Raw genomic sequence first — 56,426 nt, 5'->3', positions numbered from 1 at the left:
TGTCGTTCCCGGTGCCAGGTACCTTGATGGTCGAACCCACCGAAAGTGAATCGAAGGCAGAACTGGACCGCTTTATCGGAGCAATGCTGAGCATTCGCGCGGAAATTACCGAGGTGCAGAACGGCAACTGGCCGGCCGAGGACAACCCGTTGAAACGTGCGCCGCATACCCTGGCCGACATCACCGGTGTCTGGGAGCGGCCTTACAGCATCGAACAGGCGGTTACACCGGACGCCCACACCAAGGCCCACAAGTATTGGCCGGTGGTAAACCGGGTGGACAATGTCTACGGCGACCGAAACCTGTTTTGTGCCTGTGTGCCGCTGGATGAGTACCGTTGAAATACCGGTCACTCCTGACCCTTCAGGGGTTTGCAATGAACATAAAAAATGCCGCTCCATTTGAGCGGCATTTTTGTTCGACCTGAGGGCTTATTCCGAAGCCACGGCATTCTTCGCCAGGATCGCATTCGCCAGTTCCATGTCCGTCGCCTGCAGGCCAGGGTTGTCGGCGCGGACTTTCTGCATGGCGGCTTCCAGGTACGGGCCGCGGATGCCGCCGTCGCTGGCGACGAAGCTGCCGGCATCGTCCTGGGCGGCGACGATCAGTTTGTGATCCTTGAACGTCAGGTAAGTCGAACCGGTGGTGGCACCGGAGGAAAGGACATTACGCCAAAAGCTATCGGCCATCGCCGAACCGACAGGCAGGGACAACAGGGCAATGGTAGCGACAGCAAGTTTGAGACGCATAAAAGTGACTCCACAGGGTTAACTCCGGTGTTTGATAGCGATTCCCCCAATCGAGTTCCATAGCGGCCAATCTACTTTTGCTCACTCTGCGGCGTCACTCGCAGCACCTCCTCAATCGTCGTCAAACCGGCCGCCACTTTCTGTGCGCCGGACAAACGCAGACTGCGCATGCCTTCCTTGAAGGCCTGACGTCGCACGGCGAGCAAGTCAGTGTCGGGGTTGATCAGCGCCTTGAGAGCATCGCTCAGTTGCATGATTTCGTAGACCCCGGCGCGGCCGTGATAGCCGGTGTCGCGGCATTCCAGGCAGCCGATGGCGCGTTGGGCATGGGTGGGGAGCGGCGCTTGCCAGGGTCGGGTCAGGGTCTGCCAGTCCTCTTCGCCCAAGGTTTGCGCAGCCTTGCAGTGCGGGCACAAGGTGCGCACCAGTCGTTGGGCCATGACGCCCAGCAGCGTGGCCTTGATCAAGTAATGCGGTACGCCGAGTTCCAGCAGGCGACTGATGGCGCCGGGCGCGTCGTTGGTGTGCAGGGTCGACAGCACCAGGTGCCCGGTGAGCGCCGCCTGAATGGCCATTTCTGCGGTTTCGAGGTCGCGGATCTCGCCGATCATGATGATGTCCGGGTCTTGCCGCATCAGTGCGCGCACGCCGGCGGCGAAGGTCAGGTCGATATTGTGCTGGACCTGCATCTGGTTGAACGCCGGTTCGACCATTTCGATCGGATCTTCGATGGTGCAGAGGTTGACCTGCGGCGTCGCCAGCTTTTTCAGCGTGGTGTAGAGCGTGGTGGTCTTGCCGGACCCGGTCGGCCCGGTCACCAGAATGATGCCGTTGGGCTGGCGAGTCATGTCCTGCCAGCGCCGCAGATCGTCGGCTGAAAAACCGAGCTGATCGAAGTCCTTGAGCAGCACCTCGGGGTCGAAGATCCGCATGACCATTTTTTCGCCGAAGGCGGTCGGCAGTGTCGACAGCCGCAACTCGACTTCGCCGCCTTCCGGGGTCTTGGTCTTCACCCGCCCGTCCTGGGGTTTGCGTTTCTCCGCGACATTCATTCGCCCCAGGCTTTTCAGGCGGCTGACGATGGCCATGGTGACCTGTGGCGGGAATTGGTAGACGTTGTGCAGCACGCCGTCGATGCGAAAGCGCACGGTGCCCTGTTCGCGCCGGGGTTCGATGTGGATATCGCTGGCGCGTTGCTGGAACGCGTACTGGAACAGCCAGTCGACAATGTTAACGATGTGCGCATCGTTGGCGTCCGGCTCCTGATCGCTGGCGCCGAGGTTGAGCAACTGTTCGAAGTTGCCCAGGGTGTTCACTTGCTGATCTGTGTTGTTTGCGCCGGTGACCGATTTGGCTAGGCGAAAGAACTCCACGCTGAAGCGCTGAATGTCCACCGGATTGGCCACCACCCGCTTGATGGGCAGCTTCAGCACATGGGTCAGGTCGGCCTCCCAGCCGGTGACGTAGGGTTGGGCGCTGGCCACGGTCACCGCATCGCGATCGATGGATACCGCGAGAATCTTGTGACGCTGGGCGAAGGCGTAGGACATCAGTGGCGTGACGGCCGCGACGTTGATTTTCAGCGGGTCGATACGCAGGTAAGGCTGGCCGGCCTGTTGGGACAGCCACAATGTGAGGCTTTCGAGGTCGAGGTGCTTGCCGGGCCGACTGAGGTCTTCCAGCTGTTGGCTGGCGATGAACTCCAGTGGGTGCATCTGGCCATTGGCGACGTGGCGGCGGCGGGCATTGAGCGCGTGTTCGGCCGAATCCTGGCTGATAAAGCCTTGGGCGACCAGTTCACGCAGCAAATCATTGAGATCCAGCCAGCGGTCCTGAAGGGCGAGTTGAACGGACATGCGGGCTCCTTGTGAACAACCGTTCGCAAAGGATAGTCGTGACCCCGCCGACCGTTGGGCCACTACCCGACGAAGCCGTATCGACTTTTTTCAGCCAGCCGCCTGAGCCGTATCGCCCCAGGCAGCATCCGCCGATTGCAGCTCGACCGAGCAAACGCTGACCAGATTACGCAGTTTTTCCGCAATCACTTGGGCACGGTGCCAGCTCAATCCGTCGATGACGACATCGATGTCCAGCAGCTCTTCCTGGCGCTGCACGTTGACCTGTTCCGGCGTCAGAAACTGCAGGGCGAACAGATTCAGTGCGCGGCAAAGCAGGTCGGGCTCGGCTTCGGCCAGCAACTGATAGCGAACGCGGCAATGGGTGTTACTGATGTTCCAGACATCGGCGCGGGTGGGCGGGGTGTTCACGGCTTCGAGGTGTGGCATGGTCGATCTCCAAATCACTGGAGAAATTTTTACATTCGTGGCCGGGTATTTCTTATCTATGATGGGGCGTATTACGGTTATATCGAATCGTTTAATTCAGAGTATCGGTAATCAAGGGTTTTTTTATGCACAGCGAGCTGGATGGCTACGACCGCAAGATTCTCGCGCTGCTGCAAGAGGACGCTTCGCTCTCCAGCGCGCAGATCGCGGAGCAGGTGGGACTGTCGCAGTCGCCGTGTTGGCGGCGAATTCAGCGGATGAAGGAGGAGGGGATCATTCGTGGCCAGGTGACGCTGCTCGACCGCAAGAAAATCGGCCTCAACACGCAGATATTCGCGCAGGTCAAACTCAACGCCCACGGACGTTCGAATTTCACCGAATTCACCGAGGCCATTCGCGGCTTTCCCGAAGTGCTGGAGTGTTATGTGCTGATGGGCGCGGTGGATTTCATGCTGCGGATCGTCGCAGCGGACATCGAGGCGTATGAGCGGTTCTTCTTCGAGAAGCTGTCGCTGGTGCCGGGGATTCAGGAGGTCAACTCGGTGGTGGCGTTGTCGGAGATCAAGTCGACGACCAGTTTGCCGGTCTGAAAGTCTGCGGTAATAACGCGGGGTTCATCGCCAGCAGGCTGGCTCCCACAGGGGCTTTGTGGCGTACACAAAACCAAGGTGGGAGCCAGCCAGCCTGCTGGCGATGGCGGTATTACAGACGCAGAAGCATTTTCCACGCACGATTCTGATAAACCGCAATCGCCTGCTGCTTGCGCGCATCCAGGGTTTCGTCGGTGATCGGCTCGTTGGCCAGTTGCGCCAGCTTGTTCAGCTCGCCATACAGGCGATCCATTTCCGGGATGTCCAGCACATGGCGCGCGTGGTGCAGCCAGGCCTGGATACGCTCGATGCGCGGCAGTTGTTCCGCGAGGTCTTCCGGTTGCTGCTGGTAACGCTGCAATTGCAGTGAGTTGGCTTCTTCGCCCAACAGGCGCGGCAACCAGCTGCCCAGTTGCGCGGCGCCCTGGCGATTGCCACGGGTGTTGCGGTCGGCGGTCCAGGTGCGAGCGAGCAACCAGCGCGAGGTGTTCAGGGAGAACAGGCCCCAGCGCGGGTCTTCGAGTTCTTCGAGGAACTGCTCCGGCGCGGCTTTGCGTACGTCCTCGTCATCCAGACCAGCCTGGACCAGCGGACGCCAGTCTTCGAGCAGGGCATCGAGTGCGACGCGCAGGTCGTGGGTCGATTGCCGCGGCGCGGCCTGGCCGAGGCTGCTGACCAGCGCGCGCAATTCGGCGAGGTTTTCCACCCAGTCCTGCAGCAGGCGCCAGTGGCCATTGAAACGATATTGCTCGGCCAGACGCTGGCTGCTGCCCAACAAGTGCCAGCTCAAAGCGGCGAAGGCGTCGTCCAGCGGCGTTTCGGCGCTGATCTGCGGTGCCGGCAGGTTCAGCGAATAGCTGTTGGCGTCGTACAGGCGATAGCCGCGTTCAGCCTTGCTGATGTCACAAGGCATCAGGGCCAGGGTCGCGGCCAGCTCGGCGGCCAGTTCCAGCAACGCGGCCGGTTCGCCTTCGCGCAGTTCCAGTTCCAGCTCGCAGATTTCTTCTTTCTGTTTGCCGACCACCACGTGGCCGAGGTCCAGCGCGGCTTCGATGACCACTTTGGTCTTGCCGCGGCCCCAGGCGATTTCGGCGCGTTCGCGGACAAAATCGGTGGTGAAGATCGGTTTCAGGGTTTTCTTGTCCAGTTCGGCCAGTGCTTCGGGCCAGCATTCGCCGTCGAGTTTCTTCACGTCGAGCTTGGCCTTGGGCAGGTGCCAGTCGTACTCGTTACGCTCGGACAGGCCGGCGACGCTCTGGCCGCGGGTCTTGAGTGTTTGAATGACTTCTTCGCCATCCTTGCGCAGGCGCAGGGCCACCTTGGCGCGGGCCAGGTCGCGCTCAGGCGTGTCGAAGTACTGGTTCATCAACTCACGGCGTTCCCAGCCACTTTTGTTGCGTTTTTTCAGTAGCGGGTGCTCGCGCAGGGCAGCGAGGGTTTCGCGGCTGACGCGGAGTTTGATTTCGGTTTCTTTCTGCATGGCCGGAAAATCCAGGATCGGGAGCGCAGCCGGGGGGAATGTGTGGCTGCCAAGGTCATGCAGTGTACAGGACTCGTCCTTGCTCCGCCCTGCGACGGTTTATTCCTGTCGCCGGATGGTTCTATGATGGACTTCAATTCGCGAGTTGGAGCCAGCGATGCCTTTGCCATCCATGAAAGATCAATTCGCTGCATTGATCGCTGCACCGTCGGTCAGTTGCACCCAAGCGAGCCTCGATCAATCCAATCGCCCGGTGATCGACCTGCTGGCCGCCTGGCTCGGCGATCTGGGTTTTGCCTGCGATATCCAGCAGGTCAGTCCCGGCAAATTCAACCTGTTGGCCAGTTTCGGCTCCGGCCCCGGCGGCCTGGTGCTGGCCGGCCACAGTGATACCGTGCCGTTCGATGGCGCGCTGTGGCAAACCGATCCGCTGAAGCTGACCGAAGTCGACGGCCGCTGGGTCGGCCTGGGCAGTTGCGACATGAAGGGCTTTTTCGCCCTGGCCATCGAGGCGGTCAAGCCGCTGCTCGATCAGCCGTTCAAGCAACCGCTGCTGATCCTGGCCACCTGCGATGAAGAGAGTTCGATGTCTGGCGCTCGCGCCCTCGCGCAAGCCGGACGGCCGTTGGGGCGAGCAGCTGTCATCGGCGAGCCGACCGGGCTCAAGCCGATCCGCATGCACAAAGGCGTCATGATGGAGCGCATCGACATCCTCGGGCAGAGCGGTCACTCCTCGGACCCGCGCCTGGGTCACAGCGCTCTGGAGGCCATGCACGATGCCATTGGCGAATTGCGTGGACTGCGCCTGTTGTGGCAGCGTGAGTTCCGTAATCCGCAGTTCAGCGTGCCGCAGCCGACGATGAATTTCGGCTGCATCCATGGCGGCGATAACCCCAACCGGATTTGCGGACAGTGTTCGCTGGAATTCGACCTGCGGCCATTGCCGGGCATGGACCCCAAAGCGTTGCGCGCGGCGATTTTGCAGAAGCTCAACCCGATTGCCGAACGGCATCAGGTCAAGATCGATTACGCGCCGCTGTTCCCCGCAGTGCCGCCGTTCGAGCAGGCCGAAGACGCGGAACTGGTACGGATCGCTGAAAAGCTCACCGGCCATGCTGCCGAAGCAGTGGCGTTCGGCACTGAAGCGCCTTATCTTCAGCAACTTGGCTGCGAAACACTGGTGCTCGGCCCTGGCGATATCGCCTGCGCCCACCAACCGGGGGAATACCTCGAAATGTCACGTTTGCAGCCTACGGTGCATCTATTACGTCAGTTGATTGAACATTACTGCCTGACACCGGCAAACAACCCCCTGTAGGCGCGAGCCTGCTCGCTCCTACAGGTGTTTGCGGTTAAATTGCCGGTACCCAAACCCGTATTCATGAGGAGAGTTCGCGTGTCGCCAAGCCTGTTCCGACGATAACCATCAGCCCGCTGTGCGTTTTCTGTTTCGCCCTTTCTTCGGCTGCTATTTATTACAGGCCCAGGTTCATGCCCGAATACGTCAATTGGCTTCGTCACGCTTCGCCTTACATCAACGCCCACCGCGATTGCACCTTTGTCGTCATGCTGCCCGGCGACGGCGTTGAACACCCCAACTTCGGCAATATCGTCCACGACCTGGTGCTGTTGCACAGCCTGGGCGTGCGGCTGGTGCTGGTTCACGGTTCGCGTCCGCAAATCGAAGCGCGCCTCGCTGCCCGTGGCCTGACCCCGCATTACCACCACGGCATGCGCATCACCGATGCCGCGACGCTTGAGTGCGTGATCGATGCCGTCGGCCAATTGCGCATCGCCATCGAAGCGCGGCTGTCGATGGACATGGCCTCGTCGCCCATGCAGGGCTCGCGCTTGCGCGTGGCCAGCGGCAACCTCGTGACAGCCCGGCCGATCGGCGTGCTCGAAGGCGTCGACTATCACCACACCGGCGAAGTCCGCCGGGTCGACCGCAAGGGTATCAATCGCCTGCTGGACGAGCGCTCCATCGTGCTGTTGTCACCATTGGGTTACTCGCCGACCGGTGAGATTTTCAATCTCGCCTGCGAAGACGTCGCCACCCGTGCAGCCATTGATCTGGGCGCGGACAAACTGCTGTTGTTTGGCGCCGAGCTTGGCTTGATCGATGAACACGGCCGTCTGGTTCGTGAATTGCGTCCGCAACAGGTGCCCGCGCACTTGCAGCGTCTGGGCAGCAATTATCAGGCGGAACTGCTGGATGCCGCCGCTGAAGCCTGCCGTGGCGGCGTAGCGCGCAGTCATATCGTCAGCTATGCCGAAAACGGCGCTCTGCTGACCGAGCTGTTCACCCGCGACGGTGGCGGCACGCTGGTCGCCCAGGAACAATTCGAAGTGGTGCGCGAAGCGGCCATCGAAGACGTTGGTGGTTTACTGGATTTGATCAGCCCGCTGGAAGAGCAGGGGATTCTGGTGCGGCGTTCCCGCGAGGTGCTGGAGCGTGAGATCGAGCAGTTCAGTGTGGTCGAGCGCGAAGGCATGATCATCGCCTGTGCGGCGCTGTATCAGATTGCCGATTCCGATGCCGGTGAGCTGGCCTGCCTGGCGGTGAACCCGGAATACCGTCATGGCGGTCGCGGGGATGAGCTGCTGGAGCGCATTGAAACCCGCGCCCGGGCGCAAGGGCTCAAGACGCTGTTCGTACTGACGACCCGCACTGCGCACTGGTTCCGCGAGCGTGGCTTCGAGCCGAGCAGCGTCGAACGCCTGCCGTCGGCGCGGGCGTCGTTGTACAACTATCAGCGTAATTCGAAGATCTTCGAAAAGACCCTTTGACCGTGATGGTCCTATCGCGAGCAAGCTCGCTCCCACAGGTTCTGCGGACAACAGAGAACCCTGTGGGAGCGAGCTTGCTCGCGATGGGCTGAACAGCCCTGTTCAGCAATTACTCGGTGACAAACTTCGCGCTCACATACGGCGAATAATCCGGCAGTACCGTTTCGACTTTCCCTTGCTCCTTCAAGAACTTCGCCGTTTCGCCAATCGCCTTGGCCGTGCCACCGTCCAGCAACGCGTTGGACTGTTGCGCCTTGGCATCCGGAAACGCGGACCCGGCCAGTAGCTCCGGTACATCAGCGGCGTTGGCACCCGTCAATTTGGCGATTTTCTGCACCGGTAACGAGTGCTCGGTCCAGCTGTCCTTATGCGCTGCATAGTCGGCAAACGAGTCCAGAGTGACCTTGGCGAATTTGGCCACGACCTCCGGGTGTTTCTCGGCGTAATCCTTGCGCGCCACCCAGACTTCAAACGTCGGCGCACCCCATTGGCCGACTTGGGCGGCATCGGTCAAGGTCTTGCCCGTCTTGCGAATTTCACCCAGGGCCGGCGACCAGACGAACGCGCCGTCGATGTCCCCACGTTTCCACGCGGCGGCGATCTCCGCCGGTTGCAGGTTCACCACTTTGACTTTTGAAGCGTCCAGGCCCCAATGTTTCAGGGCGCCCAACAGACTGTAGTGAGACGTCGATACGAACGGCGTGGCGATGGTTTTTCCGATCAGATCTTGCGGTTTATCGATGCCGCTGCCATTGCGCACCACCAAGGCTTCGGCGGCATTGATTTGCGCGGACACAATGAACGCGACAATCGGCAGATTGCGCGAGGCGGCCGCAGCCAGAGGACTGGAGCCGAGATTGCCGATCTGCACGTCGCCGGACGCGATTGCGGTGACCACTTCCGGGCCGCTATTGAAGCGACGCCAGTCGATTTTTTCGCCGATGGTTTTTTCGTAAACGCCGTCCGCCTGGGGGACTTTGCTGGGGTCGATACCGGTCTGGTAGCCGACCGTGAGGTTCGTCGCATGGGCGGAAAAAGAAAGGACGAGCGATACACAAACTGTAACAATTGGTCTGGATAGTGCGCGTTTGATCATCATGGCGTTGTTCCTTTCGACAGGTTTTGTTTCAGAATTGCTTCTAAACCTAATCGATCTAAAAAACGCAAAATAAATAACATTTATGAATTAGCTTATGAGCAAGCCGCTCTATTCTGAGGGGATGCGCGAAGGCGGGCTTAATTCCTAAATGGAATGAGAAAGGAATCCATTCATTCTTTTCAGGTTTGTGACACGTTCATGACCCTGAGTAAGCCAAAAAAGTGGGATTAGACCATGGTCGTAGACACACAATGTTACGATTGACTTGTGAGTCACGCTGCGGCGCTAATCGCGCATCTTAGGATTCCGGGCATTCGATTCGGGACCAGGACTACAAGAATTAGAAACGAGAGGAGCTAAACAATGAACAAGTCCACCTTGGCCCTGGCCGTGGCCGTAGGGGTTTTGGCGCAGCAGGCAGGCGCCGCCGGTTTTATCGAAGACAGCAAGGCATCCGTTAGTTCCCGCACCATGTATTACGACGCCGATGTCCGTGAAGGCGCCAAGACGGCCGCAAACCGTCAGCGAGAAACCGCTGAAGGCCTCAAGTTCGATTACCTGTCCGGTTTCACTCAAGGCACTGTTGGTTTCGGTATCGACGCTCAGGCACTGGTCGGCATTCATTTGGATGGCGGCAGAGGGCATCACCCGCTGGGTAACAGCAACTCCTTCTTCCCGAGCGACGGCGACCGGTCCGCCGACGAGTGGAGTCGTCTGGATGCCAACGTCAAGGCGCGTTTCTCCAAGACAGAGGCCCACTTGGGTGGCGGTCTGGCACCTAGCCTGCCGATCCTGATCGCGAACGACAGCCGTCTGCTGCCGCAGACCTTTGAAGGTGGCACCATCACCTCGAAGGAAATCGACAACGTGACCTTCAACCTGGGTCAACTGGAGCACGCTTCGGGTCGCGCCTCCTCCAACGACACTGGCATGGCAGTGGCTGGCGGTGCTCAGGACAGCAACAAGTTCCGTTACGCCGGTGCTGACTGGAAGGTCACCAAAGACCTCTTGCTGCAGTACTACTACGCGAACCTGGAAGACTACTACAAGCAGAACTTCCTCGGCCTGGTGCACGTCTACCCGATCGCCCCGAACCAGTCGTTCAAGACCGATCTTCGTTATTTCGACAGCAGCTCCGACGGCAAGAACGGCGATGTGGGCTACCGCTTCAACAACAACAACGGCTACGCCAAGAATCCAGGCGAGGTCGATAACAAGACCTGGAGTGCGACGTTCACCTACACCTTGGGTGGCAGTGCGTTCCTGCTTGGCCATCAGCGTGTCAGCGATGACGGCGGCTTTGTTTTCTTGAACCAAGGCAGCCTTGTTAATGACAACGGTAATGCTGAGGGTGCCGGCGGCGCCAGCTTCTACTCCTTCACCGACGCCACCGTGGGCAGCTTTATCCGTGCCGGTGAAAACACCACGTATGGTCAGTACTCCTACGACTTCGCCTCACTGGGCGTGCCAGGTTTGAAAGCTTCGATTGCTTACCTGGATGGCCGCGACATCAAGGCTACCAGCGGCGTGGGTAAAGATCTGAATGAGCACGAGACCGACGCGCGTGTGGACTACGTGATTCAAACCGGCCCACTCAAAGGGTTTGGTACGACCCTGCGTCACGGTACTTACGGCGGTAACACCAGCACCGCTAACCAGGACCAGACCCGTCTGATCTTCAACTACACCTACAGCTTCCTGTAAGCAGTAGATCTGTATGAGCGAGCTGGCTCGCGATGGACTCGAGAACGACGCGTTTACCCGATAAAAACGCGTCATCGTTAACGACCATCGCGAGCCCGCTCGCTTCTTCATATGCCTTCCGTTTCTATATTTCTAAAAGATTGCTTCTAATCGTTTTTTATTCTTTTTAGATTTTTCCGCAAGCGCCTACAGTTGGCTCCACCTGACCTACAGGCCCCCTCGCTTTACGCTCAGCCCGTTCAACTTCCGATAACCACGACCACAGGAATCGGTTTCAACACCGATATCTCGTTTCCGTGGCGTGTACACATCGATATTCCATTTAGATATCAAAAAACACTAAGTGATTCTTTTCGGATTTATGAAAAGGTATGCTGCGCCGCCCAAATGACGGGGGGGGAGATCTTCAGTGCGAGGGTCTCTATGGCAAAAGCCAGGCGAATCAAGGATTCAGGGCACTCGACCCGGAACCAAAAGAATTAGAAACGATAGGAGCGAAACAATGAACAAGTCCACCTTGGCCCTGGCCATCGCTGCAGGGGTTTTGGCGCAGCAGGCGAGTGCTGCCGGTTTTGTCGAAGACAGCAAGGCGACCTTGGGCCTGCGCAACTTCTACATCAACACCGATTACCGTGACGGTACTGGTCCGAACAAAAACGAAGAATGGGGCCAAGGCTTCGATCTGCGTTTCATCTCCGGTTACACCCAGGGCACCGTCGGTTTCGGTGTCGATGCGATCGGCTTGTTGGGTGTAAAGCTGGATTCGGGCGGCGGCACCAACGGCGCAGCTAACAGTGCGGCTTATGGCGGCACTGTTTTCCCAAGCAAATCCAATGGTGAAGCGGTTGATGACTTCTCCAGCCTGGGTCTGACCGCCAAGGCCAAGGTTTCCCAGACTGAGCTGAAGCTCGGTACTCTGCAGCCAAAACTGCCGGTCATCGTGACTAACGACGGTCGCCTGCTACCGCAAACCTGGGAAGGTGGTCAGCTCACCTCCGGTGACATCAAGGACCTGACGCTGGTCGGCGGCCAGATCGAGCACGTTAAAGGCCGTAACTCCAGCAACAATGAACAGTTGGCTATCAACGGCGCTTCCCCACGCACCATCAATAGCAACAAGTTCATCTACGCTGGCGGTGACTACAAAATCACCAAAGACCTGACGGCCCAGTACTACTACGGCAACCTGGAAGACTTCTACAAGCAACATTTCCTGGGTCTGGTTCACAACTGGGCAATCGGTCCGGGCGTGTTGAAGTCTGACTTCCGTTATTTCAACAGCTCCGACGACGGTGCCAACGGCAGCAATCCGCTTTACTACAGCACCGGCAACTACAGCGGCGTGGCTAACGGTAAAGGCAAGGTCGACAACAACCTCTACAGCGGCCTGTTCCTGTACAGCGTTGCCGGTCACACCTTTGGTGGCGGTTACCAGGTCAGCAACGGCAGCAGCGACTTCCCGTGGCTGAACCAGGGCGACGGTTCGTCGAACTACACCATCACCGACTCGCAAATCCAGAAGTTCGCCCGTGCCGGCGAGCGTACCTGGCAAGCGCGTTACTCGTTTGACTTCGCCAAAGTCGGTGTACCTGGCCTGACGGCGGGTGTGGTTTATCTGCATGGCGATAACATCGACACCGTGAACGCGCGTGGTGCCCAAGCGGCGAACGGCGCTTCCGAGTGGGAACGCGACTTGAACGTCGGTTACGTGGTCCAGTCTGGCGCACTGAAAAACCTGGGCCTGGCGTGGAAAAACGCCAGCTGGCGTACCGACCTGCCGAACACTCGTTCGCAGGACGAAAACCGTCTGATCGTCAGCTACTCGATCCCGCTGTTGTAATAGCGCGTGGGAGCGAGCCTGCTCGCGAAGGCGTCATCCCAGCCACGAACGTGCTGAATGACACACGCCTTCGGGAGTAAGCCGCGATGAACCAAAAAAAAGCCCCGCCCGGCATCTCGCCGGACGGGGCTTTTGCGTTTTCAAGGCGGGCTCACCCCCGTAAACCCGCCTTGAAACTCCCCTTTTTGCAGCAACTCAAGGCCTTCTCGAACCTCGTTGACGATGGTCGGCGGGATGCGCAGGCGCGTCCAGTGAACAGATCTTTAATATTCCTTCCAGGTCTAAATAAATCGATATTTATTCTTTTTAATAGATAAAAAACACAGGCACAGTTGAGCTCATCAAGCACTCACAAGGAGCAGCACCATGAGCCTCAGACTCGGCGATATCGCCCCCGACTTCGAACAGGATTCCAGCGCCGGCACCATCCGGTTCCATCAATGGCTGGGCGACAGCTGGGGCGTGCTGTTTTCCCATCCGGCGGACTTCACGCCGGTGTGCACCACCGAACTGGGCTTCACGGCCAAGCTCAAAGATGAATTCGACAAGCGTGGGGTCAAGGCCATTGCGCTGTCCGTCGACCCGGTGGATTCGCATCACAGATGGATCGAAGACATCAACGAAACCCAGAACACCGTTGTCACCTTTCCGATCCTCGACGATGCCGACCGCAAGGTTTCGGACCTGTACGACCTGATCCACCCCAACGCCAACGACACCCTCACGGTGCGCTCACTGTTTGTGATCGATCCGAACAAAAAGGTCCGGCTGACCATCACCTACCCGGCGAGCACCGGCCGCAACTTCCATGAAATCCTGCGGGTCATCGACTCGCTGCAACTCACCGATAACTACAAGGTGGCCACCCCAGCCAACTGGCAGGACGGTGATGAGGTGGTGATCGTGCCTTCGCTCAAGGATGAAGATGAAATCAAACAACGCTTTCCCAAGGGCTACCGTGCGGTGAAGCCATACCTGCGCCTGACGCCGCAGCCCAATCGCTAATCGCTTTTGTAGGAGCCGGCTTGCTCGCGATTGAAGCGACGCGGTCTGTCAGTCAAACCGCCATCGCTGGCAAGCCAGCTCCCACAGGGGTTTGTGCAGATCCACAAAGCAGGGGATTTCAGGCCGTTTCGACGGCCTTTTTTTTCGCCTGGAAGAAGTGGATTTTCATATCTCCAAATCGCATAACCAAATGAATAAATATGATTTATGGATATATGAATCAACTGTTAAGGTCTCTCCATCGAAGCGAGATCGCAAACCGCGAATCGCCCCCACTCAGGAATTGACTGAATGCTGGTCGTCTCACTCGGTGGCAGTCCCAGCCAACGCTCCCGTTCCGGGGTACTGCTGGACCGCTCCCAGCGTTGGTTACAAGAGCAAGGCGTGGAAGTGGTGAGTTACCAGGTACGGGACTTCCCGGCCGAAGACTTGCTGCATGCGCGCTTCGACAGTCCCAAGGTGATCGACCTGCTGCAACAGATTGAAAACGCCGACGGCCTGCTGATTGCCACACCGGTGTACAAGGCGTCGTTCTCTGGCGCGTTGAAAACGGTACTGGATCTGCTGCCCGAGCGCGCGCTGAGCCACAAGGTGGTTCTGCCAATGGCAACCGGTGGCAGCATCGCTCACATGCTGGCGGTGGATTACGCACTCAAACCGGTGTTGTCGGCACTCAAGGCCCAGGAAATGCTCCACGGCATTTTTGCGGTGGACAGCCAGATCGCCTACGGCGAAGGCAGCGCTCAGGCGCAGTTGGCGCCGGAGCTGGAGCAACGACTGAATGAATCGCTGGAGCTGTTTTTCAGCGCCATGGCCCGACGGCCCAAGCCGCTCGATCCGAACCTGTTGAATGAACGTTTGTTGAGTGCTCGCTGGAGCATTTAAGCCCTAGCCCAAATTGATGTACTGGCCTTACTCGCCCGCTAACGGGCAAGCAGGTGCAGCCAAAACCCAACTGCAAAAAGGAGAGCGCCATGCGCCCTGTTATTTTGCGTCGCGGTCTGGTCGCTCTGTTTGCAGCGGCTGTAGCCTTCGGCGCCATTACTCAAGCCCAAGCTGAAACGTTACGCATCGGCTATCAGAAATACGGCACCCTGGTGCTGCTCAAAGCCAAAGGCACTCTGGAAAAACGCCTCGCCGCCCAAGGCGTGGACGTGCAATGGACTGAATTCCCCGGTGGCCCGCAACTGCTCGAAGGCCTGAACGTCGGTTCCATCGACTTCGGCGTCACCGGCGAAACCCCGCCCGTGTTCGCTCAAGCGGCGGGCGCTGATTTGCTTTACGTCGCCTACGAACCCCCAGCCCCTCACAGTGAAGCGATCCTGGTGCCGAAGGACTCGGCGATCAAATCGGTGGCGGATCTCAAGGGCAAGAAAGTCGTCCTGAACAAAGGCTCCAACGTGCACTACCTGCTGGTTCGCGCACTGGAAGACGCCGGCCTCAAGTACACCGATATCCAGACCGTGTTCCTGCCGCCGGCCGATGCCCGCGCCGCGTTCGAACGTGGCAGCGTCGATGCCTGGGTGATCTGGGACCCGTACCAGGCAGCCGCCGAACAGCAACTGCAGGCGCGCACCCTGCGCGATGGCCAAGGCATCGTCGACAACCATCAGTTCTACCTGGCGACCAAGCCTTACGCACAGAAAAACCCTGAGGTGATCAAGACCCTGGTGGAAGAAGTGCGTGCCGTCGGTGAGTGGTCCAAGGCCAATCCACAAGAGGTGACGCAACAAGTGTCGCCACTGCTCGGCCTGCCGGCGGACATCACCCTGACCTCGGTGAAACGCCAGGGCTACGGCGCCTTGTTCCTGACCCCGGACGTGGTCGCTGCGCAACAGAAAATCGCCGACAGCTTCTACCAGCTCAAGTTGATTCCGAAACCGTTGAGCATCAAAGACGTGATCTGGACGCCACCGGCAGCCGTTGCCAAAGCACAGTAATTCAATTCCCCAAGGAGACCACTCCATGAGCCTCAATATCTTCTGGTTCCTGCCTACCCACGGCGACGGCCATTACCTTGGCACCGCCGAAGGCGCTCGCGCCGTTGACCACGGTTACTTGCAACAAGTCGCGCAAGCGGCGGATCGTCTGGGCTTCGGCGGGGTGCTGATCCCCACCGGTCGCTCCTGCGAAGACTCGTGGCTGGTGGCGGCGTCGCTGATCCCGGTCACCCAGCGTTTGAAATTCCTTGTCGCCCTGCGCCCCGGGATCATTTCCCCGACGGTGGCCGCGCGTCAGGCTGCGACTCTGGATCGCCTGTCCGGCGGTCGTGCGCTGTTCAACCTGGTGACGGGTGGTGATCCGGAAGAGTTGGCCGGCGATGGTCTGTTCCTCAGCCATGACGAGCGCTACCAGGCTTCGGTGGAGTTCACCCGTATTTGGCGCCGCGTGCTGGAAGGCGAAACCGTTGATTACGACGGTCAGCACATCAGCGTGAAGGGTGCCAAATTGCTGTATCCGCCGATTCAGCAACCGCGTCCGCCGTTGTATTTCGGTGGCTCCTCGGAAGCGGCGCAGGACCTGGCGGCAGAGCAGGTTGAAATGGTTCTGACCTGGGGCGAACCACCCGCCGCCGTTGCCGAAAAGATTGAACAAGTCCGCGCCAAGGCCGCGAAGCTCGGTCGAACCGTACGTTTTGGCATTCGTCTGCATGTGATCGTGCGTGAAACCAACGCCGAGGCCTGGCAAGCGGCGGACCGCCTGATTTCGCACCTGGACGAAGACACCATCGCTCGCGCCCAGGCTTCCCTGGCGCGCTTCGATTCGGTGGGCCAGCAACGCATGGCTGCGCTGCACGGCGGCAGTCGCGACAACCTGGAAGTCAGCCCCAACTTGTGGGCCGGTGTTGGCCTGGTGCGCGGCGGTGCCGGTACGGCGCTGGTGGGCGATGGTCCGACCGTGGCCGCTCGCGTGAAAGAGTACGCGGACCTGGGCATCGACACCTTTATCTTCTCCGGTTATCCACACCTGGAAGAGTCGTATCGCGTTGCCGAGTTGCTGTTCCCGCACCTCGATATCGAACGTCCCGAACTGCCGAAAAGCGCCGGTTACGTCAGCCCGTTCGGTGAGATGGTGGCCAACGACATTCTTCCCAAAGCCGCGTCCCAGAGCTGAGGCGCGCCATGAAGAAAATCATCCACAGCCTCGCGCCCTGGGCGTTGCCGGTGTTGTTGTTGGCGGTGTGGCAGTTGTCGGTGTCGGCGGGCTGGTTGTCGACACGGATTCTGCCGGCACCGATCGCCGTGATCGAAGCCGGTGTGAGCCTGGTGCGCAGCGGCGAGATCTGGACGCATCTGGCGATCAGCGGTTGGCGTGCTGCCCTGGGTTTCACCATCGGTGGCAGCATCGGCCTGACTTTGGGCTTCATCACCGGCCTGTCGAAATGGGGTGAGCGCCTGCTCGACAGCTCGGTGCAGATGATCCGCAACGTGCCGCACCTGGCGCTCATTCCGCTGGTGATCCTGTGGTTCGGTATCGACGAGTCGGCGAAGATTTTCCTGGTGGCGCTGGGCACCTTGTTTCCGATCTACCTCAACACCTACCACGGTATCCGCAACGTCGATCCGGCGTTGGTGGAGATGTCGCGCAGTTATGGTTTGTCCGGTTTCAGCCTGTTCCGTCAGGTGATCCTGCCGGGGGCGCTGCCTTCGATCCTGGTCGGCGTGCGCTTCGCACTGGGCTTCATGTGGTTGACGCTGATCGTCGCCGAGACCATTTCCGCCAGTTCCGGCATTGGTTACCTGGCGATGAACGCCCGGGAGTTTCTGCAGACCGACGTGGTGGTGCTGGCGATTCTGCTGTACGCGGTGCTCGGCAAGCTGGCCGACCTCGCCGCCCGTGGGCTCGAACGTGTGTGGCTGCGCTGGCATCCGGCCTATCAAGTCGCCAAGGGAGGTGCTGCATGACGGCTCAACAACCTCCACGCCTGCTGCGCGGGATTCCGCTGGTGGTGCGCAATCTGCAAAAAACCTTCGGTTCGCGGCAAGTGTTGCGCGAGATCGACCTGCACATTCCGGCAGGCCAGTTTGTCGCGGTGGTCGGTCGTAGCGGCTGCGGCAAGAGCACCTTGCTGCGCTTGCTCGCGGGCCTTGATCAACCCACCGCAGGTGAGCTGCTGGCCGGCGCCGCGCCGCTCAGTGAGGCGCGGGAAGACACCCGCTTGATGTTCCAGGAAGCGCGTCTGCTGCCATGGAAAAAGATCATCGATAACGTCGGCCTGGGGCTCAAGGGCAACTGGCGGCCGCAAGCGCTGGAAGCGCTGGAAGCGGTCGGTCTGGCGGATCGCGCCAATGAGTGGCCGGCGGCGTTGTCTGGAGGGCAGAAGCAACGTGTGGCCCTTGCTCGCGCGCTGATTCATCAACCGCGTCTGCTCTTGCTCGACGAACCATTGGGCGCGCTGGATGCGCTGACCCGAATCGAAATGCAGCAACTGATCGAACGGCTCTGGCAACAGCACGGTTTCACTGTGTTGCTGGTGACCCACGACGTCAGTGAAGCGGTGGCGATTGCCGATCGGGTGATCCTGATCGAAGACGGCGAAGTCGGCCTCGACCTGCATGTGGAGTTACCGCGCCCTCGGGTCCGCGGTTCCCATCGACTGGCGGCGCTGGAAACCGAAGTCCTCAACCGTGTGCTGTCACTGCCCGGCCAACCGCCGGAGCCGGAACCTGTTTCACCCTTGCCTACGCAGTTGCGTTGGGCTCAGTAAGGCAGCTGCGAGCTTTGAGCTTCAAGCTGCGAGAAGAGGCACAGCGCTTTTACTTGCAGCTTGTGGCTTGCCGCTTACAGCTCATTTCGACCTCAGGAGAAATCAATATGACCATCAAAGCCATCAACGTTCGCAACCAGTTCAAAGGCTCCATCAAGGAAATCGTGCTCGGCGACGTGCTGTCGGAAATCGACGTGCAAACCGCTTCCGGCATCGTCACTTCAGTGATCACCACGCGTTCGGTGAAAGAACTGGAGCTGGCCGTGGGCAGCGAAGTGATTGCATTTGTGAAATCCACCGAGGTGTCGATCGCCAAGTTGTAAGCCGTGCGCGTAAACGACAACCCCGGAGGGTTTTAGCCCTTCGGGGTTTTTGTTCTTTAAAGATCGCGCTTGGGCAGATAGGGCGGCAGGTACAAGCCAAGGTAGGCATCAAACACCCGCATCCCTTCTTCAGCCATGCGCGGTGTGATCTGCCCATGCTGCTGGACCGAACGCGCATAGACCCGATCACCGAGCTCCATGGCCAGCGCAAACACATCGACATCGCTCGGCAGCTTCGGCAGCTCGAAGTGGTGGTCGAACAGTTTGTGCATCAGGTCGCCCAGTTCGATGTCGTGCTGACGATCGGCCTGGGTAACTTCGGTCAGGCCGTGTTGGGCGAGGATCAGTTGGCGGGCGGCGGCGTCTTCGCTGTAGATCTCGAGCATGCGTTGCTCCACCAGGCGCGACAGATCCCGCCAGCCGGTGAGGGCTTGGTGGTCGATGGGTGCTTGCAGGCAGGCGCGGAAGGCAGCGTGGACGTCGGCGGTCAGGGCTTCGAGCAGGGCCGGAACGCTGGCGAAGAAGTGGTAGACGGAGGAGGGCGGGATCTCCGCGCGCTCGGCCACGCTGTAGATCGACAGGCTGGCCACGCCCTCGGCGGCCAGCAGTGTGCGGGCCGCATCGAGTATCGAATCGATTCGGGCCTGGCTGCGTGCGCGGGGTTTGCGGGGGGTGGCTACGCGTGTCATTGAAGTCTCCTGCGGGGCAGCGGGCATTGTACGAGCGGGGTTGCGTGTTGTCTCGTCGGCCGCCATTGCTGGCAAGCCAGCTCCCACAGAAATTTCTGGTGTACACGGAATTTATGTTCACTGGAGATCAACTGTGGGAGCTAGCCTTGCTGGCGATCCGCCGCAGGCGGCCATAAAAAAACGCCGCAGGCTTCAGCAGCCAACGGCGTTCCTTTTTACTGCAACCGCTTACACGGTATGCAGGTACCAGTTGTACTCGAGGTCGGAGATGGAGTGTTCGAACTCTTCCAGCTCGCTCTCTTTACAGGCCACGAAGATATCGATGTATTTCGGATCGATGTACTTGGCCATGACTTCGCTGTCGTCCAGCTCGCGCAGTGCATCGCGCAGGTTGTTCGGCAGGCTCTGCTCGTTCTGCTCGTAGCTGTTGCCTTCCACTGGAGCGCCCGGTTCGATCTTGTTGACCAGACCGTGGTGCACGCCTGCCAGGACCGAAGCCATCAGCAGGTAGGGGTTGGCGTCGGCACCGGCCACGCGGTGTTCCAGGCGGACCGCGTCGGCGGAACCGGTCGGCACGCGCAGGGCGACAGTGCGGTTGTCCAGGCCCCAGCACGGCGAGTTCGGCACGTAGAACTGTGCGCCGAAACGACGGTAGGAGTTGACGTTCGGGCAGAGGAAAGCCATCTGCGCCGGTAGGGTCTCGAGCACACCGCCGATCGCGTGACGCAGTGCGGCGTTCTGCTCGGGATCCTCACTGGCAAAAATGTTTTTGCCTTCTTTATCGAGAATCGAGATGTGGACGTGCAGACCATTGCCCGCCTGGCCCGGATAAGGCTTGGCCATGAAGGTGGTGTCCATTTCATGGTCGTAGGCGATGTTCTTGATCAGGCGCTTGAGCAGGACCGCGTAGTCGCAAGCCTTGATCGGGTCGGCCACGTGGTGCAGGTTCACTTCGAACTGCGCCGGGGCACTTTCCTTGACGATGGCGTCGGCCGGGATGCCTTGCTCTTTCGCACCTTCCAGAATGTCCTGGAGGCAGTCGACGTATTCGTCGAGGTCGTCGATCAGGTAAACCTGTGTCGAGTGCGGGCGTTTGCCGGAAATCGGCGAGCGCGGTGGTTGTGGGCGGCCGTTCACGTTCTCCTGGTCGATCAGGTAGAACTCCAGTTCGAACGCGGCGCAGATGGTCAGGCCCATCTCATCGAACTTGGTGACGACTTGTCGCAGCACTTCGCGCGGGTCGGCGAAGAAAGGATCACCTTCGAGTTCGTGCATGGTCATCAACAGTTGCGCGGTCGGGCGCTTCTGCCATGGCTCGTTGCACAGGGTGTCGGGAATTGGATAGCAGATTCGGTCAGCATCGCCGATGTCCAGGCCCAGGCCGGTGCTTTCCACCGTCGAACCATTGATATCCAGAGCAAATAGAGAGGCCGGCAGGTTGATGCCTTTCTCGTAAACCTTGTGGAGGCTGGTGCGTTCGATGCGCTTGCCGCGCACCACACCATTCATATCCGCAATCAGAAGGTCAACGTACAGAACCTCAGGATGTTCCTTAAGGAACGCGTTCGCTTCGTTAAGCTGAACGGCACGCGGGGGTACCGACATGATGCAACACCTTTGTTGTTAAAAATATCAATCATTGATCTCTTCGGATTCCAGTCAACCCGAACGGCATGCCGAAGTCAAGTGAGGCCGTTTTTGCCCCAAAAAAGCGCTCGTGCGGCTTTTTTGAGGCACTTTGGGGCGTTTTTATGCCCCTGAGCGCTATACCGTCTGCATGCTTGAGCGGGCCGTGTTGTATTTTTTACGGGGGTGTTGTGTAAAAAAATGAACAAGGCTAAGCTCGAATCAAACCCATAACAGCAATAATACCGGGGTGCTACATGTCTCGCCTGTCGTTAATCGGCATCACCGACTGCGGTCAGCAGAACGGTCTGCATGCTTATCACATCAGTGGCGATATCTACGTCAGCGTCGCAGCCTTCGCGGTTCCCGGCGTGCCGGTGATCTTTCCGTCCCTGGCGAATCGACCCTTTGCGTCCGATATTCTGGACGGCCTTGATGGCACCCCCATTACGGTTACTCCATTCAATATAGAACCGATTCACAATAATAGTGGCGCCTCCATTGCCTTGGGCACCGCTTGCGATTCTGCACGCCCGGCATTTGCCGCGTGGTGCAATAAAAACACGATAGCCTTTCGTACACCTGAATTTCAACGCGGCGCCGATGCGTCAAACATTGCCCGACTCCTGCAAGAGTCAGGAAACTCAAAGCCTAGAGGCATTTATGAGTAACAACCTCGACCAGCTCACCGATTGGTTGAAAGACCACAAGATCACAGAAGTCGAATGCATGATTGGCGATTTGACCGGGATTACCCGGGGCAAGATCTCGCCGACCAACAAATTCATCGCCGAAAAGGGCATGCGCCTGCCAGAGAGTGTGCTGTTGCAGACCGTGACCGGCGACTATGTCGAAGACGACATCTATTACGAACTGCTCGACCCGGCCGACATCGACATGATCTGCCGTCCCGATCAGAACGCGGTGTTCCTGGTGCCATGGGCCATCGAGCCAACGGCGCAGGTGATTCACGACACTTACGACAAGCAAGGCAACCCGATCGAGCTGTCGCCGCGCAACGTGCTCAAGAAGATCCTGAAACTCTATTCCGACAAGGGCTGGCAGCCCATCGTGGCGCCGGAAATGGAGTTCTACCTGACCAAGCGCAGCGATGACCCGGATTACCCGTTGCAGCCGCCGATCGGCCGTTCCGGTCGCCCTGAAATCGGTCGCCAATCGTTCTCCATCGAAGCGGCCAACGAATTCGATCCGCTGTTCGAAGACGTCTACGACTGGTGCGAACTGCAGGAGCTGGACCTCGACACGCTGATCCACGAGGACGGCACGGCGCAGATGGAAATCAACTTCCGTCACGGCGATGCCTTGTCCCTGGCCGACCAGATCCTGGTGTTCAAGCGCACCATGCGCGAGGCCGCGCTCAAGCACAACGTGGCGGCGACCTTCATGGCCAAGCCCATGACCGGCGAGCCCGGCAGTGCCATGCACTTGCACCAGAGCATCATCGACATCGAAACCGGCAAGAACATCTTCTCCAATGAAGACGGGACCATGAGCCAGCTGTTCCTGCACCACATCGGTGGCTTGCAGAAACTCATTCCTGAGCTGTTGCCGCTGTTTGCGCCCAACGTCAATTCGTTCCGCCGTTTCCTGCCGGACACCTCGGCACCGGTAAACGTGGAGTGGGGCGAAGAAAACCGCACCGTGGGCCTGCGGGTTCCGGATGCCGGGCCGCAAAACCGTCGGGTGGAAAACCGCCTGCCGGGCGCCGATGCCAACCCGTACCTGGCGATTGCCGCGAGCCTGCTCTGCGGTTACATCGGCATGGTCGAAGGACTGAACCCGAGTGCGCCGGTCGTGGGCCGTGGCTATGAACGCCGTAACCTGCGCCTGCCACTGACCATCGAAGATGCGCTGGAACGCATGGAAAACAGCGCGACCATCGAGAAGTACCTGGGCAAAAATTTCATTACTGGCTACGTCGCGGTCAAGCGGGCCGAGCATGAAAACTTCAAGCGCGTGATCAGTTCGTGGGAACGGGAGTTCCTGCTTTTTGCCGTCTGACACGCCGGGCGTCCGTTGTCGCCAGACGGCGCCTCCACCTGATTTTCTTTAGGAGATTGGTATGACCAGCAACAACCCGCAAACCCGTGAATGGCAAGCCCTGAGCAACGATCACCACCTGGCCCCGTTCAGCGACTTCAAGCAGTTGAAAGAGAAAGGCCCACGGATCATCACCAACGCCAAGGGCGTTTACCTGTGGGACAGCGAAGGCAACAAGATTCTCGATGGTATGGCTGGCCTGTGGTGCGTGGCCATCGGTTACGGTCGCGATGAACTGGCCGATGCCGCCAGCAAACAAATGCGCGAACTGCCGTACTACAACCTGTTCTTCCAGACCGCTCACCCACCGGTGCTGGAGCTGGCCAAAGCCATCGCCGACATCGCGCCTGAAGGCATGAACCATGTGTTCTTCACCGGTTCCGGCTCCGAAGGCAACGACACCATGCTGCGCATGGTTCGTCACTACTGGGCGATCAAGGGCCAGCCGAACAAGAAAGTCATCATCAGCCGCAAGAACGGCTATCACGGTTCCACCGTGGCCGGCGCGAGCCTGGGCGGCATGACTTACATGCATGAACAAGGCGACTTGCCGATCCCGGGCATCGTCCACATCGCCCAGCCGTACTGGTTCGCCGAAGGCGGTGACATGACGCCGGAGGAGTTCGGTGTCTGGGCCGCGAATCAGTTGGAAGAGAAGATTCTGGAAATTGGCGTCGACAACGTGGGCGCCTTTATTGCCGAGCCGATCCAGGGCGCCGGCGGCGTGATCATTCCGCCAGACACCTACTGGCCGCGCATCAAGGAAATCCTCGCCAAGTACGACATCCTGTTCGTGGCGGACGAAGTGATCTGTGGTTTCGGCCGCACCGGTGAGTGGTTCGGTTCCGACTTCTACGGCCTCAAGCCTGACATGATGACCATCGCCAAAGGCCTGACTTCCGGCTACATCCCTATGGGTGGCCTGATCGTGCGTGACGAAGTGGTGGCGGTGCTCAATGAAGGCGGCGATTTCAACCATGGCTTCACCTACTCCGGCCACCCGGTGGCGGCTGCGGTGGCACTGGAAAACATCCGCATCATGCGCGAAGAAAAAATTATCGAGCGCGTGCACAACGAAACGGCACCGTATTTGCAGAAACGTCTGCGGGAACTGAACGATCACCCATTGGTGGGCGAAGTTCGTGGGGTCGGTCTGTTGGGGGCTATCGAGTTGGTGCAGGACAAGGCCACTCGCAAGCGTTACGAAGGCAAGGGCGTCGGCATGATCTGCCGGCAGTTCTGCTTCGATAACGGCCTGATCATGCGCGCCGTTGGCGACACCATGATCATCGCGCCACCCCTGGTGATTACACTGGCGGAAATCGATGAGTTGGTGACCAAGGCACGCAAGTGCCTGGACCTGACCCTCAGTGCATTGCAGGGCTAAGTGCTAGGCTCTGAGCGGGAGTAAGAAACTTTCGCTCGGCACAGTCATAAGAGGCGGCCTTTTGTTGAAAGACCGCCTCGGATCTTGCCAGACTAGCCGCGGTTCCAGTTGCCCGGGTTCGGCCGCTGAACATAGTGGTTCAAAAGAGAAAAATTTGGAGCATCACGCATGAAGGCATTAGGCAAAATGTTTGCTGGCAAGACTCTTCTCGCCATGTCCCTGATGGGCATTATGGCGAGCGCGGTTCAGGCGGACGACAAGGTGTTGCACGTCTATAACTGGTCCGACTACATCGCTCCGGACACGATCAAGAAGTTTGAAGACGAGTCGGGTATCAAAGTCGTCTACGACGTCTTCGACAGTAACGAAACCCTCGAAGCCAAGTTGCTGGCCGGCAAGTCCGGTTACGACGTCGTCGTACCGTCGAACAATTTCCTGGCCAAGCAGATCAAGGCCGGCGTTTACCAGAAGCTGGATAAGTCCAAGCTGCCAAACTGGAAAAACCTGAACACCGACCTGCTCAAGGCCGTATCGGTCAGCGACCCGGGCAACGAACACGCCTTCCCGTACATGTGGGGTTCGATCGGTATCGGTTTCAACGCCGAGAAGGTCAAGGCTGCACTGGGTGCCGACGCACCGACCGATTCCTGGGATCTGATCTTCAAGCCTGAGAACGCCGCCAAGTTGAAGTCGTGCGGTATCAGCCTGCTCGATTCGCCAACCGAGATGATTCCGGTGGCGCTGCACTACCTGGGCCTGCCAACCGACAGCCAGAAGAAAGAAGACATCGACAAGGCTGAAGCGCTGATCATGAAGGTTCGTCCTTCGATCGCTTATTTCCACTCTTCCAAGTACATCTCCGACCTGGCCAACGGCAACATCTGCGTGGCCGTGGGTTACTCGGGCGACATCTACCAGGCCAAGTCCCGCGCGGCTGAAGCCGGTGACAAGGTGAAAGTCAGCTACAACATTCCGAAAGAAGGTGCGGGCAGCTTCTACGACATGGTCGCCATCCCTAAAGATGCCGAAAACGTCGAAGGCGCCTACAAGTTCATGACCTTCCTGCAGAAGCCGGAAATCATGGCTGAAATCACCAACGCCGTGCGCTTCCCGAACGGTAACGCGGCTGCCACGCCACTGGTGGATAAAGACATCACCAGCGATCCAGGCATCTACCCGCCAGCGGACGTGCTGGCCAAGCTGTACGCGATTGCCGACTTGCCGGCCGCGACCCAGCGGATCCTGACTCGCAGCTGGACCAAGATCAAATCCGGTAAGTAAGTAACAACTCCTGTAGGAGCGAGCTCGCTCGCGATGAACCTGAGAGCACCGCGGGGTGCCAGGCACCCCGCGTCATCGTTGATGACCATCGCGAGCGAGCTCGTTCCTACAGGGATTTTCATAAAGTTTGCTGGAACGGTTTTTCGAGGGTAAGTTGCGCGCCGGTTTTGTTGCCAGGCAGCCACGGCTGTCATGTAACGCGGGGCAACTTGGGCCCAACTAATTTTAGAGGACCTCCACTTGCCTATTTTTTCTTTGTTGCGCAATGCCATGCTGGTTGCCGCCGGGTTGACGCTTGCCGTCAATGTCCAGGCCGCCGGCACCGTGCATATTTATAACTGGTCGGACTACATCGGTCAGACCACCCTGGCAGACTTTCAGAAAGAGACCGGTATCAAGCCGGTCTATGACGTCTTCGACTCCAACGAAACCCTGGAAGGCAAGTTGCTGGCCGGGCATACCGGGTATGACGTGGTCGTGCCGTCCAACCACTTCCTCGGCAAGCAGATCAAGGCCGGTGCTTTCCAGAAGCTCGACAAGTCGCAGTTGCCGAACTATTCGAACCTCGACCCGGCGCTGCTCAAGCGCCTGGAGCAGAACGACCCGGGCAACCTGTATGCCGTGCCGTATCTGTGGGGCACCAACGGCATCGGTTACAACGTCGACAAAATCAAGGAAGTGTTAGGCGTCGACAAAATCGATTCCTGGAGCGTGTTGTTTGAGCCGCAGAACATCAAGAAGCTGCAGAAGTGCGGTGTGGCGTTCCTCGACTCCGCGGATGAAATGATGCCCACGGTCCTCAACTATATGGGCCTGAACGCTAACAGCACCGACCCCAAAGACTACGAAAAAGCGACCGCCAAGTTGCTGGCCGTGCGGCCTTACGTGACTTATTTCAACTCTTCCAAATACATCTCGGACCTGGCCAATGGCGATATCTGCATCGCCGTCGGATTCTCCGGCGATATTTTCCAGGCCCGCACCCGCGCCGAAGAAGCCAAGAAAGGCATCAACATCGCCTACACCATTCCGAAAGAAGGTGGCGCGCTCTGGTTCGATATGCTGGCGATTCCGAAGGACTCGGCCAACGTCAAAGAGGCCCATGCCTTCATCAACTATTTGCTGAAGCCTGAGGTGATCGCCCAGGTCAGTGATTACGTCGGCTATGCCAACCCTAATCCGGGGGCGGACAAACTGATGGAACAATCCATTCGCACCGACGAAGCGGTTTATCCACCGCAAGCCGTGCTCGACAAGACCTACGTGTCCATCGAGTTACCACCGAAGATTCAGCGTTTGATGACCCGCAGCTGGACCACGGTCAAGTCGGGTAAATAGCTTCAAGGCTCAAACTATCCAAGGTTGGCTCACCTTGAGCGAACTGCACTCTTTTTTTCTGGGAGTTTCGTAAATGGCAGTTGCCTCCGGCGCCTATAAGAAAGCCCTCGAGGGCGACCAATTACCTAAAGAGGTGTTGGTCAAAATCGACCGGGTCACGAAGAAGTTCGACGAGACGATTGCCGTGGACGACGTGTCCCTGGAAATCAAGAAAGGCGAAATCTTCGCCCTGCTCGGCGGTTCGGGATCGGGCAAATCTACTTTGCTGCGCATGCTCGCAGGATTCGAGCGTCCAACCGAAGGACGGATCTTCCTCGATGGCGTAGACATCACCGATATGCCGCCGTACGAGCGGCCGATCAACATGATGTTCCAGTCCTACGCCTTGTTCCCGCACATGACCGTGGCGCAGAACATTGCCTTCGGCCTCAAGCAGGACAAACTGCCGGCCGCGGAAATCGATGCGCGCGTGGCCGACATGCTCAAGCTGGTGCAGATGAGCCAGTACGCCAAGCGCAAACCGCATCAGCTGTCCGGTGGTCAGCGTCAGCGTGTGGCCCTGGCCCGCTCCCTGGCCAAGCGGCCGAAGCTGCTGCTGCTCGACGAACCGATGGGGGCACTGGACAAGAAACTGCGTTCGCAAATGCAGCTGGAGTTGGTCGAGATCATCGAGCGCGTCGGCGTAACCTGCGTCATGGTGACCCACGACCAGGAAGAGGCCATGACCATGGCCGAGCGCATCGCGATCATGCACCTGGGCTGGATCGCCCAGATCGGCAGCCCGATCGACATCTACGAAACCCCGACCAGCCGCCTGGTCTGCGAATTCATCGGCAACGTCAACATCTTCGACGGTGAAGTGATCGATGACGCCGAAGGCCACGCGACCATCACCTGCAAGGACCTGGATCGCCAGATCTATGTCGGCCACGGCATCAGCACCTCGGTGCAAGACAAGTCCGTGACCTACGCGATCCGCCCGGAAAAACTGCTCGTGACCCCAACCATGCCGACCTGCGAATACAACTGGTCCAGCGGCAAGGTGCACGACATCGCCTACCTCGGCGGTCACTCGGTGTTCTACGTCGAACTGCCGAGCGGCAAGATCGTCCAGTCGTTTGTCGCCAACGCCGAGCGCCGTGGCCAGCGGCCGACCTGGGGTGATCAGGTCTACGTGTACTGGGAAGACGACAGCGGCGTGGTGCTTCGCTCATGAACATGCGCAAATTCAAACGCCGCCTCAATCGAATAATTCCCGGTGGCCGTCAGTTGGTCATCGGGGTTCCTTTCATCTGGCTGTTCCTGTTCTTCATGTTGCCGTTCTTCATCGTCCTGAAGATCAGCTTCGCCGAAGCCGACGTGGCCATTCCGCCGTACACCGAGATCTACAGCTACGCCGAGCAGAAACTGCAGGTGCTGCTGAACCTGGGCAACTACGCGACGCTGGCCGGCGACGAGTTGTACATCGCCGCCTACCTCGGCTCGTTGAAGATGGCGCTGATCAGCACCATCCTCTGCCTGCTGATCGGCTACCCGATGGCCTACGCCATCGCCAGTGCCCGCAAAGAGCTGCAAACGGTGCTGGTCCTGCTGATCATGATGCCGACCTGGACCGCGATCCTGATCCGCGTGTATGCGTGGATGGGGATCCTCAGCAACAACGGTCTGCTCAACGGTTTCCTGATGAGCATGGGCTGGATCAACGAACCGCTGCAGATCCTCAATACCAACCTGGCGGTCTACATCGGCGTGGTTTATTCCTACCTGCCATTCATGATCCTGCCGCTCTACGCCAACCTGGTGAAGCACGACCATAGCCTGCTGGAAGCCGCGTCCGACCTGGGTTCGAGCACGTTCAACAGCTTCTGGAAGATCACCATTCCATTGTCCAAAAACGGCATAGTCGCGGGCTGCATGCTGGTGTTCATTCCGGTGGTGGGTGAGTTCGTGATCCCGGAACTGCTCGGCGGTCCGGAAACCCTGATGATCGGTAAAGTGCTCTGGCAAGAATTCTTCAACAACCGTGACTGGCCGGTGGCTTCTGCCCTGGCGGTGGTGATGCTGGCGATCCTGATTGTGCCGATCATCCTGTTCAACCGCAGTCAGGCCAAGGAAATGGAGGGTAAAGAATGAAGCGCTTCCGTTTCTCCAGCCTGATGCTGGTATTGGGTCTGTTGTTCATTTATGCGCCGATGCTGATCCTGGTGATCTACTCGTTCAACGCCTCGAAACTGGTGACGGTGTGGGGCGGCTGGTCGATCAAGTGGTACGTCGGTCTGCTCGACAACACCCAACTGATGGGCTCGGTGGTGCGCTCGCTGGAAATCGCCTGCTACACGGCGGTAGCGGCGGTGGCACTGGGTACACTGGCGGCGTTCGTCCTGACCCGTATCACCCACTTCAAGGGTCGTACCCTGTTCGGCGGCCTGGTGACCGCGCCGCTGGTCATGCCCGAGGTGATCACCGGTCTGTCGCTGTTGCTGCTGTTCGTGGCCATGGCGCAGATGATCGGCTGGCCGCAGGAACGCGGCATCGTCACCATCTGGATCGCTCACACCACGTTCTGTGCGGCGTATGTGGCGGTGGTGGTCTCGGCGCGTTTGCGTGAGCTGGACCTGTCCATCGAAGAAGCGGCCATGGACCTCGGCGCACGGCCGTGGAAGGTGTTCTTCCTGATCACCATCCCGATGATCGCGCCATCCCTGGGGGCTGGCGGCATGATGTCCTTCGCCCTGTCCCTGGATGACCTGGTGTTGGCGAGCTTCGTGTCGGGCCCGGGGTCCACGACCCTGCCGATGGAGGTGTTCTCGGCGGTGCGCCTGGGCGTGAAGCCGGAGATCAACGCCGTGGCCAGTCTGATTCTGCTGGCGGTGTCGCTGATGACGTTCCTTGTCTGGTTCTTCAGCCGACGCGCAGAAGAAGCGCGCAAGCGTGCGATCCAGCAGGCCATCGAAGAAAGCGCGGCCGATTCGTGGAAGCAACCGGACGTGCGTCGCGCACAGGCACCGGAAGCGGCTTGAGCCTGATGTGGGGTTGGCCACCATTTCGTGGCTGACCCTGATCCACTGTAGGAGCGAGCCTGCTCGCGATGGACTCCCAGTCGACATCTTCGTTGACTGACACTCCTTCGCGAGCGGGCTCGCTCCCACAGGTGGTTTGGAAATCAGGCAACCCAGGGAGAATTGCGGATGACCTCGACAAAGTTCATCGGTTTGAACCCTGGCTCCTGATCCACCAACACATCCGTCTTCACGTTGCCGAACGTGGTCTGTGGACGATGGCGCAAGCCGTCGGCAAAGGCGCAGATGATGCACTCCTTGAACCCTTCGCCTCGTGGATGCGCATGCACCACGGCTTCGCGCTGCACGGGGGTAAAGGCCGCATAGTCGATGCCCAGCACGTCCATTTCGACGCCAGCGGTCACCAGCGCGACGGTTGGACGCAAATGCCGGGGCACGCCTGGGGTGGTGTGCAGGGCGATCGACAACCAGACTTGCTCGATATCGTCGTCGCTGAGCCCGTAGGGCTTGAGGAACGCGGCCGCCGCATTGGCACCATCGACTTCGAAGCGCTCGTTGTCGCTACGGTAGCCTTCCACCAGGCCGAGGTCATGGAACATCGCGCCGACGTACAACAGCTCAGGGTTGTAGGCCAGTTGCTTGCGTTCGCCGCTTAACGCACCAAACAGAAACACCCGACGCGAGTGGTGGTAGAGCAGGTCTGATTCGATGTCGCGGATGTATTCGGTGGTGGCTTTGGCCAAGGCGCTGTCAGGGATTTTGATGCCGGCAATGGTGGTGCTCATGGGAGTTCCCTCGTGATGAACGCCGTGGCGGCGCTGAGGGTTTCAGTCTGTTCGTCCACCCCGGAGCGAACAATCGATCCATGGCTGCGATCCCGGCCAATGAGCGTGCATATCGCGCCAACCTCGCTTGTTGGGTGTGGATTGGCTAAGTTTGCACACAGCCCCTGTAGGAGCGAGCCTGCTCGCGATGGACGTCAACGATGACGCGGGCTGTCTGGATAAACACAGCGCCCTCACGGCCATCGCGAGCAGGCTCGCTCCTACAGGAGACGGTGTGATCCGATCCATAAAAGGCCATTCACGTCATGAGTAAAACCGTTGCCATCGTGGTATTCGCCGGCGTGCAGTCGCTGGACGTCACCGGTCCCATGGACGTGTTTTCCGAAGCCAATCGATTTCTCGCCCCTGAGGATCACTATCAGCTGCAAGTGATAGGCGTCGAGCGCGGCGCGATGGCGTGCTCCAACGGCCTGTCACTCAACGCCCATCGACATTTCAGCGAAGCATTGCAGGCCTGCGACTTGCTGTTGGTGGCGGGTGGACCTCAGTTGCCGTTCACGGATTTTGGTGCGGCATTCAATGCCTGGCTGCACGATGCCTGCGGCCGGGCGCAACGTTTTGGCTCGATCTGCAATGGTGCATTCATGCTCGCCCGGGCGGGTTTGCTGGAGGGGCGGACCGTGACTACGCATTGGAGTGATGCCGCCGCGTTGGCGGCGCTTTGCCCAACGACTCGGGTCGAAGCCGATCGCTTGTACGTGCAGGATGCCGAGCTCTACACCTCGGCCGGCGTCACGGCGGGGATCGATTTGTCGTTGTACCTGCTGGGTCGCGACCATGGGCCGGAAGTGGCCTTGAGCGTGGCCAAACGACTGGTGGTGTTCACCCAGCGCTCGGGCGGCCAGTCACAGTTCAGCCCGTTCCTGACGCCCCACGCCGAACCGACTTCGGCAGTGGCGATGGTGCAGCACTACGTGCTGGCGAACCTGACCGGCGACCTGACCATCGCCGATCTGGCCAATGCCGCCAACATGAGCGCGCGCAACTTTTCCAGGGTGTTTGCCAGGGAAGCGAAAATCACCCCGGCCGAATTCGTCGAGCGGGCCAGGGTAGACGCGGCGCGGGTGATGCTGGAAAGCACGGGTGCGCCGCTCAAGACAGTGGCCTATCAATGCGGCTTCCGCGATGCCCAGCACATGCGCAGTGTGTTCAACCGCAGGCTGGGGGTGACGCCGCAACAGTTCAGGCTGAACTTTGCGGCGATGGTTTGAGCCAGGATTTGCGCTCTTCTCGCGGGCCTCATCGCTAGCAGGCTAGCGCCCACAATGGATCTGCGTACACCAGACCAATGTGGGCGCTAGCCTGCTAGCGATGGGGCCAGTCCAGCCAAAACAAATTTACTGAGCACCCCGCGCCGGCAACAGCTTCAACGTACTGCGCGTATTGGCCGTCACCTCTTCATCATTGAGGTGCGCCTGATAATACAGCCCCTCAATGTAGGCCTCGGCCTGATCGTCATAGTGACGGTCGAACAGCACGCCGCTTTGGCCGACCGGGTTGACGGTCAGGCTGTGGGCCGGGTCGGCGAAGTCGATCAGGCGCCGGGTCGACGGGCCATAAGTCACCGGCCAAGGCGCCGGGCCGATCTTGGCCGACAGGTTGTTTGGCACTTCATGGCTGCCGGGGGCCGCGAACGGGCCGACATTGAAAATCAGGTCCAATGGTTTTTGCTGCCCCAACGGGTGGCCATGGGTCAGCGTATGAGCCTTGCCCCACTGCCATTGCGCGAAGTCCGGACCGAGGGTGGTCTTGAGGTGGGCGATGCTGGCCTGCCACGCAGCCTTGACGGTATCGGCCCGGGTTTCCTTGCCAAGCGTGTTGCGATTGTCCCACCAGGGTGAGTCGGGGCTGGCGGCCAGGCGTGGTAGTGCGGCGTCGATCACGCGGGTCGAAAGCAGTGTTTCGAAGAAGTCGTTGCCCAATTCATCGTGCATCGTCGCGTCAGCCAGATTGAACAGGAACTGGTTGAACAGCGTGGCGCTGGTGGATTCCAGCGGGTAGTCGCCCTTCCACTGAGCCAGTTGCTCCACCAGTTTGAGTTCGGCCGGATCGCTGACCACCGAACGCAACACCGGCAGCAATGGCGCCAGGAGGCGAGGGCCGTAGGCGGTGGTGGTGCCCAGTTGCAGCTTCTGGCTGGATTCCAGGTCCCACTTGATGCCCTTGTCGCTGAGCTGTTGATTGAGCTGCTGACCACGGTCGGCGAGGTTGTAATAACCGGGAATCTCCATGCCCGTCGGTGACACCGGCTGGAAGTTGGCCGAGACGATGTAGCCCCGCGCCGGATTCTCTTCCTGCGGGTTGGCGCTGAAGGGGTAGAAACCGTCCTTGTCAGCATCAGCGGTGCTGCCGTCAAGGATAAAGCCGGGGCGCACGCCCGCAGGGCGCTTGGGTAGCTGAGCGGCGGCCCACCAGCCGATGTCACCCTTGGCGTTGGCCCAGACGATGTTCAGGCCGGGTGCCTGGACCTTGGCGGCAGCGCTGCGGGCCTTGGCCAGGGTGTCGGCGCGATTGAGCTGATAGAAGCCCTCGAGGATCGGGTTCTGGCTTTCGAGAAAACCCCACCACATGGCGATCGGCGTCTTGCCCACGCCGCTGCCCAGCGCATCGTTGACGATCGGGCCGTGGGGCGACTGGCGCAACATCAGTGTGACCGGTGCCTGACCCTTGACCGCGATTTGCTGTTCGCTGGTCACCATGTCCACCCATTTGCCGCGATACCAGACCTGGTTGGGGTTATCCGGATTAACCTTCTCGGCAATCAGGTCGAGGTCATCGTTCTGGAACATGGTGATGCTCCAGCCGAAGTCACGGTTCATGCCCAGCGAGGCGAAGGGCATCAACGCCTGATAATGGCCGTAGAGTTCGAAACCCGGCGCCGAGAGTTGCGCTTCATACCACACCGATGGTGCGGAAAAACGGATATGCGGGTCACCTGCCAGCAGCGGTTTGCCACTTTTGGTTCGGCTGCCGGCGACGACCCAGGCGTTGCTGCCTTCGAATTGCGGCAGGCCATTGTCGGCCAGTGCCTGTTCGCTGAGGCGGGCGAGGGCGTTCAGGTCTTTCCAGTCTGTACTGGCCAGCGACAGCGCCGTGCCGTTGTGACGCTTCGCCAATACGCCTTTGGGCTGCCAGTCGAGATCGAAAATGTTCAGGTAGTCGGCGCCCAACTGATCGCGCACGTAGGTCAGCAGGGGTTCGGTGCGAAACGCCGCGGCAAAACTGTAGGCCATGTAACCGGCGATGCTGATGGTGTCCCGGGCCGTGAACGGGCGCTTGGGGATGCCCAGTACATCGAACTCCACGGGTTTTGCGTGAGTGTCCTGATACTGGTTGATGCCATCCAGATAGGCCTGCATGGCGATGAAGGCGGGGGATTGTTTGTCCAGGTTCGCGAGGTAGGTTTCGGCGCGCTCGCGAATGCGCAGGCTGCGCATCAACTTGTCAGTGTCGAGCAGTTTCGGCCCCAGCACTTCGGCCAGCTCGCCACGGGCCAGGCGACGCAGGATTTCCATCTGGAACAGCCGGTCCTGGGCATGGACGTAGCCGAGGGCGCGGTACAGATCGGATTCGTTTTCGGCGCGGATGTGCGGGATGCCACGTTCGTCGTAGCGCACCGTGACCGAACCTTGCAGGTGTTGCAGTTCCACCATGCCCTGGCGTGACGGCTGTTTGCTGTAGACGTACCAGCCGGCTCCAGCGGCAAGCACGACGATCAGCAAACCGAGTGCGGCCAGGCTACGTTTCATGGTGTCTCCTTGTTGTCATGTGTGAACAGCGATTCCCAGGCGCCACTGTTTAACATGGCAGGCCGGTTTGGCCCATCGCTCGTAGGAGGGATTCGTCTGGCCCTGTGTTTCCCTACTTTGCGGTATCGACGCGCCAGGGGCAGTAACAACCCACCGCGAGCGTGTGCGTGGCACTCACTTCACGACCTTCGTTCAGTGCTTGCAGAATCGGTTCGATAAAGCTGTTGCTCGAGTTGCAGGTCAGGCCCTCGCTGTAGGGGCCGAAATACGCCAGTTTGCCGCTGCGATCCCAGATCGCCACGGCCGGGCTGGCAGGGATTTGCTCGGCACCGGGCAAAACCTCGATGCTTTTCAGACGGCTCAAGGTGCCGGGTAGCTGGCCATGGCTGCCGGGCTTTTGAACCGAAAAAAACTCCACCCCCTGCGGTACGTAGCGCTCGACCAGTTCGGTCAGGTGTTGTTGATTGCCGACATTGCACGGACAGGACGGGTCCCAGAAATGCACCAGGCGGATGGCGCCAGGGCCGGCGAGGTCAGCGGGCAGGCGCAGCGGATCACCGGAGAACAAGGCGGTGTGCTCGCTGAACGCACGCAGGTAACGTCCCTGAAACCAGTCGTAAGCAGCCCACAGCACCCCGGCACACACGAGCGCTAGCAGGCTGACAAACAGGGTGGCACGGGCGGGCGAGCGCATGGGTTCACTCCTTGAAAGTCGGCTAGCTTGCCATGCTTGCTGCGACAGATGAATATCGCAGATCCATAAAGTCCGTTTCACGCTCTGGAATCATTCATGCCGGCCACCTTCGACCCTGATCACCTGCGCGCCAGCCTGCGGCCATTGGCCGAGAGGCAGCCGCTGTCTTTAGAGGCACAGGCTTATCAGCGGTTTTACGGGCTGGATTTTTCTACGCGTAATGTTCGCAGCGGACTGGGGCGTTTTCAGGTCGATGGCTATGAAGTCGTCAGCCAGTTCTGGTGGCCCGAACGGGCGAAGGCGACGCTGTTTGTATTTCATGGCTTTTATGATCACACCGGACTTTATCGGCACGTGATCGAGTGGGCGCTGGATCAGGGGTTTGCCGTGATTGCCTGCGATTTACCGGGGCATGGGCTGTCCAGCGGCGAGCGGGCGAGCATCAGGGATTTCGCCGAATACCAGGACACCCTGCAAGGGTTGTTCAACGAGGCGCAATCCCTGGAGCTGCCGCAACCGTGGCATTTGTGCGGGCAAAGCACCGGCGGCGCCATTGTGATCGATCATGTGCTGAATGCGGGGGCGAGCAGCCCGGCACAGGGCCAGGTGATTCTGCTTGCACCGCTGGTGCGGCCGCGGGCGTGGGGTTGGTCGAAATTCAGCTATTACCTGCTCAAGCCTTTCGTCAAAGCCATTGCCCGACGCTTCAGCGAAAACTCCAACGACCCGGAATTTTTGCCCTTCCTGCAGGCCGATCCTTTGCAGCCACTGCGTCTGCCGACGGCTTGGGTAGGCGCGCTGGCACGCTGGATCAAACGCGTCGAAGCCGCACCGGCGAGCCCCCGGCGACCACTGATTGTGCAAGGCCAGGCGGACATGACCGTGGATTGGGAACATAACCTTGAGGTGTTGCGGGGCAAGTTTGATCGGCCGCAGGTGCTGATGCTGCCTGAGGCAAGGCATCATCTGGCGAATGAAATGCCGGCGTTGCGAGGGGAGTACTTCGGGTTCTTGACCAGGCGGATCAAGGGCCGGAATGGTCAGTGACCATGCGTGCCCCATCGCGGGCAAGACCGATCCCACAGGATTTGTGCCCTTTCAAAATGGACGAATGAGCTGTGGGAGCGAGCCTGCTCGCGATGGCGATGATCGGGCTCCCAAACATTATTGGGCCAGGTTCGACGTGCTTTGCCCCACCGCCAGCCCTGCCCGAATCGCCGCCAGGGCCGCCTGGTAATAAGCCTTGCCCTCTGCCGACTCGGCAAATGTGGCGAACTCTTCCAGTTCTTCATCCGACAGGTCGCGATAGACATACAGCAGGGTGTTGTTCAGGTCGCTGCCGATCTGCTCCATCAAGCGCTGGCGCTGTCCGTTCAACATACCTTGCGCCTGGCCGGCGCCGAGCAGGCCGGGGATCATCGCGCTCAGGCTGTCGGCCGCGACACCGGCAATCGCCAGGCTGACTTCCGCACCGGCCTCGCGAGCGGGCAGGGCCTGGGCCAGGTGACCGATGATCAACAGGCGGCTGTCGCTGGCCTGCATCTTCGGCAAGCCCTTGGCGTTTTTCGCCAGTTGATCGCGACGGGTCGCCAGCAATTCGGCGGCCACGATCTTCTTGCCCAGGGGCGACTGGAAGAAGTTCAGTGCCGGTTTCGGATCGGCGAGGTTCTTGCGCAGTTGCGATTCGGCGCGCTGGTCCACGGCTTTGGGGTCAAAGCGCTGATTGCTGTTGTTGACCAGTGCCTGGAACACGGCGGGTGGCAGGCTGCTCTGGTAGCGCTGCTGGGCGGCTGAAAGGGCATCGTTGAAATGCGCGCGTTGCTCTGGCCAGCCGGCGACCTTGTACAACTGGTCATGGCCGTCTGCCCAAGCGGGCAAAACGCAGAACATCAGCAGGGAGAAAAGCAAACGGCGCATAGGGACTCCTGTCAGCAGGCGACTATTCTCCGTGTGGCATACGGACTTGTCGAGAATTCGTATCAACCCGCTGCGTGGCTCTGTCGGATTTTCAGGCGCAGGAATACTATGCGCGCCATGCAAATACCTTCTGATCACCCGTTGCTGTTACGAATCGTCGATGACCTGGCCGCCAATGGCTGGTCGCAGCAGAATATTTTCCTGCCTCTGGATCTGACCCGAGCACTGGCGGCCGAGTGCCGTAAACGTGCTGCCGAGGGTGAACTGGCCCCGGCTGCGGTAGGTCGCGGGCCCACCTCGGAGATTCGCGAGGGCATTCGCGGCGATCATATCCAGTGGATCGAGCCCGGCCAGGCCGAGGCTTGCGACAGCTATCTGGGATTGATGGACAGCCTGCGCGAGGCCATGAACCGCGATCTGTTCCTGGGCCTGGAAGATTTCGAAAGCCATTTCGCGATGTACCCGCCGGGGGCGTTCTACCTCAAGCACGTCGACCGGTTTCGCGATGACGACCGGCGCATGGTCTCGGCGGTGGTCTACCTCAACGACGCCTGGCTGCCCGAACACGGTGGTCAGTTGCGCATGTACCTGGATGAAGGTGCGGCATACGATGTGATACCGACTGGGGGCTGCCTGGTGGTCTTCCTGTCGGGCGAAGTTCCCCATGAAGTGTTGCCTGCGACCCGCGAGCGCCTGTCGCTGACCGGATGGTTCCGGCGTCGCGGCAACGAGCCGTTCTGATCATGCAGAAAATTCTGGTAAGCCGCTGTCTGCTGGGGCATCGCGTACGTTACGACGGCGGGGCCAGCGGGCCGTTCGATCCGCTTCAGGCATGGCTCGACGAAGGCCGCGTCGTGCCGTTGTGCCCGGAGGTCGCCGGAGGATTGCCGACGCCACGGGCCGCTGCCGAAATTCCCGGTGGGCAGGGTGGTGAGGTGCTGGATGGCCAGGCGTCGGTGCTGACGACCGAGGGTGAGGACGTCAGCGCGCAGTTTCTGAGTGGTGCCCGTCAGGCACTGGCGCTGGTGCAACAGCACGGCATCGGCATTGCCATCCTCAAGGCCAACAGCCCGTCCTGCGGCAATCTGCAGACCTATGACGGCACGTTCAGCGGGGTGAAAGTCAGTGGCGAAGGCGTGACGGCTGCACTGCTCAAGCGCCACGGCGTGCAAGTCTTCAGCGAGCTGGAGCTGGCTGAAGCGGCGGCAGCCCTCGCGGCGCTGAACCGACCCCTGTAGGGGCTGGCCTGTCGGATCGCCGCATCGCAGCGATGGTCGTCAACGATAACGCGTGTGAGCTGGGTAAACGCGGCGCACTGGAGTCCTTCGCGAACAAGCTCGCGCCTACAGCGTCATTGTTTCAGCGTTACACCCGCATCTGCCCCAAACCACTTCTCCTCCAGCGCCTCAAGCCGGCCATCGGCCTTGATCCGCTGCAATGCGTTTTCCAGGCTGGCATGAAATGCCGGATTGCCCTTCTGAAACGGAATCGCCAGGTTCACGGGCGAACGGGTTTTCGGCTTCTCTTCTGTCAGTGATTGCACCAGCAGCATTGAGCGTGGCTCATCCTTCTGCGCGATCAATTGTGCATCGGCGCGACTGTAAGGTTCGCTGAAGTCGAAACGTTCCTTGAGCGCCGGGGTCTCTGTTATGTGATTGATGGCGATGTCGTACTTGCCGCTTTCGACACCGGTCAGCAAATCGCTGCCGTCGGTGACGACGAAGTCAGCCCGAACATCCAGTTCGTCGGCGAGCATTTGACCCAATTCAACTTCGAAGCCCTCAAGCTTGTCGTCTTTCTTGAAACTGAAAAGGGGTGTATTAGCCTCAAGGGCTATGCGCAGTTCACCGCGGTCGTTGACGTCATCAATCAGTTCGGCATGAGCCAAAGGGCTCAGAAGGGGTAGCAGGCAGATCAGGCCAGGCAGAAAGCGCATGGTCACTCCTTTGAATTTTTTATCGCGACCCTCTGATTCAGGCTCGCTTTGCTATGGTTGTCGAGTGCCTTCGACAACGATTGACCATGAAGTTGTGATGGTCATGCGGATTTTACGGAAAAACTGGAGAAGAGAATGAAAACCTTTATGTCACGTGCTGCTTTGGCTGGCCTGCTGATGGGCGTTTCTGTGCTGGCCAGCGCGGCCACAATGGCACCCGAGGGTGCAGTAGTGTCCATTGTTTCTCCCGCGGACGGTGCCACGGTTCCGCAAACTGTCGTTGTCAAATTCGCTGTCGAGAACATCGCGCTGGCGCCAGCAGGCGATACCACCAAGAACACGGGCCACCATCACTTGTTGATCGATGTCGACAAACTGCCGGCGGCGGGCGCGCCGATTCCCAACGATGCCAACCACCTGCACTTCGGCAAGGCACAGACCCAGGCTGAAATAACCCTGACACCGGGCAAACACACGCTTCAGCTGGAATTGGGCGACAGTGGCCATATGCCGTTCGATCCGCCGATCGTTTCGAAGAAGATCACCGTCAATGTGAAATAAAAAAGGGAGCCCGCTTCGCTGGGGCTCCCTTTTTTATAGCTGCAAGCTTCAAGCTATAAGCCTCAAGTAAAAGCAGAGGCGAGCGCTACTTGCCGCTTGAAGCTTACAGCTTGTAGCTGCTGCTAGAACAACACGCGGCTACGGATGGTGCCGTTGACGTGTTGCAGCTTCTCTTGCGCCAGTTCCGAGTACTCGGCGTCTACGTCGATAACCACATAGCCGACTTTCTCGTTGGTCTGCAGGAACTGACCGGAAATGTTGATGCCGTTTTCGGCGAAGACCTTGTTGATCTCGCTCATCACACCCGGAATGTTCTCGTGGATGTGCAACAGGCGGTGCTTGCCAGGGTGAGCCGGCAGGGCCACTTCCGGGAAGTTCACGGACGATACCGAGGTACCGTTGTCGCTGTACTTGACCAGTTTTTCTGCCACTTCCAGACCGATGTTGGCTTGCGCCTCGGCGGTGGAACCACCGATGTGCGGGGTCAGGATCACGTTGTCCAGGCCACGCAGCGGGCTTTCGAACTCTTCGTCGTTGGAGCGTGGCTCCACCGGGAATACGTCGATGGCAGCGCCGATCAGGTGCTTGTCCTTTATGGCGGCGGCCAGGTGGTCCAGTTCGACCACGGTGCCGCGCGCGGCGTTGATCAGGATGCCGCCCTTCTTGATGGCGCGGATTTCCTTCTCGCCGATCATCCATTGGGTCGCAGCGGTTTCCGGCACGTGCAGGGTCACGATGTCGGACATGCCCAGCAGCTCGTTCAGGCTGCCGACCTGGGTGGCGTTACCCAATGGCAGCTTGGTCACGGTGTCGTAGAAGTACACCTGCATGCCCAGGCCTTCAGCCAGGACCGACAGTTGAGTACCGATCGAGCCGTAGCCGACGATGCCCAGCTTCTTGCCACGGATTTCGAATGAGTTGGCCGCGCTCTTGATCCAGCCGCCACGGTGGCAGGAAGCGTTCTTCTCAGGGATGCCGCGCAGCAACAGGATTGCCTCGGCCAGCACCAGCTCGGCAACGGAACGCGTGTTGGAGTACGGTGCGTTGAACACAGCGATACCGCGCTCGCGGGCCGCGTCCAGGTCGACCTGGTTGGTGCCAATGCAGAAACACCCTACAGCCACGAGCTTTTTCGCGTGATCGAAGATCTCTTCGGTCAGTTGAGTGCGCGAGCGAATGCCGATGAAGTGAGCATCTGCGATCTTTTCCTTGAGCTGGGCTTCCGGCAGAGAACCTGTGAGGTACTCGATGCTGGTGTAGCCCGCCGCCTTGAGGACGTCGACAGCCGATTGGTGGACGCCTTCGAGAAGAAGGAACTTGATCTTGCTCTTATCGAGAGAAGTCTTGCTCATCTGCGTAAACCTGTATCCCGGAGAAAAATGGCAGGAAATGGTCAACAGACGCTGACCCGGACGACAAGAATGCCGTCGCCGCAGAACAGCCGTTGGGCACTATGCTGCGGGGTCGGTATGCTAGCATATGCGCCCCGCTAAACACTCATTCCTGCGACGTGAAGCGTTCTCAGGATGACCATGAATTGTTCGAGAGTTCTGTCGATGACCAATCCTGCCCTGATTGATGAGCTGAAGACCCTGGTTGAGCCCGGCAAGGTGCTGACCGATGCCGACTCCCTGAATGCTTACGGTAAGGATTGGACCAAGCATTTTGCCCCGGCCCCGACCGCCATCGTGTTCCCGAAGACCACCGAACAGGTCCAGGCCATTGTCCTGTGGGCCAATAAACACAAGGTGGCCCTGGTGCCATCCGGTGGCCGTACCGGGCTTTCCGCCGCCGCCGTGGCCGCTAATGGCGAAGTGGTCGTGTCGTTCGACTACATGAACCAGATTCTCGATGTGAACCTCACCGACCGCACCGCCGTGTGTCAGCCGGGCGTGGTGACCGAGCATTTGCAGAACGTGGCCGAAGAAAACGGCCTGTACTACCCGGTGGACTTCGCTTCGGCAGGTTCGAGCCAGATTGGTGGCAATATCGGCACCAATGCCGGCGGAATCAAGGTGATTCGCTACGGCATGACCCGTAACTGGGTGGCCGGCATGAAAGTGGTCACCGGCAAGGGCGACGTGCTGGAACTCAACCGCGACCTGATCAAGAACGCCACCGGCTACGACATGCGTCAGCTGTTCATCGGCGCCGAGGGCACCCTCGGATTTGTGGTCGAAGCGACCATGCGTCTGGATCGGGCACCTAAAAATCTCACCGCGATGGTCCTCGGCACAGCCGATTTCGACTCGATCATGCCGGTGCTGCACGCGTTCCAGAGCAAGCTCGACCTGACCGCCTTCGAATTCTTCTCCGATAAAGCCCTGGCCAAAGTCATGGCCCGTGGCGACGTGCCGGCCCCGTTCGAATCCGATTGCCCGTTCTACGCACTGCTCGAATTTGAAGCGACGACCGAAGAAGTGGCCAATCACGCGCTGGAAACCTTCGAGCACTGCGTCGAGCAGGGCTGGGTGCTTGACGGCGTGATGAGCCAAAGCGAAACCCAGCTGCAGAATTTGTGGAAACTGCGCGAATACATCTCCGAAACCATTTCCCACTGGACGCCATACAAAAACGACATTTCGGTCACTGTGTCGAAAGTCCCGGCGTTCCTTAAGGAAATTGACGCGATCGTCGGCGAACACTACCCGGATTTCGAAATCGTCTGGTTCGGTCACATCGGTGACGGCAACCTGCACCTGAACATCCTCAAGCCCGACAACCTGAGCAAGGACGAGTTCTTCGCCAAGTGCGCGACCGTCAACAAGTGGGTATTCGAAACCGTCGAGAAGTACAACGGTTCGATCTCTGCCGAACACGGTGTTGGCATGACCAAGCGTGATTACTTGACCTACAGTCGTTCCCCGGTTGAGATCGAGTACATGAAAGCCGTCAAAGCGGTGTTCGACCCGAGCGGCATCATGAACCCGGGCAAGATTTTCGCTGTTTGATTTTCGAATTCAAGCGCTACGAACCAGGAGTCGGTCCATGAGCTATCAGCACCAGTATGTCGACGGTACGCGTATTCATTTCCCGCTGGGGAAAGTGGTGTGCATCGGCCGTAACTACGCGGAACACGCCAAGGAACTGGATAACCCGGTCCCGACCGAGCCATTGCTGTTCATCAAGCCGGGCAGTTGCGTGGTGCCTCTGGAAGGTGGTTTCAGCATTCCGGCCGACCGCGGTTCGGTGCATTACGAGGCGGAAATCGCGGTGTTGATCGGCAAGCCATTATCGACCAAGCCAAGCCGTGAAGAAGTGCTCGACGCCATCTCCGGTTTCGCCCCGGCCCTGGACCTGACCCTGCGCGACAAGCAGGCCGAGCTGAAATCCAAGGGCCTGCCCTGGGAAATCGCCAAGTCCTTCGACGGCGCGGCGGTGATTGCACCGTTCGTATCCGGCAGCACCTTCGCCGACCTCACCGACATCGGCATTCGCCTGACCATCAACGGCGAAGTTCGCCAGGATGGCAACAGCAGCGCGATGCTCAACCCGATCGTGCCGATGATCCAGCACATGGCTGGCTGCTTCTCGCTGCAGGCCGGTGATGTGATCCTCACTGGCACGCCAGTGGGCGTGGGGCCGTTGAATGTCGGTGATGAGATTGTCCTGGAACTGCCGGGCGCCAGCCGCTTCACCAGCAGCGTTCGTTAGTCGAGACACCGCTGAATCTTGTGGGAGCGCGCTTGCTCGCTCCCACAAGACGTTCCCGCCATTTCCCGTTTTTTTCACATTCTGTCTGGATAATTCCAGGGTTTCGGCGTCTGAGCCGATCCCAACTGTGCTATTACCCATAGCCTGAATTTCTGGATGCATTCCCCCGATGGCTACCCAACCGCTGCTCACGCCGAAACCTACCCGTCGTTCGCGCTTCGCCATGCGTTGGTATTCCTGGCTTTTGCTGGTCGTCGTCGCCGCCTACGGCCTCGCGTTTGCCATGCATTGGGACAATCGTGGCGTGTTGTGGGTGCGCGAGCAGTTCAAGAGCCCGGCCGAGCGCCAGGCGAGCGTCTGGCTGCCGGATTATCGCGCGGTGATCGACGCCAAGCCCCTGCCGGGTATGGAAAAGGACGAAGCGTCGGACCTGGCCTACGATCCGCAGACCAAAACCCTGTTTTCGGTCATGGGCAAAAACCCGTTTCTGGTCGAGTTGACGTTGCAGGGCGATGTGTTGCGCAAAATGCCGCTGGTGGGCTGGAGCAATCCGGAAGGCGTCACGGTGCTGGGTAACGGCTTGCTGGCCATTGTCGATGAGCGCGCGCACCTGATAACCATCGTCAAGGTCGATGCCGACACCCGCGAGCTGAACATCGCCAACTTCCCGAAATACGACCTCGGGCCGTCGAAAGACCAGAACAAGGCGTTCGAAGGGGTCACCTGGGACTCGCGCAATCAGCAATTGATGCTGGGCGAAGAGCGCCCGCCAGCATTGTTTACCTGGAAAGGCGACGGCAAGGTGCTGACCGGAGACAAGGTCAAGCTTGCCAGTCATGCACTGGACATGCGCAATCTCTCGGCCCTGGCCATCGATCCGCGGACCGGGCACATGCTGGTGCTGTCCGCCGATTCCCACCTGTTGCTGGAGCTGGATAAAAAGGGCGCGCAGGTCAGCTTCATTGCCCTGCTGGGTGGTTTCAATGGCCTGAAAAATACCATTCCCCGCGCTGAAGGCGTGACCATGGACGAGGCCGGCACGCTGTACATGGTGAGTGAGCCCAACCTGTTCTACCGCTTCGAAAAACAACGCTGACCAGCGGCTGTTCCTGCATTGTTTTTCAGCGCCAATGACCTTTAAGCTTGAATTCAGACAGGCGTGATATTTCATCCGCCTGTTTTGATTCCGAGCTACCTGAATGCGTCGACTTGCCCGCCCCAAACCATTGATAGTGATTCTCTCGGTGATTGTGCTGATCGTGTTGTCTGCGGTGGGCCAGTACCTGCGCCTGTTCGAGCGCGCCTGGTTCAACCTGAACACGCTTTGGCAGCCGATGAATGCGCAATCCATTGGCCTGGACCGCTATCAGGTGGTGCTGGAGGGACAAGTCATCGAAGGCCTGGATGACGATGTCTCGGCGTTGACCTTCGACCCGGTACGCAAAAGCCTGTTCACCGTGACCAATAAAAACGCCGAGCTGATCGAGCTGTCCCTCGACGGCAAAATTTTGCGTCGCGTGGCATTGATCGGCTTCGGCGATCCGGAGGCCGTTGAGTTCATCAGCGCCGACACCTACGTGGTCACTGACGAGCGCCAGCAGCGCCTGATCAAGATTCACCTGGAGCAGGGCGCTACCTTCCTCGATGCGGCGGACGCCGAACAGATGACGCTTGGCGTGCACATGAGCGGCAACAAGGGGTTTGAAGGATTGGCATACGACTCGGTGGGCAAGCGCCTGTTTGTCGCCAAGGAGCGCGACCCGATGTTGATCTACGAAGTGCACGGGTTTCCGCATTTCAACCCGGAAAAATCCTACGCGGTGCATGTCATCAACAATCCCAGGCGTGATGCCGGGATGTTCGTGCGGGACCTGTCGAGCCTGCAATATGACGAGCGCAGTGGCCACCTTTTGGCGCTGTCCGACGAGTCGAGGCTGATTCTTGAGCTGGATGTGGACGGTCGACCGCTGAGCACCCTGTCGCTGAACAAGGGGCGGCAGGGGTTGCAAAAGACCGTTCCGCAAGCGGAGGGGATCGCCATGGACGACGACGGCACGATGTATCTGGTGAGCGAGCCGAACTTGTTCTACGTCTTCAAGAAGCCGCCGCAGAACTGATAAACACCCCAAAACAACTGTGGGAACAAGCCCGCTCCCACAGGTTTTTCATGTGCCCACAAATGAGTGGGCAGCCCGGGTTACTCAGCGCGCAGGGTCTTCACGCCTTCAGGGGTCCCCAGCAACAGCAAATCCGCAGGGCGCGCGGCGAACAGGCCATTGGTGACCACGCCGACAATCGCGTTGATCTGCTTTTCCAGTTCCACTGGGTTGGTGATCTGCATGTTGTAGACGTCGAGGATGATGTTGCCGTTGTCGGTCAGCACGCCTTCACGGTAGACGGGGTCGCCACCGAGTTTCACCAGTTCACGGGCCACGTGGCTGCGGGCCATCGGGATCACTTCCACCGGCAGCGGGAAAGTGCCCAGAACCGGCACCAGCTTGCTGGCGTCGGCGATGCAGATGAAGGTCTTGGCCACGGCCGCGACGATCTTCTCGCGGGTCAAGGCAGCGCCACCGCCCTTGATCAGGTGCAGGTGTTCGTCGCTTTCATCGGCGCCGTCGACGTAGAACTCCAGGTCGCTCACGGTATTGAGCTCGTACACCGGAATGCCATGACCCTTGAGGCGGGCGGCCGTGGCTTCGGAGCTGGCGACCGCGCCGTCGAATGCACCCTTGTGCTGGGCCAGGGCGTCGATGAAGCAGTTGGCGGTGGAGCCGGTGCCGACCCCGACGATGCTCTTGTCATCGAGTTTCGGGAGGATGAAGTCGACGGCGGCCTGAGCCACTGCCTGTTTGAGTTGATCCTGGGTCATGCGGGCTCCGAGGTGCCGAATAGGGGAAACGAAAGGCCAGCATTATAGGCCTTGGGAGCGGGGCAGGTCATTGCCCGATTGGCGGGTCAGAGGCACGCCCAATTACTGTAGGAGCGAGCTTGCTCGCGATGGTCGTGAACGATAATGCGTAAAACCAGATACCCCGCGGTGCCTTTGGTTTTTTGCGAGCAAGCTCGCTCCTACGGGGAGTGATCTCTTTCGGGTGACCTAAAACCACCGGTTTAGTGTGGTCGCCTGCCTAAAAGCCGGGTTAGACTCCGTGGTCCTGCCCAACCCGCTCAGTGATGCTTTCCGATGCTTGAACAGTACGTCAAAAAGATCCTCACCTCGCGCGTTTATGACGTTGCCGTAGAAACTCCATTGCAGACTGCCCGTCAGCTCTCCGAGCGGCTGGGCAACAGTATTTTGCTCAAGCGCGAAGACTTGCAGCCGGTGTTCTCGTTCAAGATTCGCGGCGCTTACAACAAGCTGACCCAATTGAGCGATGAAGAGCGCGCCCGTGGCGTGGTCACCGCTTCGGCGGGCAACCATGCGCAAGGCCTGGCCCTGGCGGCCAAGGTGTTGGGCGTGAAAGCGACCATCGTGATGCCCAAGACCACCCCCGAGATCAAGGTCGAAGGCGTGCGCTCCCGTGGCGGCAAAGTGGTGCTGCACGGCGATTCGTTCCCGGAAGCCCTGGCCTATTCGCTGAAACTGGTCGATGAAAAAGGCTACGTCTACATCCACCCTTATGACGATCCCCACACCATTGCCGGGCAGGGCACGGTGGCCATGGAGATTCTGCGCCAGCACCCAGGGCGCCTGGACGCGATTTTCGTCCCGGTGGGCGGTGGCGGGCTGATCGCCGGTATCGCGGCTTACGTGAAATACCTGCGTCCCGAAATCAAGATCATCGGCGTCGAGCCGGACGATTCCAACTGCCTGCAGGCCGCCATGGCGGCCGGTGAGCGCGTTGTGCTGCCGACCGTGGGCATCTTCGCCGATGGCGTTGCGGTGGCCCAGATCGGCCAGTACACCTTTGATATCTGCAAAGACCATGTCGATGAAGTGATTACCGTCAGCACCGACGAAATCTGCGCCGCGATCAAGGATATCTACGACGATACCCGCTCGATCACCGAACCTGCCGGCGCCTTGGGCGTGGCGGGGATCAAGAAGTACGTCGAGCAACACGGCGTCACCGGGCACACCTTCGTGGCCATCGATTCCGGCGCCAACGTCAACTTCGACCGTTTGCGTCACGTGGCCGAGCGTGCCGAGCTGGGTGAAGGTCGCGAAGCCATCATCGCCGTGACCATTCCCGAGAAGCCGGGCAGCTTCAAGGCGTTCTGCGAAGCCATCGGCAAGCGCCAGATCACCGAATTCAACTATCGCTACAACACCGGCAGCGAGGCGCACATCTTCGTTGGCGTGCAGACGCACCCGGAAACCGACCCGCGCAGTGCGCTGATTGCCAGCCTCAGCGGGCAAGGCTTCCCGGTGATCGACCTGACCGACAATGAACTGGCCAAGTTGCACATTCGCCACATGGTCGGCGGCCGTGCGGCCCAGGTGGTCGATGAAGTGATCCTGCGCTTCGAATTCCCTGAGCGTCCGGGTGCATTGTTCAACTTCCTCAGCAAGCTCGGCGGGCGCTGGAACATTTCGATGTTCCACTACCGCAACCATGGCGCGGCGGATGGCCGTGTGGTTGCCGGGCTGCAGGTGCCTCACGATGAGCGTCATCTGGTGCCTGCGGCGCTTGAGGAAATCGGCTACCCGTACTGGGACGAAAGTGACAATCCGGCCTATAAGCTGTTTCTCGGCTGAACGGCTACGCTGATGGGCAAGTCATAAGGAAATCGAGCCATGGAAACGTTGACTGCCCTGAAAGCGGCGCACTTGGTGGCGACAGTCGTGTTGCTGCTGGGCGCATTGGGCTTGGGGATCTGGGTCTGGCGGGCCCGGCGCAACGGTGATGCGACGGCGGCAAGTCGCACCCTGCAAAGGCCGCGGGTGTTTGTCTGGCTGTTGATGGGGCTGGCGCTACTGAGCATGCCGTTTACCGGCTGGTGGATGGTCCACCTGGTGGGCTGGCCGCTTGGGCAGACCTGGCTGCTGGCGTCGAGCGTGCTCTACACCGTGGCGGCGCTGGCGTGGTTCTGGCTGCTGGTGCGCCTGAACAAGCTGCGCAAGACGCCGGGTGGCGTAGGGAAATTCACCTTTGCCCTGGCGTTGTTCAGTTTTGTCTGTTTTTTGGCGATCGCCGGGTTGATGGGCGCGAAGCCAGTGTAGGAGCGAGCCTGCTCGCGAAAAACCCAAGATCACCGCAGGGCATCAGGTGCCCCGCGTTTTCGTTAACGACCATCGCGAGCAGGCTCGCTCCTACAGTAGGGTCATCAGTCAGTCGCGCAGACTAATCACCGGCCAGCCACGCTTCTCGGCCTCGGCACGCAAATTCGCATCCGGATCGACGGCCACCGGATTCGCCACCTGCTCCAGCAACGCCAGGTCATTCATCGAGTCGCTATAGAAGTAGCTGTCTTCCAGCGAATGCCCAGTCTCCTCCAGCCAACGATTCAATCGCGTCACCTTGCCTTCACGGAAGCACGGCACGTCTGTGCTGCGTCCGGTGTAACGGCCGTCGACCATCTCGCACTCGGTGGCGATCAGGGTTTCGACGCCCAGGCGTGCGGCAATCGGTCCGGTCACGAAGCGGTTGGTGGCGGTGATGATCACCAGCTTGTCGCCGGCTTCGCGGTGACTGGTCAGCAATTCAATCGCCTTGGGCAGTACGATCGGCTCGATGCAGTCGCGCATGTAGTCGTTGTGCCATTGATCCAGCGTGGCCATTTCGGTGCGGCCGAGGACCTCGAGACAGAAATTCAGGTAGGCGTCGTTATCCAGCTTGCCAGCCAGGTAATCCTGATAGAACTCGTCGTTGCGTGTCTTGTAGGCCACGGCGTCGAGGAAGCCGCGCTCACAAAGGTAATCGCCCCACGCGTGGTCGCTGTCGCCGCCCAGAAGGGTGTTGTCCAAGTCGAATAAAGCCAGCCGCATTGCAGTTACTCGCTGAAAAGTCTGTAGAAAGGCGTCCAGAATACGGACTTTTCACAAGAGTGCACATAAGGTAGGCCGGCGCGTTGCTGCCTTCACGACCTTTGTGGAACAATGCGACGACATGCGTTTGCGAGGTTGTTGCCGTGATCGACCCCGATGGTTTCCGTCCTAATGTCGGGATCATTCTCACGAATGATGCCGGACAGGTGCTATGGGCTCGCCGTATCAATCAAGATGCCTGGCAGTTTCCCCAAGGTGGAATCAACCCCCAGGAGACGCCGGAAGACGCCTTGTACCGCGAGTTGAACGAAGAAGTGGGCCTGGAGCGCGAAGATGTTGAAATTCTCGCCTGCACCCGGGGCTGGTTGCGCTATCGTTTGCCGCAACGTCTGGTCAGGACCCACAGCCAACCGCTGTGCATCGGCCAGAAGCAGAAATGGTTTCTCCTGCGCCTGATCTCCAACGAGCAGCGGGTGCGGATGGATTTGACCGGTAAACCGGAGTTCGATGGCTGGCGCTGGGTCAGCTATTGGTATCCGTTGGGCCAGGTTGTGACATTCAAGCGCGAGGTGTATCGACGCGCCCTCAAAGAGCTTGCCCCGCGCCTTTTAGCGCGCGACTGACGACGGAGTTCGACCCCGAGCCATGCTCAATACGCTGCGCAAGATCGTCCAGGAAGTTAACTCCGCCAAGGATCTCAAGGCGGCGTTGGGGATTATTGTGTTGCGCGTCAAAGAGGCCATGGGCAGCCAGGTCTGCTCGGTCTACCTGCTTGACCCCGAGACCAACCGTTTCGTGCTGATGGCCACCGAGGGCTTGAACAAGCGCTCGATCGGCAAGGTCAGCATGGCGCCCAATGAAGGTCTGGTCGGCCTGGTCGGCACGCGTGAAGAACCCCTGAACCTCGAAAATGCCGCGGATCACCCGCGCTACCGCTACTTCGCCGAAACCGGCGAAGAGCGCTACGCCTCGTTCCTCGGGGCGCCGATCATCCACCACCGTCGCGTCGTCGGCGTGTTGGTCATTCAGCAAAAAGAACGCCGCCAGTTCGATGAGGGTGAAGAAGCCTTCCTCGTGACCATGAGCGCGCAGCTCGCCGGTGTTATCGCCCACGCCGAGGCCACCGGTTCGATCCGTGGCCTGGGCCGTCAGGGCAAAGGCATTCAGGAAGCCAAGTTCGTCGGCGTACCGGGTTCGCCGGGCGCGGCGGTCGGTACGGCAGTGGTCATGCTGCCTCCGGCCGATCTGGATGTGGTGCCCGACAAAACCATCATCGACATCGACGCCGAGCTGGGGCTTTTCAAGACCGCCATCGAGGGTGTGCGCGCCGACATGCGCGCATTGTCCGCCAAGCTCGCCACCCAGTTGCGTCCCGAAGAGCGCGCCCTGTTCGACGTCTACCTGATGATGCTCGACGACGCGGCGCTCGGCAGTGAAGTGACCACCGTGATCAAGACCGGTCAGTGGGCCCAGGGCGCGTTGCGTCAGGTGGTCACCGATCACGTCAACCGTTTCGAGTTGATGGACGACGCCTACCTGCGTGAGCGCGCCTCGGACGTCAAGGACCTGGGTCGGCGCTTGCTCGCTTACCTGCAGGAAGAGCGTCAGCAAACCCTGGTCTACCCCGACAACACCATTCTGGTCAGCGAAGAACTGACGCCGGCCATGCTTGGCGAGGTGCCGGAAGGCAAGCTGGCGGGTCTGGTCTCGGTACTCGGTTCGGGTAACTCCCACGTGGCGATCCTGGCGCGCGCCATGGGTATCCCGACGGTGATGGGCCTGGTCGATCTGCCGTACTCCAAGGTCGACGGCATCCAGATGATCGTCGACGGCTACCACGGCGAGGTCTACACCAACCCGAGCGATGTGCTGCGCAAGCAGTTCGCCGATGTGGTCGAGGAAGAGAAACAGCTGGCACTGGGCCTCGATGCGCTGCGCGATCTGCCGTGCGTGACGGTTGATGGCCACCGCATGCCGCTGTGGGTCAACACCGGCTTGCTGGCGGATGTGGCGCGAGCGCAGAAGCGCGGTGCCGAAGGCGTTGGCCTGTACCGCACCGAAGTGCCGTTCATGATCAACCAGCGCTTCCCGAGCGAAAAGGAACAATTGGCGATCTACCGCGAGCAGCTCGCCGCGTTCCACCCGCAACCGGTGACCATGCGCAGCCTCGACATCGGCGGCGACAAGGCGCTGTCGTACTTCCCGATCAAGGAAGACAACCCGTTCCTCGGCTGGCGCGGCATTCGCGTGACGCTCGACCACCCGGAAATCTTCCTGGTCCAGACCCGCGCCATGCTCAAGGCCAGCGAAGGCCTGAATAACCTGCGAATTCTGCTGCCGATGATCTCCGGCACCCATGAACTCGAAGAAGCCCTGCACCTGATTCACCGGGCCTGGGGCGAAGTGCGCGACGAAGGCACCGACGTGCCGATGCCGCCCATTGGCGTGATGATCGAGATTCCGGCGGCGGTGTACCAGACGAAGGAATTGGCGCGGCAGGTGGATTTCCTGTCGGTCGGCTCCAACGACCTGACCCAGTACCTGCTAGCCGTGGACCGTAACAACCCACGGGTGGCCGATCTCTACGACTACCTGCACCCGGCGGTGCTGCAAGCGCTGCAAAACGTGGTGCGCGATGCCCATGCCGAAGGCAAGCCGGTGAGTATCTGCGGTGAAATGGCGGGTGACCCGGCGGCGGCGGTGCTGTTGATGGCCATGGGTTTCGACAGCCTGTCGATGAACGCCACCAACTTGCCGAAAGTGAAGTGGATGCTGCGCCAGATCAACCTGAGCAAGGCCAAGGAATTGCTGGCCGAGCTGATGACCATCGACAACCCGCAAGTGATCCACAGCTCGCTGCAACTGGCGCTGAAGAACCTTGGGTTGTCGCGGATGATCAATCCGGCTTCGGTCAAAACCCTCTGAAACACTGACCGCCTCATCGCGAGCAAGCTCGCTCCCACACTGGATCTGCGAACGACGCAAATCCCTTGTGGGAGCGAGCTTGCTCGCGATGAGGCCTGTCCATGCAATACAAAATTAAAGCCTGATCTCTATCTCGCCCAAATGTCCGCCATAGGGCCCGAAACTCCTTTCGACCAAATGCCGCGAACCGTCCGCGTGCACAATCAGCGCCGTACTCGCCCGAGTGCCGTAACTCTGGCTGGCAATGAACACGCTCGACAGCAACGTCTCGGTCGCCAGTCCCACCCCCGTATCCGGCAGCTCGGCGAACGGCGCGGTCTGCGGATCGCTCAACAAGTCCAACAATGCTTGAGGCTGGGGATCATCCAGTACTTTGCCCAGGGCTGCTTTCGCCTTGATCAGCTTCGGCCACGGCGTATCCAGCCCGGCATTCGACACCCCGTAGGTTCCCGGTTGCAGCATCACGGCTTCCGACTCCCGGGCGTTGAAGTGCCACAACTCATGCATGTTGCCCACCAGCAGGTTAAAGCCGCCATATTCCGGCGAACGTGCGACAACGTCGTCTAAATAGTCATCAATCGGCAGTTCGCCGGTGAGAAAGCGTGCCACCAGTTCACCGCGGGATCGGCGGCCGGGTGGTCGATGCGGATCGCGGATATTGGTCAGCGCGGCAAAGCGCCCGTTGGCGCCAATGCCGAGCCAGGTTCCACCCGCCTCCAGGTCGCGTCCGGCGTGGACCTGCGGTGTTTCGGGCCATTGCGCCAGCGGCAGGCTGGGGCGGGCGTAGAATTCGTCGCGGTTGGCCGCCACGATCAGTGGTTGGGCATGGTCCGGGCGCCAGGCGAAAACAATCAGGCACATAAGGTTGTCCTTGTGTGTTTTTTGCTCACTCTACGCAGTCATCGTGCGGGTATCCATCGCCATCCAGTGGAGCCGGGGGCCATGCATCCGTTACCATGCCGCTCCGGTTTTGGGGTTGGGTGGTGAAGCACCATGGAATTTCTGCTCTATCTGGCGCTTGGCGCCTGTGCCGGCGTGCTGGCCGGGCTGTTTGGCGTCGGCGGCGGGATCATTATCGTCCCGGTGCTGGTCTTTAGTTTCAAGGCGCAAGGCTTCGATCCGTCGATCCTCACGCACCTGGCAGTCGGCACGTCCCTGGCGACCATCATTTTTACTTCGGTCAACGCCATTCGCGAGCATCACCGGCGCGGCGCCGTGCGTTGGCCGATTTTCGTCTGGCTGACTGTTGGCATCCTGATCGGCGCCGGTTTCGGCGCACTGACCGCCGAAGCGATCTCCGGGCCAAACCTGCAGAAGATCATTGGTGTGTTTGCCCTGGTCATCGCCGCGCAGCTGGCGCTTGACCTCAAACCCAAGGCCAGTCGAACGGTGCCGGGTAAATTCGGTCTGACCGTGGCCGGCAGTGTGATCGGCTGGGCGTCGGCGATTTTCGGGATTGGCGGCGGTTCGCTGACCGTGCCGTTCCTGACCTGGCGCAGTGTGCCGATGCAGCAAGCGGTGGCCACGTCATCGGCCTGCGGCTTGCCGATTGCGTTGTCCAGTGCATTATTTTTCATGATTCTGGGGTGGCACGATCCATTGTTGCCGGCCCATAGTCTCGGTTTTGTTTATTTGCCGGCGTTGTTGGGCATTGCCCTGACCAGCATGTTCTTCGCCCGCATCGGCGCGCGATTGGCCCACAAGCTGTCGCCCAAGTTGCTGAAAAGGCTGTTTGCCGCTTTGCTGTTCTGCGTCGGCCTGAACTTCTTGATCTGACACCCGGCGCAATCCTGGCTTAATCCTGAGGTGGCAGCGTCGCCCGGGAATTTTTGAGATTTGAACTCTAACGAGGAGTCGCAATGCTGCCTTACCCGCAGATCGACCCGGTGGCCCTGGCCATCGGTCCGCTGAAAATCCACTGGTACGGTCTGATGTACCTGATCGGCATCGGCGGTGCCTGGTTGCTGGCGTCCCGCCGGTTGAACCGCTTCGACCCGACCTGGACCAAGGAAAAGCTCTCCGACATGGTGTTCTGGATGTCGATGGGGGTGATCGTCGGCGGCCGCCTCGGCTACGTGCTGTTCTACGATCTGAGTGCGTACCTGGCCAACCCGACGCTGATTTTCGAGGTGTGGAAGGGCGGCATGTCGTTCCACGGCGGCTTCATCGGGGTGATGCTGGCGGCCTTGTGGTTCGGTAAAAAGAACAACAAGTCGTTCTTCCAGTTGATGGACTTCGTCGCACCCATGGTGCCGATCGGCCTGGGTGCCGGGCGCATCGGCAACTTCATCAATGCCGAGTTGTGGGGCAAGCCGACCGACGTGCCGTGGGCGATGATCTTCCCGCCGTTCAGCGATCCGGCGCAGTTGCCGCGTCACCCGTCGCAGCTGTATCAATTCGCTCTCGAAGGCGTGGCGCTGTTCCTGATCCTGTGGCTGTTCTCGCGCAAGCCGCGGCCAACCATGGCGGTCTCCGGAATGTTCGCGCTGTTCTACGGCATCTTCCGTTTCATCGTCGAATTCGTCCGCGTGCCGGACGCACAACTGGGCTATCTGGCCTGGAACTGGCTGACCATGGGCCAGGTGCTGTGCGTGCCGATGATTGTTGGCGGGCTGTTCCTGATCTGGCTGGCGTATCACCGCGCCCCGGCGACTCCAGCGGCAGCCGTATAAATTCGAACCCCGGAGCCACGGCTCCGGGTTCAAGGACACAGGTAACTCATGAAGCAATATCTCGAACTGGTCGCCCACGTCATCAAGAACGGCACCAAACAGGCCAACCGCACGGGCGTGAACACCATCAGCTTCCCTGGCGCGATGCTGCGTTATGACCTCAAGGAAGGTTTCCCGGCGATCACCACGCGCAAGATGGCCTTCAAATCCGCCATCGGCGAGATGTGTGGCTTCCTGCGTGGCGTGAACAACGCGGCAGAATTCCGCGCCCTGGGCTGCAAGGTCTGGGACCAGAACGCCAACGAAAACGCCCAGTGGCTGGCCAACCCGTTCCGTCAGGGCGAAGACGACCTCGGCGAGATCTATGGCGTGCAATGGCGCAAGTGGCCGGCGTACAAACAGATCCCGGTCAACAACCAGGCGGCCATCGAGCAGACCCTGAAACAAGGCTACCGCCAGATCGCCGAAGGCGAAGAAGACGGCCAGGCCTATGTGGTGCTGTACAAAGCCATCGACCAGGTTCGCCAGTGCGTCGACACCATCATCAAGGACCCGGGCAGCCGCCGCATCCTGTTCCACGGCTGGAACGTCGCCCAGCTCGATGAAATGGCCCTGCCGCCGTGCCACCTGCTGTACCAGTTCCACCCGAATGTCGAGACCAAAGAGATTTCCTTGACCCTCTACATCCGCTCCAACGACCTGGGCCTGGGCACGCCGTTCAACCTCACCGAAGGCGCCGCGCTGCTGAGCCTGATCGGTCGCCTGACCGGCTACACGCCGCGTTGGTTCACCTATTTCATCGGTGACGCCCACGTCTACGAAAACCACCTGGACATGCTCAACGAGCAGCTCAAGCGCGAGCCGTTCCCGATGCCGAAACTGGTGATCAGTGATCGTGTGCCGGAGTTTGCCAAGACAGGTGTGTACCAGCCGGAATGGCTCGAATTGGTCGAGCCGAGCGATTTCTCGCTGGAAGGCTACGAGCACCATCCGCCGATGACGGCGCCGATGGCGGTCTGAAGCCGTACGCTGTACCCCTGTAGGAGCGAGCCTGCTCGCGATGGTGGTCAACGATAACGCGGTGAGCCTGATACCACGCGGCGTCCTTGAATCCATCGCGAGCAGGCTCGCTCCTACAAAGGGGCAGCGGTGTTTTCAGTGGCCGTGGCTACGGCCCACATGTGAATGCTCAACCTCCGTCGCCACCACCCCGCCACTCACTTCCAGCCGCTGCAAAATCCCGCATTGATCGATATCCGGCCCTTCGCCGCAGCGTTGGCGCAGGTCGAGCAGTTGTGCCTGTAGTGCGAGCAACCCATCGATCCGTGCCTTGACGTGGAGGATGTGTTCGTCGATCAGCGCATTCACGCTTTCGCACTGATCCTGCGGGCTGTCGCGCAAAGCCAGCAGGCTGCGGATTTCTTCGAGGGTCATGTCGAGGGTGCGGCAATTGCGGATGAAAGTCAGGCGCTCGGCGTGGGCCTGGGTGTAGACGCGGTAGTTGCCGTCGCTGCGGGCCGGCTCCGGCAGCAGGTTTTCGCGCTCGTAGTAGCGGATGGTCTCCAC

At 59.8% G+C, this 56,426-nt stretch carries 54 protein-coding genes (2 of these 54 only partly in view); 37 read left to right on the top strand and 17 right to left on the bottom strand.

The window, feature by feature from the left end; translation table 11 throughout:
* A protein-coding gene (gene gcvP / locus GQ39_RS23740) for an aminomethyl-transferring glycine dehydrogenase (protein WP_047534774.1) crosses the window boundary here: on the top strand, positions 1-341 show its end. It extends 2,533 nt beyond the left edge of the window; 341 of the gene's 2,874 nt are visible here — the last part of the coding sequence; its start codon lies beyond the left edge, outside the window; the stop codon is at positions 339-341.
* A 90-nt stretch (positions 342-431) separates the two neighbouring features.
* Here gcvP and GQ39_RS23735 read toward each other — a convergent pair whose 3' ends face one another.
* The 3 genes from GQ39_RS23735 to GQ39_RS23725 form a co-directional block, all read right to left on the bottom strand.
* A complete protein-coding gene (locus tag GQ39_RS23735; RefSeq protein WP_047534773.1) occupies positions 432-749 on the bottom strand; it encodes a DUF2388 domain-containing protein in 318 nt (105 codons plus the stop codon).
* Positions 750-820: 71 nt separating this feature from the next.
* The gene (locus tag GQ39_RS23730) at positions 821-2,605 is read right to left on the bottom strand and encodes a GspE/PulE family protein (RefSeq protein WP_047534770.1); all 1,785 of its coding nucleotides are present in this window, start codon (positions 2,603-2,605) and stop codon (positions 821-823) included.
* Between the two features lie 90 nt (positions 2,606-2,695).
* The gene (locus tag GQ39_RS23725) at positions 2,696-3,034 is read right to left on the bottom strand and encodes a hypothetical protein (protein ID WP_047534767.1); all 339 of its coding nucleotides are present in this window, start codon (positions 3,032-3,034) and stop codon (positions 2,696-2,698) included.
* Positions 3,035-3,159: 125 nt separating this feature from the next.
* Between GQ39_RS23725 and GQ39_RS23720 the strand changes: the two genes are divergently transcribed.
* A complete protein-coding gene (locus GQ39_RS23720) occupies positions 3,160-3,624 on the top strand; it encodes an Lrp/AsnC family transcriptional regulator (protein WP_047534765.1) in 465 nt (154 codons plus the stop codon).
* Between the two features lie 112 nt (positions 3,625-3,736).
* On the opposite strand, the gene GQ39_RS23715 is transcribed toward GQ39_RS23720, so the two are convergent.
* Positions 3,737-5,104 (bottom strand): CYTH domain-containing protein, encoded by a 1,368-nt coding sequence (locus GQ39_RS23715; protein WP_047534762.1) that lies wholly within the window; start codon positions 5,102-5,104, stop codon positions 3,737-3,739.
* A gap of 157 nt (positions 5,105-5,261) precedes the next feature.
* On the opposite strand from GQ39_RS23715, the gene argE reads away from it, so the two are divergent.
* Together argE and argA are read left to right on the top strand one after the other, a co-directional pair.
* Positions 5,262-6,422, top strand: coding sequence for an acetylornithine deacetylase (gene argE / locus GQ39_RS23710; RefSeq protein WP_047534759.1), 1,161 nt, complete (start codon positions 5,262-5,264; stop codon positions 6,420-6,422).
* Positions 6,423-6,595: 173 nt separating this feature from the next.
* Entirely contained in the window at positions 6,596-7,894 is a 1,299-nt protein-coding gene (gene argA, locus GQ39_RS23705; protein WP_047534756.1) for an amino-acid N-acetyltransferase, read from the top strand.
* A gap of 109 nt (positions 7,895-8,003) precedes the next feature.
* Here argA and tauA read toward each other — a convergent pair whose 3' ends face one another.
* Complete coding sequence (tauA, locus tag GQ39_RS23700; RefSeq protein ID WP_177329366.1) at positions 8,004-8,990, bottom strand: taurine ABC transporter substrate-binding protein; 987 nt, start codon at positions 8,988-8,990, stop codon at positions 8,004-8,006.
* Positions 8,991-9,356: 366 nt separating this feature from the next.
* On the opposite strand from tauA, the gene GQ39_RS23695 reads away from it, so the two are divergent.
* From GQ39_RS23695 to GQ39_RS23655, 9 genes are all read left to right on the top strand, one after another.
* Complete coding sequence (locus GQ39_RS23695) at positions 9,357-10,697, top strand: OprD family outer membrane porin (protein ID WP_047534750.1); 1,341 nt, start codon at positions 9,357-9,359, stop codon at positions 10,695-10,697.
* A gap of 502 nt (positions 10,698-11,199) precedes the next feature.
* Positions 11,200-12,537: an OprD family porin gene (locus GQ39_RS23690; RefSeq protein WP_047534749.1), complete on the top strand. Its 1,338-nt coding sequence runs from the start codon at positions 11,200-11,202 to the stop codon at positions 12,535-12,537.
* 366 nt (positions 12,538-12,903) lie between these two features.
* Positions 12,904-13,542, top strand: coding sequence for a peroxiredoxin (locus GQ39_RS23685; RefSeq protein WP_047534746.1), 639 nt, complete (start codon positions 12,904-12,906; stop codon positions 13,540-13,542).
* A gap of 291 nt (positions 13,543-13,833) precedes the next feature.
* Entirely contained in the window at positions 13,834-14,427 is a 594-nt protein-coding gene (gene ssuE, locus GQ39_RS23680) for an NADPH-dependent FMN reductase (RefSeq protein WP_047534743.1), read from the top strand.
* Positions 14,428-14,516: 89 nt separating this feature from the next.
* Entirely contained in the window at positions 14,517-15,482 is a 966-nt protein-coding gene (locus GQ39_RS23675; RefSeq protein ID WP_047534739.1) for a sulfonate ABC transporter substrate-binding protein, read from the top strand.
* Positions 15,483-15,507: 25 nt separating this feature from the next.
* Positions 15,508-16,656 (top strand): FMNH2-dependent alkanesulfonate monooxygenase, encoded by a 1,149-nt coding sequence (gene ssuD / locus GQ39_RS23670; protein WP_047534736.1) that lies wholly within the window; start codon positions 15,508-15,510, stop codon positions 16,654-16,656.
* A gap of 8 nt (positions 16,657-16,664) precedes the next feature.
* Positions 16,665-17,447 (top strand): aliphatic sulfonate ABC transporter permease SsuC, encoded by a 783-nt coding sequence (gene ssuC / locus GQ39_RS23665; RefSeq protein WP_047534732.1) that lies wholly within the window; start codon positions 16,665-16,667, stop codon positions 17,445-17,447.
* Positions 17,444-18,250 carry an aliphatic sulfonates ABC transporter ATP-binding protein gene (ssuB, locus tag GQ39_RS23660; protein WP_047534729.1) on the top strand — a complete coding sequence of 269 codons (807 nt, stop codon included), beginning with the start codon at positions 17,444-17,446 and terminating at the stop codon, positions 18,248-18,250. Before ssuC ends, ssuB begins: the two co-directional genes overlap by 4 nt.
* A 107-nt stretch (positions 18,251-18,357) precedes the next feature.
* Positions 18,358-18,573, top strand: coding sequence for a TOBE domain-containing protein (locus tag GQ39_RS23655; protein WP_007967989.1), 216 nt, complete (start codon positions 18,358-18,360; stop codon positions 18,571-18,573).
* A gap of 56 nt (positions 18,574-18,629) precedes the next feature.
* Here GQ39_RS23655 and GQ39_RS23650 read toward each other — a convergent pair whose 3' ends face one another.
* Positions 18,630-19,262 (bottom strand): TetR/AcrR family transcriptional regulator, encoded by a 633-nt coding sequence (locus GQ39_RS23650; RefSeq protein WP_047534717.1) that lies wholly within the window; start codon positions 19,260-19,262, stop codon positions 18,630-18,632.
* A gap of 228 nt (positions 19,263-19,490) precedes the next feature.
* Positions 19,491-20,867, bottom strand: coding sequence for a glutamine synthetase family protein (locus GQ39_RS23645; RefSeq protein WP_047534714.1), 1,377 nt, complete (start codon positions 20,865-20,867; stop codon positions 19,491-19,493).
* Positions 20,868-21,145: 278 nt separating this feature from the next.
* Between GQ39_RS23645 and GQ39_RS31800 the strand changes: the two genes are divergently transcribed.
* The 8 genes from GQ39_RS31800 (at position 21,146) to GQ39_RS23605 (ending at position 29,975) form a co-directional block, all read left to right on the top strand.
* Positions 21,146-21,559: a gamma-glutamyl-gamma-aminobutyrate hydrolase family protein gene (locus GQ39_RS31800; protein WP_081997962.1), complete on the top strand. Its 414-nt coding sequence runs from the start codon at positions 21,146-21,148 to the stop codon at positions 21,557-21,559.
* Positions 21,552-22,910: a glutamine synthetase family protein gene (locus GQ39_RS23635; RefSeq protein ID WP_047534712.1), complete on the top strand. Its 1,359-nt coding sequence runs from the start codon at positions 21,552-21,554 to the stop codon at positions 22,908-22,910. The genes GQ39_RS31800 and GQ39_RS23635 overlap by 8 nt, the downstream gene beginning before the upstream one ends.
* A gap of 61 nt (positions 22,911-22,971) precedes the next feature.
* Positions 22,972-24,336 (top strand): aspartate aminotransferase family protein, encoded by a 1,365-nt coding sequence (locus tag GQ39_RS23630; protein ID WP_047534711.1) that lies wholly within the window; start codon positions 22,972-22,974, stop codon positions 24,334-24,336.
* 168 nt (positions 24,337-24,504) lie between these two features.
* Positions 24,505-25,617 (top strand): polyamine ABC transporter substrate-binding protein, encoded by a 1,113-nt coding sequence (locus tag GQ39_RS23625; protein ID WP_047534709.1) that lies wholly within the window; start codon positions 24,505-24,507, stop codon positions 25,615-25,617.
* A 240-nt stretch (positions 25,618-25,857) separates the two neighbouring features.
* Positions 25,858-26,955, top strand: coding sequence for a polyamine ABC transporter substrate-binding protein (locus GQ39_RS23620; protein WP_047534706.1), 1,098 nt, complete (start codon positions 25,858-25,860; stop codon positions 26,953-26,955).
* Positions 26,956-27,028: 73 nt separating this feature from the next.
* Entirely contained in the window at positions 27,029-28,171 is a 1,143-nt protein-coding gene (locus GQ39_RS23615; protein WP_047534703.1) for an ABC transporter ATP-binding protein, read from the top strand.
* Positions 28,168-29,088, top strand: coding sequence for an ABC transporter permease subunit (locus tag GQ39_RS23610; protein WP_047534701.1), 921 nt, complete (start codon positions 28,168-28,170; stop codon positions 29,086-29,088). Before GQ39_RS23615 ends, GQ39_RS23610 begins: the two co-directional genes overlap by 4 nt.
* Complete coding sequence (locus GQ39_RS23605; protein WP_047534698.1) at positions 29,085-29,975, top strand: ABC transporter permease subunit; 891 nt, start codon at positions 29,085-29,087, stop codon at positions 29,973-29,975. Before GQ39_RS23610 ends, GQ39_RS23605 begins: the two co-directional genes overlap by 4 nt.
* A gap of 143 nt (positions 29,976-30,118) precedes the next feature.
* On the opposite strand, the gene GQ39_RS23600 is transcribed toward GQ39_RS23605, so the two are convergent.
* Positions 30,119-30,760: an HD domain-containing protein gene (locus tag GQ39_RS23600; RefSeq protein ID WP_047534696.1), complete on the bottom strand. Its 642-nt coding sequence runs from the start codon at positions 30,758-30,760 to the stop codon at positions 30,119-30,121.
* A gap of 305 nt (positions 30,761-31,065) precedes the next feature.
* Between GQ39_RS23600 and GQ39_RS23595 the strand changes: the two genes are divergently transcribed.
* Positions 31,066-32,031 carry a GlxA family transcriptional regulator gene (locus GQ39_RS23595; RefSeq protein ID WP_047534694.1) on the top strand — a complete coding sequence of 322 codons (966 nt, stop codon included), beginning with the start codon at positions 31,066-31,068 and terminating at the stop codon, positions 32,029-32,031.
* A gap of 126 nt (positions 32,032-32,157) precedes the next feature.
* Here GQ39_RS23595 and GQ39_RS23590 read toward each other — a convergent pair whose 3' ends face one another.
* Positions 32,158-34,569 carry a penicillin acylase family protein gene (locus GQ39_RS23590; protein ID WP_047534691.1) on the bottom strand — a complete coding sequence of 804 codons (2,412 nt, stop codon included), beginning with the start codon at positions 34,567-34,569 and terminating at the stop codon, positions 32,158-32,160.
* Positions 34,570-34,681: 112 nt separating this feature from the next.
* Positions 34,682-35,263 (bottom strand): DUF6436 domain-containing protein, encoded by a 582-nt coding sequence (locus GQ39_RS23585; RefSeq protein WP_047534688.1) that lies wholly within the window; start codon positions 35,261-35,263, stop codon positions 34,682-34,684.
* Between the two features lie 96 nt (positions 35,264-35,359).
* Between GQ39_RS23585 and GQ39_RS23580 the strand changes: the two genes are divergently transcribed.
* Positions 35,360-36,310 carry an alpha/beta hydrolase gene (locus tag GQ39_RS23580; RefSeq protein ID WP_047534685.1) on the top strand — a complete coding sequence of 317 codons (951 nt, stop codon included), beginning with the start codon at positions 35,360-35,362 and terminating at the stop codon, positions 36,308-36,310.
* Positions 36,311-36,427: 117 nt separating this feature from the next.
* Here GQ39_RS23580 and GQ39_RS23575 read toward each other — a convergent pair whose 3' ends face one another.
* Positions 36,428-37,180 (bottom strand): DUF2059 domain-containing protein, encoded by a 753-nt coding sequence (locus GQ39_RS23575; protein ID WP_047534682.1) that lies wholly within the window; start codon positions 37,178-37,180, stop codon positions 36,428-36,430.
* A gap of 108 nt (positions 37,181-37,288) precedes the next feature.
* Between GQ39_RS23575 and GQ39_RS23570 the strand changes: the two genes are divergently transcribed.
* Positions 37,289-37,921, top strand: coding sequence for a 2OG-Fe(II) oxygenase (locus GQ39_RS23570; RefSeq protein WP_047534680.1), 633 nt, complete (start codon positions 37,289-37,291; stop codon positions 37,919-37,921).
* A gap of 2 nt (positions 37,922-37,923) precedes the next feature.
* Positions 37,924-38,418 carry a DUF523 domain-containing protein gene (locus tag GQ39_RS23565; RefSeq protein ID WP_047534678.1) on the top strand — a complete coding sequence of 165 codons (495 nt, stop codon included), beginning with the start codon at positions 37,924-37,926 and terminating at the stop codon, positions 38,416-38,418.
* Positions 38,419-38,531: 113 nt separating this feature from the next.
* Here the strand turns inward: GQ39_RS23565 and GQ39_RS23560 are convergent, their stop codons facing one another.
* Positions 38,532-39,116 carry a transporter substrate-binding domain-containing protein gene (locus GQ39_RS23560; RefSeq protein WP_047534677.1) on the bottom strand — a complete coding sequence of 195 codons (585 nt, stop codon included), beginning with the start codon at positions 39,114-39,116 and terminating at the stop codon, positions 38,532-38,534.
* 135 nt (positions 39,117-39,251) lie between these two features.
* On the opposite strand from GQ39_RS23560, the gene GQ39_RS23555 reads away from it, so the two are divergent.
* Entirely contained in the window at positions 39,252-39,677 is a 426-nt protein-coding gene (locus GQ39_RS23555) for a DUF4399 domain-containing protein (protein WP_047534675.1), read from the top strand.
* Between the two features lie 122 nt (positions 39,678-39,799).
* On the opposite strand, the gene serA is transcribed toward GQ39_RS23555, so the two are convergent.
* Positions 39,800-41,029, bottom strand: a complete 1,230-nt coding sequence (gene serA / locus GQ39_RS23550; RefSeq protein WP_047534672.1) for a phosphoglycerate dehydrogenase — start codon at positions 41,027-41,029, stop codon at positions 39,800-39,802.
* 204 nt (positions 41,030-41,233) lie between these two features.
* On the opposite strand from serA, the gene GQ39_RS23545 reads away from it, so the two are divergent.
* The 4 genes from GQ39_RS23545 to GQ39_RS23530 all read left to right on the top strand — a co-directional run bounded on the left by GQ39_RS23545 (position 41,234) and on the right by GQ39_RS23530 (position 45,448).
* The gene (locus GQ39_RS23545) at positions 41,234-42,628 is read left to right on the top strand and encodes an FAD-binding oxidoreductase (RefSeq protein ID WP_047534666.1); all 1,395 of its coding nucleotides are present in this window, start codon (positions 41,234-41,236) and stop codon (positions 42,626-42,628) included.
* Positions 42,629-42,665: 37 nt separating this feature from the next.
* Positions 42,666-43,331: a fumarylacetoacetate hydrolase family protein gene (locus tag GQ39_RS23540; RefSeq protein ID WP_047534660.1), complete on the top strand. Its 666-nt coding sequence runs from the start codon at positions 42,666-42,668 to the stop codon at positions 43,329-43,331.
* A 169-nt stretch (positions 43,332-43,500) separates the two neighbouring features.
* Positions 43,501-44,427, top strand: coding sequence for an SdiA-regulated domain-containing protein (locus GQ39_RS23535; RefSeq protein WP_047534657.1), 927 nt, complete (start codon positions 43,501-43,503; stop codon positions 44,425-44,427).
* A 103-nt stretch (positions 44,428-44,530) separates the two neighbouring features.
* Positions 44,531-45,448, top strand: a complete 918-nt coding sequence (locus tag GQ39_RS23530; protein WP_047534653.1) for an SdiA-regulated domain-containing protein — start codon at positions 44,531-44,533, stop codon at positions 45,446-45,448.
* Positions 45,449-45,528: 80 nt separating this feature from the next.
* Here GQ39_RS23530 and rpiA read toward each other — a convergent pair whose 3' ends face one another.
* Positions 45,529-46,203 carry a ribose-5-phosphate isomerase RpiA gene (gene rpiA / locus GQ39_RS23525; RefSeq protein WP_047534650.1) on the bottom strand — a complete coding sequence of 225 codons (675 nt, stop codon included), beginning with the start codon at positions 46,201-46,203 and terminating at the stop codon, positions 45,529-45,531.
* 315 nt (positions 46,204-46,518) lie between these two features.
* Between rpiA and ilvA the strand changes: the two genes are divergently transcribed.
* Positions 46,519-48,033, top strand: a complete 1,515-nt coding sequence (gene ilvA / locus GQ39_RS23520) for a threonine ammonia-lyase, biosynthetic (RefSeq protein WP_047534649.1) — start codon at positions 46,519-46,521, stop codon at positions 48,031-48,033.
* A gap of 39 nt (positions 48,034-48,072) precedes the next feature.
* Entirely contained in the window at positions 48,073-48,498 is a 426-nt protein-coding gene (locus tag GQ39_RS23515; protein WP_047534647.1) for a DUF2269 domain-containing protein, read from the top strand.
* A 108-nt stretch (positions 48,499-48,606) separates the two neighbouring features.
* Here the strand turns inward: GQ39_RS23515 and GQ39_RS23510 are convergent, their stop codons facing one another.
* Positions 48,607-49,263 (bottom strand): HAD family hydrolase, encoded by a 657-nt coding sequence (locus GQ39_RS23510; protein WP_047534646.1) that lies wholly within the window; start codon positions 49,261-49,263, stop codon positions 48,607-48,609.
* A 143-nt stretch (positions 49,264-49,406) separates the two neighbouring features.
* Between GQ39_RS23510 and GQ39_RS23505 the strand changes: the two genes are divergently transcribed.
* Both GQ39_RS23505 and ptsP read left to right on the top strand, forming a co-directional pair.
* The gene (locus GQ39_RS23505; RefSeq protein ID WP_007897732.1) at positions 49,407-49,886 is read left to right on the top strand and encodes an RNA pyrophosphohydrolase; all 480 of its coding nucleotides are present in this window, start codon (positions 49,407-49,409) and stop codon (positions 49,884-49,886) included.
* 22 nt (positions 49,887-49,908) lie between these two features.
* Positions 49,909-52,188, top strand: coding sequence for a phosphoenolpyruvate--protein phosphotransferase (gene ptsP, locus GQ39_RS23500; RefSeq protein WP_047534645.1), 2,280 nt, complete (start codon positions 49,909-49,911; stop codon positions 52,186-52,188).
* A 114-nt stretch (positions 52,189-52,302) separates the two neighbouring features.
* Here ptsP and GQ39_RS23495 read toward each other — a convergent pair whose 3' ends face one another.
* Entirely contained in the window at positions 52,303-53,049 is a 747-nt protein-coding gene (locus GQ39_RS23495) for an NRDE family protein (RefSeq protein ID WP_047534644.1), read from the bottom strand.
* Between the two features lie 132 nt (positions 53,050-53,181).
* Here GQ39_RS23495 and GQ39_RS23490 point away from each other — a divergent pair, with 132 nt between their 5' ends.
* From GQ39_RS23490 to GQ39_RS23480, 3 genes are all read left to right on the top strand, one after another.
* Positions 53,182-53,964 carry a sulfite exporter TauE/SafE family protein gene (locus tag GQ39_RS23490; RefSeq protein ID WP_047534643.1) on the top strand — a complete coding sequence of 261 codons (783 nt, stop codon included), beginning with the start codon at positions 53,182-53,184 and terminating at the stop codon, positions 53,962-53,964.
* An 83-nt stretch (positions 53,965-54,047) separates the two neighbouring features.
* Entirely contained in the window at positions 54,048-54,860 is an 813-nt protein-coding gene (lgt, locus tag GQ39_RS23485; protein ID WP_047534642.1) for a prolipoprotein diacylglyceryl transferase, read from the top strand.
* A gap of 48 nt (positions 54,861-54,908) precedes the next feature.
* The gene (locus tag GQ39_RS23480) at positions 54,909-55,880 is read left to right on the top strand and encodes a thymidylate synthase (RefSeq protein ID WP_047534640.1); all 972 of its coding nucleotides are present in this window, start codon (positions 54,909-54,911) and stop codon (positions 55,878-55,880) included.
* Positions 55,881-56,015: 135 nt separating this feature from the next.
* Here the strand turns inward: GQ39_RS23480 and cadR are convergent, their stop codons facing one another.
* Positions 56,016-56,426: the 3' portion of a Cd(II)/Pb(II)-responsive transcriptional regulator gene (gene cadR, locus GQ39_RS23475; RefSeq protein WP_047534639.1), read on the bottom strand. 39 nt of this gene lie beyond the right edge of the window; 411 of the gene's 450 nt are visible here — the last part of the coding sequence; its start codon lies off the right edge, out of view; its stop codon occupies positions 56,016-56,018.

Origin of the sequence: Pseudomonas sp. 11/12A (assembly GCF_000800055.1) — a bacterium.
In the GTDB taxonomy this organism is placed as follows: domain Bacteria; phylum Pseudomonadota; class Gammaproteobacteria; order Pseudomonadales; family Pseudomonadaceae; genus Aquipseudomonas; species Aquipseudomonas mohnii.
Note: the sequence above shows the minus strand (reverse complement) of the source record. Positions and strands in the feature narration are given on the sequence as shown.

Coding starts and splice junctions, on each gene's coding strand:
- GQ39_RS23735 (WP_047534773.1), bottom strand. CDS start 749: ATGCGTCTCAAACTTGCTGTCGCTACCATTGCCCTGTTGTCCCTGCCT.
- GQ39_RS23730 (WP_047534770.1), bottom strand. CDS start 2,605: ATGTCCGTTCAACTCGCCCTTCAGGACCGCTGGCTGGATCTCAATGAT.
- GQ39_RS23725 (WP_047534767.1), bottom strand. CDS start 3,034: ATGCCACACCTCGAAGCCGTGAACACCCCGCCCACCCGCGCCGATGTC.
- GQ39_RS23720 (WP_047534765.1), top strand. CDS start 3,160: ATGCACAGCGAGCTGGATGGCTACGACCGCAAGATTCTCGCGCTGCTG.
- GQ39_RS23715 (WP_047534762.1), bottom strand. CDS start 5,104: ATGCAGAAAGAAACCGAAATCAAACTCCGCGTCAGCCGCGAAACCCTC.
- argE (WP_047534759.1), top strand. CDS start 5,262: ATGCCTTTGCCATCCATGAAAGATCAATTCGCTGCATTGATCGCTGCA.
- argA (WP_047534756.1), top strand. CDS start 6,596: ATGCCCGAATACGTCAATTGGCTTCGTCACGCTTCGCCTTACATCAAC.
- tauA (WP_177329366.1), bottom strand. CDS start 8,990: ATGATCAAACGCGCACTATCCAGACCAATTGTTACAGTTTGTGTATCG.
- GQ39_RS23695 (WP_047534750.1), top strand. CDS start 9,357: ATGAACAAGTCCACCTTGGCCCTGGCCGTGGCCGTAGGGGTTTTGGCG.
- GQ39_RS23690 (WP_047534749.1), top strand. CDS start 11,200: ATGAACAAGTCCACCTTGGCCCTGGCCATCGCTGCAGGGGTTTTGGCG.
- GQ39_RS23685 (WP_047534746.1), top strand. CDS start 12,904: ATGAGCCTCAGACTCGGCGATATCGCCCCCGACTTCGAACAGGATTCC.
- ssuE (WP_047534743.1), top strand. CDS start 13,834: ATGCTGGTCGTCTCACTCGGTGGCAGTCCCAGCCAACGCTCCCGTTCC.
- GQ39_RS23675 (WP_047534739.1), top strand. CDS start 14,517: ATGCGCCCTGTTATTTTGCGTCGCGGTCTGGTCGCTCTGTTTGCAGCG.
- ssuD (WP_047534736.1), top strand. CDS start 15,508: ATGAGCCTCAATATCTTCTGGTTCCTGCCTACCCACGGCGACGGCCAT.
- ssuC (WP_047534732.1), top strand. CDS start 16,665: ATGAAGAAAATCATCCACAGCCTCGCGCCCTGGGCGTTGCCGGTGTTG.
- ssuB (WP_047534729.1), top strand. CDS start 17,444: ATGACGGCTCAACAACCTCCACGCCTGCTGCGCGGGATTCCGCTGGTG.
- GQ39_RS23655 (WP_007967989.1), top strand. CDS start 18,358: ATGACCATCAAAGCCATCAACGTTCGCAACCAGTTCAAAGGCTCCATC.
- GQ39_RS23650 (WP_047534717.1), bottom strand. CDS start 19,262: ATGACACGCGTAGCCACCCCCCGCAAACCCCGCGCACGCAGCCAGGCC.
- GQ39_RS23645 (WP_047534714.1), bottom strand. CDS start 20,867: ATGTCGGTACCCCCGCGTGCCGTTCAGCTTAACGAAGCGAACGCGTTC.
- GQ39_RS31800 (WP_081997962.1), top strand. CDS start 21,146: ATGTCTCGCCTGTCGTTAATCGGCATCACCGACTGCGGTCAGCAGAAC.
- GQ39_RS23635 (WP_047534712.1), top strand. CDS start 21,552: ATGAGTAACAACCTCGACCAGCTCACCGATTGGTTGAAAGACCACAAG.
- GQ39_RS23630 (WP_047534711.1), top strand. CDS start 22,972: ATGACCAGCAACAACCCGCAAACCCGTGAATGGCAAGCCCTGAGCAAC.
- GQ39_RS23625 (WP_047534709.1), top strand. CDS start 24,505: ATGAAGGCATTAGGCAAAATGTTTGCTGGCAAGACTCTTCTCGCCATG.
- GQ39_RS23615 (WP_047534703.1), top strand. CDS start 27,029: ATGGCAGTTGCCTCCGGCGCCTATAAGAAAGCCCTCGAGGGCGACCAA.
- GQ39_RS23610 (WP_047534701.1), top strand. CDS start 28,168: ATGAACATGCGCAAATTCAAACGCCGCCTCAATCGAATAATTCCCGGT.
- GQ39_RS23605 (WP_047534698.1), top strand. CDS start 29,085: ATGAAGCGCTTCCGTTTCTCCAGCCTGATGCTGGTATTGGGTCTGTTG.
- GQ39_RS23600 (WP_047534696.1), bottom strand. CDS start 30,760: ATGAGCACCACCATTGCCGGCATCAAAATCCCTGACAGCGCCTTGGCC.
- GQ39_RS23595 (WP_047534694.1), top strand. CDS start 31,066: ATGAGTAAAACCGTTGCCATCGTGGTATTCGCCGGCGTGCAGTCGCTG.
- GQ39_RS23590 (WP_047534691.1), bottom strand. CDS start 34,569: ATGAAACGTAGCCTGGCCGCACTCGGTTTGCTGATCGTCGTGCTTGCC.
- GQ39_RS23585 (WP_047534688.1), bottom strand. CDS start 35,263: ATGCGCTCGCCCGCCCGTGCCACCCTGTTTGTCAGCCTGCTAGCGCTC.
- GQ39_RS23580 (WP_047534685.1), top strand. CDS start 35,360: ATGCCGGCCACCTTCGACCCTGATCACCTGCGCGCCAGCCTGCGGCCA.
- GQ39_RS23575 (WP_047534682.1), bottom strand. CDS start 37,180: ATGCGCCGTTTGCTTTTCTCCCTGCTGATGTTCTGCGTTTTGCCCGCT.
- GQ39_RS23570 (WP_047534680.1), top strand. CDS start 37,289: ATGCGCGCCATGCAAATACCTTCTGATCACCCGTTGCTGTTACGAATC.
- GQ39_RS23565 (WP_047534678.1), top strand. CDS start 37,924: ATGCAGAAAATTCTGGTAAGCCGCTGTCTGCTGGGGCATCGCGTACGT.
- GQ39_RS23560 (WP_047534677.1), bottom strand. CDS start 39,116: ATGCGCTTTCTGCCTGGCCTGATCTGCCTGCTACCCCTTCTGAGCCCT.
- GQ39_RS23555 (WP_047534675.1), top strand. CDS start 39,252: ATGAAAACCTTTATGTCACGTGCTGCTTTGGCTGGCCTGCTGATGGGC.
- serA (WP_047534672.1), bottom strand. CDS start 41,029: ATGAGCAAGACTTCTCTCGATAAGAGCAAGATCAAGTTCCTTCTTCTC.
- GQ39_RS23545 (WP_047534666.1), top strand. CDS start 41,234: ATGACCAATCCTGCCCTGATTGATGAGCTGAAGACCCTGGTTGAGCCC.
- GQ39_RS23540 (WP_047534660.1), top strand. CDS start 42,666: ATGAGCTATCAGCACCAGTATGTCGACGGTACGCGTATTCATTTCCCG.
- GQ39_RS23535 (WP_047534657.1), top strand. CDS start 43,501: ATGGCTACCCAACCGCTGCTCACGCCGAAACCTACCCGTCGTTCGCGC.
- GQ39_RS23530 (WP_047534653.1), top strand. CDS start 44,531: ATGCGTCGACTTGCCCGCCCCAAACCATTGATAGTGATTCTCTCGGTG.
- rpiA (WP_047534650.1), bottom strand. CDS start 46,203: ATGACCCAGGATCAACTCAAACAGGCAGTGGCTCAGGCCGCCGTCGAC.
- ilvA (WP_047534649.1), top strand. CDS start 46,519: ATGCTTGAACAGTACGTCAAAAAGATCCTCACCTCGCGCGTTTATGAC.
- GQ39_RS23515 (WP_047534647.1), top strand. CDS start 48,073: ATGGAAACGTTGACTGCCCTGAAAGCGGCGCACTTGGTGGCGACAGTC.
- GQ39_RS23510 (WP_047534646.1), bottom strand. CDS start 49,263: ATGCGGCTGGCTTTATTCGACTTGGACAACACCCTTCTGGGCGGCGAC.
- ptsP (WP_047534645.1), top strand. CDS start 49,909: ATGCTCAATACGCTGCGCAAGATCGTCCAGGAAGTTAACTCCGCCAAG.
- GQ39_RS23495 (WP_047534644.1), bottom strand. CDS start 53,049: ATGTGCCTGATTGTTTTCGCCTGGCGCCCGGACCATGCCCAACCACTG.
- GQ39_RS23490 (WP_047534643.1), top strand. CDS start 53,182: ATGGAATTTCTGCTCTATCTGGCGCTTGGCGCCTGTGCCGGCGTGCTG.
- lgt (WP_047534642.1), top strand. CDS start 54,048: ATGCTGCCTTACCCGCAGATCGACCCGGTGGCCCTGGCCATCGGTCCG.
- GQ39_RS23480 (WP_047534640.1), top strand. CDS start 54,909: ATGAAGCAATATCTCGAACTGGTCGCCCACGTCATCAAGAACGGCACC.